At 48.0% G+C, this 57,671-nt stretch carries 57 protein-coding genes (2 of these 57 cut by a window edge); 37 read left to right on the top strand and 20 right to left on the bottom strand.

Annotated elements, in window-relative coordinates:
- The 10 genes from fhuB to arsC form a co-directional block, all read left to right on the top strand.
- A protein-coding gene (fhuB, locus tag AB432_RS04410; protein ID WP_082195871.1) for a Fe(3+)-hydroxamate ABC transporter permease FhuB crosses the window boundary here: on the top strand, window positions 1-447 show its end. Its footprint begins 1,614 nt before the window's first position; only the last 447 of its 2,061 coding nucleotides appear in the window; its start codon lies off the left edge, out of view; the stop codon is at window positions 445-447.
- Window positions 448-559: 112 nt separating this feature from the next.
- The gene (locus AB432_RS04415) at window positions 560-2,149 is read left to right on the top strand and encodes a helix-turn-helix domain-containing protein (RefSeq protein ID WP_235617613.1); all 1,590 of its coding nucleotides are present in this window, start codon (window positions 560-562) and stop codon (window positions 2,147-2,149) included.
- 117 nt (window positions 2,150-2,266) lie between these two features.
- Window positions 2,267-3,286, top strand: coding sequence for an ABC transporter substrate-binding protein (locus tag AB432_RS04420; protein WP_048031209.1), 1,020 nt, complete (start codon window positions 2,267-2,269; stop codon window positions 3,284-3,286).
- Between the two features lie 223 nt (window positions 3,287-3,509).
- Window positions 3,510-4,568: a Delta(5) desaturase DesA gene (locus tag AB432_RS04425; protein WP_048031210.1), complete on the top strand. Its 1,059-nt coding sequence runs from the start codon at window positions 3,510-3,512 to the stop codon at window positions 4,566-4,568.
- Between the two features lie 63 nt (window positions 4,569-4,631).
- The gene (locus AB432_RS04430) at window positions 4,632-5,774 is read left to right on the top strand and encodes a sensor histidine kinase (protein ID WP_048031211.1); all 1,143 of its coding nucleotides are present in this window, start codon (window positions 4,632-4,634) and stop codon (window positions 5,772-5,774) included.
- Window positions 5,771-6,370 carry a response regulator transcription factor gene (locus AB432_RS04435; protein ID WP_048031212.1) on the top strand — a complete coding sequence of 200 codons (600 nt, stop codon included), beginning with the start codon at window positions 5,771-5,773 and terminating at the stop codon, window positions 6,368-6,370. The genes AB432_RS04430 and AB432_RS04435 overlap by 4 nt, the downstream gene beginning before the upstream one ends.
- A gap of 165 nt (window positions 6,371-6,535) precedes the next feature.
- Window positions 6,536-6,841 carry an arsenical resistance operon transcriptional regulator ArsR gene (gene arsR / locus AB432_RS04440; protein WP_271755388.1) on the top strand — a complete coding sequence of 102 codons (306 nt, stop codon included), beginning with the start codon at window positions 6,536-6,538 and terminating at the stop codon, window positions 6,839-6,841.
- A 63-nt stretch (window positions 6,842-6,904) separates the two neighbouring features.
- Window positions 6,905-7,342, top strand: a complete 438-nt coding sequence (locus tag AB432_RS04445) for an ArsI/CadI family heavy metal resistance metalloenzyme (RefSeq protein ID WP_048031214.1) — start codon at window positions 6,905-6,907, stop codon at window positions 7,340-7,342.
- A 15-nt stretch (window positions 7,343-7,357) separates the two neighbouring features.
- Window positions 7,358-8,398: an ACR3 family arsenite efflux transporter gene (gene arsB / locus AB432_RS04450; RefSeq protein WP_048031215.1), complete on the top strand. Its 1,041-nt coding sequence runs from the start codon at window positions 7,358-7,360 to the stop codon at window positions 8,396-8,398.
- Between the two features lie 20 nt (window positions 8,399-8,418).
- Entirely contained in the window at window positions 8,419-8,823 is a 405-nt protein-coding gene (gene arsC, locus AB432_RS04455) for an arsenate reductase (thioredoxin) (RefSeq protein ID WP_048031216.1), read from the top strand.
- A gap of 69 nt (window positions 8,824-8,892) precedes the next feature.
- On the opposite strand, the gene AB432_RS04460 is transcribed toward arsC, so the two are convergent.
- The 8 genes from AB432_RS04460 to AB432_RS04495 all read right to left on the bottom strand — a co-directional run bounded on the left by AB432_RS04460 (window position 8,893) and on the right by AB432_RS04495 (window position 13,828).
- Entirely contained in the window at window positions 8,893-9,417 is a 525-nt protein-coding gene (locus AB432_RS04460) for a GNAT family N-acetyltransferase (RefSeq protein ID WP_048031217.1), read from the bottom strand.
- A 172-nt stretch (window positions 9,418-9,589) separates the two neighbouring features.
- A complete protein-coding gene (locus tag AB432_RS04465) occupies window positions 9,590-10,360 on the bottom strand; it encodes a matrixin family metalloprotease (RefSeq protein WP_235617614.1) in 771 nt (256 codons plus the stop codon).
- Window positions 10,361-10,730: 370 nt separating this feature from the next.
- Complete coding sequence (locus tag AB432_RS04470) at window positions 10,731-11,294, bottom strand: hypothetical protein (RefSeq protein ID WP_048035696.1); 564 nt, start codon at window positions 11,292-11,294, stop codon at window positions 10,731-10,733.
- Between the two features lie 220 nt (window positions 11,295-11,514).
- Window positions 11,515-11,808 carry a spore coat protein gene (locus tag AB432_RS04475; protein ID WP_048031219.1) on the bottom strand — a complete coding sequence of 98 codons (294 nt, stop codon included), beginning with the start codon at window positions 11,806-11,808 and terminating at the stop codon, window positions 11,515-11,517.
- Between the two features lie 14 nt (window positions 11,809-11,822).
- Window positions 11,823-12,017 (bottom strand): hypothetical protein, encoded by a 195-nt coding sequence (locus tag AB432_RS04480; RefSeq protein WP_048031220.1) that lies wholly within the window; start codon window positions 12,015-12,017, stop codon window positions 11,823-11,825.
- A gap of 28 nt (window positions 12,018-12,045) precedes the next feature.
- Entirely contained in the window at window positions 12,046-13,182 is a 1,137-nt protein-coding gene (locus AB432_RS04485; RefSeq protein ID WP_048031221.1) for a zinc-dependent alcohol dehydrogenase, read from the bottom strand.
- A gap of 15 nt (window positions 13,183-13,197) precedes the next feature.
- A complete protein-coding gene (locus tag AB432_RS04490) occupies window positions 13,198-13,569 on the bottom strand; it encodes a spore coat protein (protein WP_048031222.1) in 372 nt (123 codons plus the stop codon).
- A gap of 13 nt (window positions 13,570-13,582) precedes the next feature.
- The gene (locus tag AB432_RS04495) at window positions 13,583-13,828 is read right to left on the bottom strand and encodes a hypothetical protein (RefSeq protein WP_048031223.1); all 246 of its coding nucleotides are present in this window, start codon (window positions 13,826-13,828) and stop codon (window positions 13,583-13,585) included.
- A 210-nt stretch (window positions 13,829-14,038) separates the two neighbouring features.
- Between AB432_RS04495 and AB432_RS04500 the strand changes: the two genes are divergently transcribed.
- From AB432_RS04500 to AB432_RS04550, 11 genes are all read left to right on the top strand, one after another.
- Complete coding sequence (locus AB432_RS04500) at window positions 14,039-15,013, top strand: ROK family protein (RefSeq protein ID WP_048035697.1); 975 nt, start codon at window positions 14,039-14,041, stop codon at window positions 15,011-15,013.
- A 78-nt stretch (window positions 15,014-15,091) separates the two neighbouring features.
- The gene (locus AB432_RS04505) at window positions 15,092-16,156 is read left to right on the top strand and encodes a Gfo/Idh/MocA family protein (RefSeq protein WP_048031224.1); all 1,065 of its coding nucleotides are present in this window, start codon (window positions 15,092-15,094) and stop codon (window positions 16,154-16,156) included.
- A gap of 72 nt (window positions 16,157-16,228) precedes the next feature.
- Complete coding sequence (locus AB432_RS04510; RefSeq protein ID WP_048031225.1) at window positions 16,229-17,815, top strand: glutathione ABC transporter substrate-binding protein; 1,587 nt, start codon at window positions 16,229-16,231, stop codon at window positions 17,813-17,815.
- Between the two features lie 67 nt (window positions 17,816-17,882).
- Window positions 17,883-18,806 carry a nickel ABC transporter permease gene (nikB, locus tag AB432_RS04515; RefSeq protein WP_048031226.1) on the top strand — a complete coding sequence of 308 codons (924 nt, stop codon included), beginning with the start codon at window positions 17,883-17,885 and terminating at the stop codon, window positions 18,804-18,806.
- A 19-nt stretch (window positions 18,807-18,825) separates the two neighbouring features.
- Complete coding sequence (locus AB432_RS04520) at window positions 18,826-19,716, top strand: ABC transporter permease subunit (protein ID WP_048031227.1); 891 nt, start codon at window positions 18,826-18,828, stop codon at window positions 19,714-19,716.
- Between the two features lie 18 nt (window positions 19,717-19,734).
- Entirely contained in the window at window positions 19,735-20,727 is a 993-nt protein-coding gene (locus tag AB432_RS04525) for an ABC transporter ATP-binding protein (protein WP_048031228.1), read from the top strand.
- On the top strand, window positions 20,720-21,682 hold the full coding sequence (locus AB432_RS04530; RefSeq protein WP_113732300.1) for an ABC transporter ATP-binding protein: 963 nt from the start codon (window positions 20,720-20,722) through the stop codon (window positions 21,680-21,682). Before AB432_RS04525 ends, AB432_RS04530 begins: the two co-directional genes overlap by 8 nt.
- A 22-nt stretch (window positions 21,683-21,704) precedes the next feature.
- Window positions 21,705-22,910, top strand: coding sequence for an ROK family transcriptional regulator (locus tag AB432_RS04535; protein WP_048031230.1), 1,206 nt, complete (start codon window positions 21,705-21,707; stop codon window positions 22,908-22,910).
- A gap of 51 nt (window positions 22,911-22,961) precedes the next feature.
- Complete coding sequence (locus AB432_RS04540; protein ID WP_048031231.1) at window positions 22,962-23,867, top strand: Gfo/Idh/MocA family protein; 906 nt, start codon at window positions 22,962-22,964, stop codon at window positions 23,865-23,867.
- Window positions 23,864-24,859 carry a Gfo/Idh/MocA family protein gene (locus AB432_RS04545; protein WP_048031232.1) on the top strand — a complete coding sequence of 332 codons (996 nt, stop codon included), beginning with the start codon at window positions 23,864-23,866 and terminating at the stop codon, window positions 24,857-24,859. The genes AB432_RS04540 and AB432_RS04545 overlap by 4 nt, the downstream gene beginning before the upstream one ends.
- 45 nt (window positions 24,860-24,904) lie before the next feature.
- On the top strand, window positions 24,905-25,777 hold the full coding sequence (locus AB432_RS04550; RefSeq protein ID WP_048031233.1) for a sugar phosphate isomerase/epimerase family protein: 873 nt from the start codon (window positions 24,905-24,907) through the stop codon (window positions 25,775-25,777).
- Window positions 25,778-25,878: 101 nt separating this feature from the next.
- On the opposite strand, the gene AB432_RS04555 is transcribed toward AB432_RS04550, so the two are convergent.
- Entirely contained in the window at window positions 25,879-26,232 is a 354-nt protein-coding gene (locus AB432_RS04555) for a DUF805 domain-containing protein (protein WP_048031234.1), read from the bottom strand.
- A 205-nt stretch (window positions 26,233-26,437) separates the two neighbouring features.
- On the opposite strand from AB432_RS04555, the gene speD reads away from it, so the two are divergent.
- Window positions 26,438-27,247 (top strand): adenosylmethionine decarboxylase, encoded by an 810-nt coding sequence (speD, locus tag AB432_RS04560; RefSeq protein WP_048031235.1) that lies wholly within the window; start codon window positions 26,438-26,440, stop codon window positions 27,245-27,247.
- A gap of 339 nt (window positions 27,248-27,586) precedes the next feature.
- Here speD and AB432_RS04565 read toward each other — a convergent pair whose 3' ends face one another.
- From AB432_RS04565 to AB432_RS04585, 5 genes are all read right to left on the bottom strand, one after another.
- Window positions 27,587-29,296 (bottom strand): hypothetical protein, encoded by a 1,710-nt coding sequence (locus AB432_RS04565; RefSeq protein ID WP_048031236.1) that lies wholly within the window; start codon window positions 29,294-29,296, stop codon window positions 27,587-27,589.
- Between the two features lie 179 nt (window positions 29,297-29,475).
- Window positions 29,476-30,141, bottom strand: coding sequence for an ankyrin repeat domain-containing protein (locus AB432_RS04570; protein WP_048035698.1), 666 nt, complete (start codon window positions 30,139-30,141; stop codon window positions 29,476-29,478).
- A gap of 100 nt (window positions 30,142-30,241) precedes the next feature.
- Complete coding sequence (locus tag AB432_RS04575) at window positions 30,242-31,714, bottom strand: S-layer homology domain-containing protein (protein WP_048031237.1); 1,473 nt, start codon at window positions 31,712-31,714, stop codon at window positions 30,242-30,244.
- 328 nt (window positions 31,715-32,042) lie between these two features.
- On the bottom strand, window positions 32,043-32,738 hold the full coding sequence (locus AB432_RS04580; protein ID WP_048031238.1) for a response regulator transcription factor: 696 nt from the start codon (window positions 32,736-32,738) through the stop codon (window positions 32,043-32,045).
- 15 nt (window positions 32,739-32,753) lie between these two features.
- Window positions 32,754-34,217, bottom strand: coding sequence for a sensor histidine kinase (locus tag AB432_RS04585; protein WP_048031239.1), 1,464 nt, complete (start codon window positions 34,215-34,217; stop codon window positions 32,754-32,756).
- A gap of 169 nt (window positions 34,218-34,386) precedes the next feature.
- Between AB432_RS04585 and AB432_RS04590 the strand changes: the two genes are divergently transcribed.
- The 3 genes from AB432_RS04590 (at window position 34,387) to AB432_RS04600 (ending at window position 37,502) form a co-directional block, all read left to right on the top strand.
- Entirely contained in the window at window positions 34,387-35,184 is a 798-nt protein-coding gene (locus AB432_RS04590; RefSeq protein WP_048031240.1) for a carbon-nitrogen hydrolase family protein, read from the top strand.
- 108 nt (window positions 35,185-35,292) lie between these two features.
- Complete coding sequence (locus AB432_RS04595) at window positions 35,293-35,541, top strand: hypothetical protein (protein WP_007722655.1); 249 nt, start codon at window positions 35,293-35,295, stop codon at window positions 35,539-35,541.
- Between the two features lie 575 nt (window positions 35,542-36,116).
- Window positions 36,117-37,502, top strand: a complete 1,386-nt coding sequence (locus AB432_RS04600) for an L-cystine transporter (protein WP_048031241.1) — start codon at window positions 36,117-36,119, stop codon at window positions 37,500-37,502.
- A 355-nt stretch (window positions 37,503-37,857) separates the two neighbouring features.
- Here the strand turns inward: AB432_RS04600 and AB432_RS04610 are convergent, their stop codons facing one another.
- A complete protein-coding gene (locus tag AB432_RS04610; RefSeq protein WP_048031242.1) occupies window positions 37,858-39,489 on the bottom strand; it encodes a peptide ABC transporter substrate-binding protein in 1,632 nt (543 codons plus the stop codon).
- Between the two features lie 223 nt (window positions 39,490-39,712).
- Between AB432_RS04610 and AB432_RS04615 the strand changes: the two genes are divergently transcribed.
- From AB432_RS04615 to AB432_RS04645, 7 genes are all read left to right on the top strand, one after another.
- Window positions 39,713-40,267 (top strand): hypothetical protein, encoded by a 555-nt coding sequence (locus tag AB432_RS04615; RefSeq protein ID WP_048031243.1) that lies wholly within the window; start codon window positions 39,713-39,715, stop codon window positions 40,265-40,267.
- 170 nt (window positions 40,268-40,437) lie between these two features.
- Window positions 40,438-41,742 (top strand): hypothetical protein, encoded by a 1,305-nt coding sequence (locus AB432_RS04620; RefSeq protein WP_048031244.1) that lies wholly within the window; start codon window positions 40,438-40,440, stop codon window positions 41,740-41,742.
- A 745-nt stretch (window positions 41,743-42,487) separates the two neighbouring features.
- Window positions 42,488-43,747, top strand: a complete 1,260-nt coding sequence (locus AB432_RS04625) for an amidohydrolase (RefSeq protein ID WP_048031245.1) — start codon at window positions 42,488-42,490, stop codon at window positions 43,745-43,747.
- A gap of 61 nt (window positions 43,748-43,808) precedes the next feature.
- Window positions 43,809-45,212 carry a M20 family metallopeptidase gene (locus AB432_RS04630; protein ID WP_048031246.1) on the top strand — a complete coding sequence of 468 codons (1,404 nt, stop codon included), beginning with the start codon at window positions 43,809-43,811 and terminating at the stop codon, window positions 45,210-45,212.
- A gap of 110 nt (window positions 45,213-45,322) precedes the next feature.
- Window positions 45,323-45,472, top strand: coding sequence for a hypothetical protein (locus AB432_RS04635; RefSeq protein ID WP_235617615.1), 150 nt, complete (start codon window positions 45,323-45,325; stop codon window positions 45,470-45,472).
- Between the two features lie 352 nt (window positions 45,473-45,824).
- Window positions 45,825-46,394, top strand: coding sequence for an NAD(P)/FAD-dependent oxidoreductase (locus tag AB432_RS04640; protein WP_048031247.1), 570 nt, complete (start codon window positions 45,825-45,827; stop codon window positions 46,392-46,394).
- Window positions 46,395-46,408: 14 nt separating this feature from the next.
- Complete coding sequence (locus tag AB432_RS04645) at window positions 46,409-47,290, top strand: pirin family protein (RefSeq protein WP_048031248.1); 882 nt, start codon at window positions 46,409-46,411, stop codon at window positions 47,288-47,290.
- Here AB432_RS04645 and AB432_RS04650 read toward each other — a convergent pair.
- The 3 genes from AB432_RS04650 to AB432_RS04660 all read right to left on the bottom strand — a co-directional run bounded on the left by AB432_RS04650 (window position 47,287) and on the right by AB432_RS04660 (window position 49,475).
- A complete protein-coding gene (locus AB432_RS04650; protein ID WP_048031249.1) occupies window positions 47,287-47,976 on the bottom strand; it encodes a class I SAM-dependent methyltransferase in 690 nt (229 codons plus the stop codon). The genes AB432_RS04645 and AB432_RS04650 overlap by 4 nt on opposite strands.
- A 130-nt stretch (window positions 47,977-48,106) precedes the next feature.
- Window positions 48,107-48,832, bottom strand: a complete 726-nt coding sequence (locus AB432_RS04655) for a hypothetical protein (RefSeq protein ID WP_048031250.1) — start codon at window positions 48,830-48,832, stop codon at window positions 48,107-48,109.
- A 13-nt stretch (window positions 48,833-48,845) separates the two neighbouring features.
- Entirely contained in the window at window positions 48,846-49,475 is a 630-nt protein-coding gene (locus tag AB432_RS04660; RefSeq protein ID WP_048031251.1) for a YczE/YyaS/YitT family protein, read from the bottom strand.
- Between the two features lie 121 nt (window positions 49,476-49,596).
- On the opposite strand from AB432_RS04660, the gene AB432_RS04665 reads away from it, so the two are divergent.
- Together AB432_RS04665 and AB432_RS04670 are read left to right on the top strand one after the other, a co-directional pair.
- Window positions 49,597-50,580, top strand: a complete 984-nt coding sequence (locus AB432_RS04665; RefSeq protein WP_048031252.1) for a LacI family DNA-binding transcriptional regulator — start codon at window positions 49,597-49,599, stop codon at window positions 50,578-50,580.
- Window positions 50,581-50,754: 174 nt separating this feature from the next.
- Window positions 50,755-51,249, top strand: coding sequence for a GNAT family N-acetyltransferase (locus AB432_RS04670; RefSeq protein ID WP_035984911.1), 495 nt, complete (start codon window positions 50,755-50,757; stop codon window positions 51,247-51,249).
- A gap of 458 nt (window positions 51,250-51,707) precedes the next feature.
- Here the strand turns inward: AB432_RS04670 and AB432_RS04675 are convergent, their stop codons facing one another.
- Window positions 51,708-53,804: a sigma-54 interaction domain-containing protein gene (locus AB432_RS04675; RefSeq protein WP_048031253.1), complete on the bottom strand. Its 2,097-nt coding sequence runs from the start codon at window positions 53,802-53,804 to the stop codon at window positions 51,708-51,710.
- A 218-nt stretch (window positions 53,805-54,022) separates the two neighbouring features.
- On the opposite strand from AB432_RS04675, the gene AB432_RS04680 reads away from it, so the two are divergent.
- From AB432_RS04680 to AB432_RS04690, 3 genes are all read left to right on the top strand, one after another.
- Entirely contained in the window at window positions 54,023-55,156 is a 1,134-nt protein-coding gene (locus AB432_RS04680; RefSeq protein ID WP_048031254.1) for a M20 peptidase aminoacylase family protein, read from the top strand.
- Window positions 55,157-55,186: 30 nt separating this feature from the next.
- Entirely contained in the window at window positions 55,187-56,599 is a 1,413-nt protein-coding gene (locus AB432_RS04685) for a YfcC family protein (protein WP_048031255.1), read from the top strand.
- 116 nt (window positions 56,600-56,715) lie between these two features.
- Window positions 56,716-56,919 (top strand): hypothetical protein, encoded by a 204-nt coding sequence (locus AB432_RS04690; protein WP_048031256.1) that lies wholly within the window; start codon window positions 56,716-56,718, stop codon window positions 56,917-56,919.
- 21 nt (window positions 56,920-56,940) lie between these two features.
- On the opposite strand, the gene AB432_RS04695 is transcribed toward AB432_RS04690, so the two are convergent.
- A protein-coding gene (locus AB432_RS04695) for a TrkH family potassium uptake protein (protein ID WP_048031257.1) crosses the window boundary here: on the bottom strand, window positions 56,941-57,671 show its 3' portion. 628 nt of this gene lie beyond the right edge of the window; the window shows 731 of its 1,359 coding nt (coding positions 629-1,359); the start codon falls outside the window, past its right edge; it ends in the stop codon at window positions 56,941-56,943.

A 57,671-nucleotide genomic window follows, 5' to 3' on the forward strand; every position in this document is an offset into this window, starting at 1 on the left:
ACATACGGGCGGGGATGGATGGAAGTAGGCCGACTTTTGCCAACGATCCTCGTCTTAGCACCGATCGCGTGGTGGTTAGGACGTCGGGTGGACCTCTTGTCATTTAACGACGAGAGCTCGACTGGATTGGGGTTAAAGGTGCGGATGACGAGGTTGTCTGTGGCACTCATTGCCGTGCTGCTCGCTTCAGCAGCAGTTGCCAGTGTCGGAGCTGTAGGGTTTATCGGTCTTCTCGCTCCGCATGCAGCACGTATGCTTGTTGGACCTCATCATCGCCGTGCGGTCGTCGTCTCAGCCATGCTTGGAGCTGTATTGTTGGCTGCTTCTGATTTGCTGGGGAGGATCGTCATGATCCCGAAAGATATTCCGGCGGGGGTCGTAGTGGCGTTGCTAGGCGCGCCCTATCTGTTCTTGCTGATGTTCCGTTCGAGTCGTTCCTCACAATAGACAGGCAGGTACTTGCCAAATAGAAAGATCTCCAACATGATGAAAGTAGAACAGGCTGATTCTGGCAATCAGCTTGTCTACTTTTTCTTGTTATTTCCGGCGATAGAAGGATGTGAATCTGTTGATGATGAATCAAGATTATCCTGGCTTTTTGATGACCGCCTTTCGCAAACAGCGATTGAAAAATTTTCACCTGCGTCAGGTGGAGGTAAACACCCATGTCCTTTGCTATGTGGTAGAAGGAAGTGCAGAGATTACGGTTGATGGTCAAAAGCAGGTGCTCGACGCCGGTAAGCTCTTGTTGTTGCGCCCGACGACGAAGATAGAAGAATTGCGGTTCCAATCAGGGCCGTTGCACATATACAGGCTTCATTTCGTGGAAGCAAGACGCGATCAGTACGAGAGCGCTCCCGAGAGGAAAGAAGTCAAGGTTTTGACTGTCTCTACTCCCGCCTCATTTCTGACGGTATTGGATGAGCTCTCGCAATTGACACGGAAGCGGGACTACTCTTCTTTTTTGCGGAGCCAAGCATTGTTCTACGAGCTGCTTGGTGTTGTTCATGTTGAACAGAAAAAGAAAGAAGAAAAGGGTATTGGAGCGATTGAGGAGACGATCGCCTACATGCAAAAGCACTACCGCGAGCCACTGGAATTGGGGAGCTTGCCCAAACTGGCGGGGTTGACTCCCAGCTCATATTGCCGTGCTTTCAAACGTGTGACGGGAATGACACCTGGGGAGTATTTGACTGGGTTGCGGATGGACCAGGCCAAGGAGCTGCTTGTCCATTCTGGAGGAAGTGTGAAGGATGTGGCTCGTAACGTCGGTTATACGGATGAGCTGTATTTTAGTAGACTCTTCAAAAAACGAGAAGGATTGTCGCCGCAAATATATATGAAGCAAAGTGACCAACGGGTAGTCGTGGTCAGCAAACTATTTTTGCAGGATCATTTTCTTGCGATGGGAATTCAGCCGATTGCTGCCCCCTCCTTCCCGAATTACTTTGAAACGAGGACGGGCTTTCCTTCTTATTTGCAGCAAAAACTGCGCGGGACAAAAGCACTGAATGCAGAGCAATTGATCGATCCGAAAGAGATTTTGACTTTGTCGCCTGATGTGATCGTCAGGATGAATTTTTTCCACAATCGGGAGGCAGGAGACTGGGAGAAAATAAAAGGAACGGTCTCCTTTGACGGCTATCCGAACTGGATTGACTACCAAACCAAATTGGCAACGCTCTTCAAGAAAGAGAGTCAGGCAGAGAAAATCATCAAGCACATCGACAAAGTAGAAAAACAAGCTAGAGATGCACTACTGCCAGTTACACGCACGGGTGAATGGACGATGATTCGCGTCCTTGCAGATGAGGTGCGCCTGTATGGTGTAGAGGGACACGCCCTCGCTGACTTGTTTTATCACAAGCTTGGATTTGCGCCTGACCCGAATGTGACTCACGCGGCCTATCAACCAAATGCCCTCAACGATCTGATCAAATTGAACCCGGAGCGAATCCTCGTGTTCTGGAGTGAACGGGAGCATGTGGCAGCACTGTGGAACAACCCGCTGTGGAGAGACTTGCGTGCAGTGCGGGAAAACAAAGTGTACCATCCCGCCAATCACGAATGGGACCCATGGGGACCGTTTGGCAGAGAACATACGATTCAAAGGAGCACAGCGTATTTTCTCCAGGTTGCTCAGGGGTAATCTGGTCCATGGCAATTAGACAATCACGTCCATAGAAAAGTAAGAGGAGTCTCTATATACTATCAATTGATAATTGTTATCAATAAGTTGATAAGCAGAAGTGGGGGCATTCTCGATATGAAAAGTAAGACCAGTTTACGTACCATGCGCCACATCATGACCAGCTTCTTCGCGCTGTGCTTACTGGTTGTCCTTGCCGGTTGCGGAGGCAATGCCAACCAAGCTCAACAAGCGCCAGTTGCATCGGGAACGACGACTGAGGCTACTCCAGCACCAGCGGATTCCAATGAAGTGCGTGAAGTGAAACATGCAATGGGTACCACCCCGATTAAGGGAACACCAGAACGCGTGGTTATTTTAACCAATGAAGGTACGGAAGCTTTGCTAGCACTTGGCGTCAAGCCAATCGCTGCTGTACAGTCCTGGGATGAAGATCCTTGGTATCCTCACATCAAGGATGAGATGACAGGCGTAGAAGTGTTGGGCTTTGAAGACCAGCCGAATCTCGAAGCGATTGTAAGCCTGAGTCCTGATTTGATCATCGGAAACAAAGTACGTCATGAAAAGATTTACGATCAACTGTCCAAAATCGCTCCAACCGTCTTCTCTGAAGAGCTGTCCGGAAGATGGAAAAGCAACTTCACGCTCTATGCAGAAGCACTGAACAAGAAGGCGGAAGGCGAGCAAGTCCTGAAAGAATTCGACGACCGTGTAGCCGCTGCGAAAGCAAAGCTGGGTCCTAAAGCTTCTACAAAAGTATCCGTAGCGAAATTCTCCAAAAAAGGCGTACAAATCTATCAAAAAGATACCTTTAGCGGTGTGCTGCTCGATCAGCTTGGACTCGCACGTCCAGCTTCCCAGGACGTAAACAACTTTGCGGAAATGATCAGCGAAGAAGGCATGTCCGCTATGGACGGCGACATCCTGTTCTACTGGGTAACGGAGCCAACGAAAGAATCCGCAGACATTGCGAACAACGCGAAAAAATGGATGGAAAGCCCAGTCTTCCAATCTCTGAATGTGGCGAAGACCAATCAAGTTTACCAAGTAGACGAAACGGTTTGGAACAAAGCAGGCGGCATCAAGGCAGCGAATTTGCTGCTCGAAGATATCATGAAGCGCCTCGATGTGAAGTAAGAAGAATAAAGAGTCAAAGCCAAGGACCTCATCCGAAGTATGGATGGGGTCTTTTTACTAAACCTAAATTTTCCATTCCTTTGTTCAACCATGACATTTGTCATGTCCTCGACTTGACGTTTATGACTACAGCGGACAGACTCTATTTTCTACAATAAGGGTAGAATAAGGCGTACGGCGCATTCCATGTCTCTATGCGCTTTGAACGAGGAGGAAACAATTGATGCATAAAGCCAATATTGCCGAGTTGAAAAAGAATGTTGCCCCCTTTGAAAAATCAGACATGAAAAAGAGTATCCGACAGCTAATCAATACACTAGTTCCGCTGATTCTACTCTGGTACGGTGCTTATCTCAGTCTGTCTGTGTCCTATTGGCTCACGCTGCCTATCGTCATTGTTGCAGCAGGCTTCGTCATCCGTACCTTCATCATTTGCCACGATTGCTGCCACCAATCCTTTTTCAAAAATCGCCTGGCAAATGACATCGTGGGGACGATTACAGGTGTGATTACCCTTGTTCCGTATGAACAATGGAAAAATAGTCACAATATTCACCATGCAACGAGCAGCAACCTCGACAAACGAGGCGTAGGCGATCTGTGGATGTTGACTGTTAATGAATATCTCGAAGCTCCAACCTGGCGAAAAATTGCTTATCGGTTGTATCGTAATCCGATCGTTATGTTTGGTTTGGGTCCTATTTTTGTCTTTTTGCTTCAATATCGTTTTAATGTAAAGCGAGCTCGCCGCAAAGAGCGGATGAATACGTATTTGACGAATGTGCTGCTGGTCGGTCTTTATACGCTCTTAATCTGGGCGGTTGGCTGGCAAGCATTCCTGCTGATTCAAGGTCCGATCTTTTTTGTCTCAGGATTGTTTGGGATTTGGCTGTTTTATGTGCAGCATACGTATGAGGATTCGTACTTTGAGAACGAAGAAGAGTGGAGCTACGTGAAAGCAGCAGTAGAAGGAAGCTCTTACTACAAGCTGCCGAAGGTGCTGCAATGGATCACAGGCAATATTGGTTTTCACCACGTCCATCACTTAAGCCCACGTGTACCGAATTACAACCTGGAAAAAGCACATAACGAGACACCGCCGCTTCAGAAGGCGACAACGATTACACTGGCGGCCAGCGTGCAGTGCCTGCGTTTTCATTTATGGGATGAGAGCAACAAGCGTTTTGTGAGCTTCAAAGGCATCAAGCGGTTGGCTGCTGCTCGATCCGAAGCGATCATGGATGCACTTAAAGGCACCCAAACGAGTTTGGAAGGAAAATAAGCCTGCCATAAACCTTTGAATTCCGATACACTTGAGAGAGTGGCGAAGAAAAGGTGGGCAAGCATGCAGAAGCAGAAGTGGTATCACATTCTACAAAAAAATACGGGTTTGAGCCCTTATGTGTGGGTTGTCTTCTACATCCTGCCATTCTATTTCATCTTCCGGTCATCCTCGACGTACGAAGCGGTGATCGGAATCATCATGATCATTCTGTTTTTCATTTGCTATGTATTCTCCTTCCTGTCAAAGGGCTGGCTGATTTACTTTTGGACGAGTGTGCAGATCATCATATCCATCGCCATGACCTTGATGTTCGGCTATGTGTATTTCTCGCTCTTCCTGGCGTTTTTTATCGGGAATATCGAGAACAAGATCGGCTTTGTTACGCTGTACACGGTTCATTTGATTAGCACCACCATATCGGTCAACATCGGCTTTTTCACCAAAAACGCGCAATTGATTGGCCAGCTTCCGTTTGTTTTGGTTAGCATGATTGCGGTCATTCTCTTGCCCGTGACCACGTACAACTGGAATAAGCGAGAGAAGTTGCAGGGAGAGCTGGAGCATGCGAACAAGCGAATATCGGAGCTGGTCAAGCTCGAGGAACGCCAACGCATTGCCCGCGATTTGCATGATACGTTGGGGCAGAAGCTCTCCTTGATTGGGTTGAAAAGCGATTTGGCGAACAAGCTGATCAACAAAAATCCTGCTCTGGCGAGAACAGAGCTGGAAGAAATCAGGCAAACGGCGCGAATCGCTTTGAAAGAAGTACGGGAAATGGTCACGCAAATGCGTGGGACGCGGCTAGAAGATGAGATGTTTCGGATCAAGCAAATTTTCAAGGCGGCGGAAATTGAATTCGTGCTGGAAGGCGACACGAATCTGACCAACACTTCGCTGATGACAGAAAACGTGTTGTGCATGTGTCTGAAAGAAGCAGTCAACAATATTGTGAAGCATAGCAATGCCACCGCCTGCTCCATCGTCATCGAACCCACCCGTACTGATCTCGTCGTAAGCGTAACGGACAATGGGATTGGAATGGCGGAGGAATTGGTCTATCGAGGCAACGGTTTGCGCGGGATGAAGGAACGGCTGGAATTTGTCAACGGAAGCATGGAAATCCAGTCCTCCATGTCTGGAACACAGCTAGTGATTCGAGTACCCAACGTCTTCAAACAACCTGAACAGGAGGCGGGAGGATGATTCGCATTGTCATTGCAGAGGATCAGCGGATGCTCTTGGGAGCCCTTGCTTCCCTGCTCGATTTGGAAGAGGATATGAAGGTCGTCGGAAAAGCAAGTAATGGTGAGGATGCGGTCAAGCTCGTGCATCAGCATCAACCCGACATTTGCATCATGGATATCGAAATGCCGGTCAAAAGCGGATTGGATGCTGCCGAGGAATTGAAAGGCAGCGGCTGCAAGGTGATGATTCTGACGACCTTTGCCCGCCCAGGTTACTTCGAACGAGCACTGAAGGCAGGTGCAAACGGCTACTTGCTCAAGGACAGTCCGAGCGAAGAGCTGGCCAGCTCGATTCGCAGCATTATGGCAGGGCGGCGGATCTATGCGCCTGAGCTGGTCGATGAGGCATACGGACAAGAGAATCCACTGACGGAGCGGGAAAAGGAAGTCCTGCTTTTGATCGCTGACGGGAAGAACACCAAGGAGATTGCCAGCCAACTGTATATTACGACAGGGACTGTGCGGAATTACATCTCCGTTATTCTCGACAAGCTCGGTGTGAGCAATCGGATCGAGGCGATTATGCATTCCAAGGAAAAAGGCTGGTTTAAGTAGCAGATCAGTTGGAGGAGGCCCTTTCTGTTTTGGCAGGAAGGGTTTTTGTTTTTTACAATCATTAATCAAAAAAAATTGATGTTACGATTGCATCTTTCGGGGAACCATGCATATAATAAATATATCAAAAAAAATTGATGAATGAGGTCATCTTCCATGAACGATATGAAACAAAAGCTGGAGCAATATGAGAAGAAATTCAAAGCTCTTGCCGATCAGAAACGATTAGAAATCATGTATGAGCTTTGTCAGAGAGGCAAGACGTGCGTATGTGACCTCACTGAGGTTTTTGACATGCCACAATCGAAGTTATCCTATCATCTCAAGATTTTGTTGGATGCGAATCTGATCATAAAAGAAACCAAAGGTACTTGGAGTTATTACGACTTGAACGACAGCGAAGTCAATCAACTGTTATCGGAAGAGCTTTGTTGTATTTTCAGGAAAACAGGTAAAGGCAGCTGCTGTTAATTTTTTTAAACCTTATATCAATTTTTTTTGATGAATCTATGTAATCTTAGGAGGAACATGAGAATGAAGTATGTTCACGTTGGGATTAACGTTACGAGCCTGGAGAAATCGATTGAATTCTATCAAAAGGTATTTGGAGTAGAGCCTGTGAAGGTAAAGACCGATTATGCAAAGTTTTTGCTGGAAAGCCCGGGGCTGAACTTTACGTTAAATGTCCGCGACGCCGTTAGTGGGAATCAAGTCAATCATTTTGGATTCCAGGTTGAAAGTACGGAGGAAATTGTTGCTCATAAGGAAAGGCTAGAAAAAGAAGGCTTTTTCGCACGAGATGAGATGGATACGACATGCTGCTATGCTGTGCAGGATAAATTTTGGGTAACAGATCCAGACGGGAATGAATGGGAATTTTTTTACACCAAGGCTGACAGTGACGTTCATAAAATCGAATCCTCTTCCTGCTGTGCAGATTCAAATACAGTCGTAAGCAAAGCTTGCTGTTAAACGAAGGAGTGCTTCATGAAACAACTATCCTTTTTAGATCGCTACTTAACGCTGTGGATTTTCCTTGCCATGGTTATTGGAATTACGGTAGGAACATTCTTTCCGGCCTTCACAAGTGGATTGAACAGCTTGCAAATTGGTACAACATCCATCCCTCTTGCCATTGGCTTAATTTTGATGATGTATCCCCCACTGGCAAAAGTTCGTTACGAAGAGATGGGACGTGTCTTTCAAGATCGTAAGGTTCTTTTTCTTTCCCTCATTCAAAACTGGGTGATTGGTCCGGTTTTGATGTTCGTGTTGGCAATCGTTTTCTTGCCAGATAAGCCAGAATATATGGTAGGGCTGATAATGATTGGCTTGGCACGTTGCATTGCCATGGTGATTGTGTGGAATGACCTAGCTAAGGGCGATACCGAGTATGCAGCCGGACTTGTGGCGTTTAATTCTGTATTTCAGATGCTGTTCTTTTCGGTTTATGCCTATGTGTTTGTTACGATTATTCCAGAATGGCTTGGTATCCAGGGAGCAGTCGTTGACATTACGATGGCGGAAGTAGCCAAATCAGTGTTCATCTACTTGGGTATCCCATTTCTTGCAGGGATGCTGACGCGCTTTACTTTGGTGAAAGCAAAAGGCAGACAGTGGTATGAGAAAGTGTTTATCCCCAAAATAAGCCCTATGACATTAATAGCGTTGCTTTTTACGATCGTCGTCATGTTCTCGATACAAGGAGAAAATATCGTGAGTGTACCAGTTGATGTGGTTCGAATCGCGATCCCCCTTCTTATCTATTTCATCTTGATGTTCTTTATTTCGTTCTTTATGGGGAAAAAAATTGGTGCGAACTATCCGGTGACAACGACGCTTGCGTTTACGGCAGGCAGTAATAACTTTGAGTTGGCAATCGCAGTAGCAGTCGGTGTTTTTGGGATTCACTCAGGTGCCGCCTTTGCAGCTGTCATCGGTCCTCTTGTTGAAGTTCCGGTGATGATTGCCTTAGTTAACGTAGCATTATGGTTCAAGCGGAAGTATTTTGCCAATTCAATATCGTAATGGAAAAAGGTGAGTATATCATGGAAAACAAGAAGACTATTTACTTCTTATGCACAGGGAATTCTTGCCGTAGCCAAATGGCGGAAGCATGGGGAAAGAAATATTTAGGTGACTCGTGGAATGTGTTTTCTGCGGGAATTGAAGCGCATGGTGTCAATCCAAATGCCATTCGAGCTATGGAAGAAGTGGGAATAGATATTTCCAAACAAACATCTGACGTCATTGATCCTGATATCCTAAACAAAGCAGATCTGGTCGTGACACTATGTAGTCATGCAGACTCCGTTTGCCCAACCACACCACCTCATGTGAAACGCGTCCATTGGGGATTTGACGATCCCGCAGGAAAAGAATGGTCTGAGTTTCAAAGGGTTAGAGACGAAATTGGGACACGTATTAAAGCGTATAAGGAAACGGGGAAGTAGTTTTTGGGTGAGGGGAAAGTGGAGTGTCGCTGTACAGCGAATGGAGGCTGTCAGAAGACACTCTTTTTCTTATTTTTCCAACGAATAAAAACAGTCATTCACCATCCTGCCAGCAATTTCAGTGCTTTCGGGCACGATTTTATCCAGCTTCATTCCAGACTTTTCCAAAACACGTCGTGAAGCCACATGCTCTTCGGAACAAACAGCCGTAAATTTCTTGAATCCAAACGTATCCACAGCGAAATCAAATACGCGTCTGATTGCTTCCGTTGCATAGCCCTTGCCTTTGAATCCGTCCAGAATGATGAAGCCTACTTCCGCAGTGAGATTTTCCCGGTTACGGGTGCAGATGCTAATCAAGCCAACGTCGCTACTGGAGTCGGTTTCACGTATGATCCAGGTTAGCCAGTGGATGGATTCGAGGCTCCACGGAGCGAGTTCTTTCTCAAAGTTACGGCGGATATCTTCCTCGCTCATGGTCGCTCCGATATGCTCCATCAGTGTTGGGTTGGAATAGATGGAGCGGATCAGCTCCCAATCGGGTAATGCCACTTTAGTGAGAGTCAGGCGCGCACTGAGAATTTGATTATTCATGGGGAGCCTCCTTTGGTAATCGTAAGGAATATTTATAATAGTATCCGCAATTAGATAAGAAGGAAAGGAGTCTATCACCAAGAGTGGGGGTGTTCATCAAAAAAGGCCGTCGACTTTCTCGACAGCCAAAAGAGTGCCTTGCCTTGTCTTTTTATGTGGGACAAAGCATTCGTTATCGACTATAAATTCTTATAAGCTCATTGATGTCATTTTGTGTAGGGCCTGTAATTCTTGTTAGCCAGGAATTATTCATGATCGAGTGATCCGACCTATGATTTAGTCGTAGGACATGTCCAATCTCATGAGTAGCCAAAGCTTCTAAATAAGCGGCGTTTCTGTTGCTCACTCTGTTCCATTGGATGACGGTACCACCGGTAACTCTGGAACCATTCGATTGCCACCAGCCAAATCCATCATACCCCCTCGCATAGCCTTCACCTAAGGTTATGGGAGCATTTTGTGTTGGTGTTAATGAAACAATTCCTGTGTTATTCCAATTTCGTATGGCATTTTCATAGGCCTGTCTGAGAGCAGGGATATTCGTCGTAATTGTTACCTGATACGAGACTAATACCTTATTTTGATCGGTTGCAGGTGGGTTTCCATTAATAAAAGCAGAGGCAACATAGTGTTTTACGCCGTTTTTCTCGTAGAAAAACCATCTATTATCAGGGGCATTTGTCCAAAAGTCATTGAGCGAGGTCCCTCGGGTCCAACCTGAAAATTGTACACGGGTATTTGGTTGAAGCTTGTCGATGATAGTAGCAGAAGTAGTCGGGCCGGTACGGATATTGACAGGGATCGAAGCGGATACACCACTAAAATCTACGCGATACTCGGATTGATCCTGTGCGTGTGTCGGCGTTACAAAATATCCATTTACAAGAGTGACAAGAGAAATGGTGAGCAATAAAAGTTTACCCAAAATTCTTTCTAACATCATGAAGCTCCTTTCCAAACAAGAGTTTTCGTGTTTCCAAGTACAGTTCTCTGTGGACCTCCTTCTCAATTTTTTTGATTACAAAAACAATTTCATTCCTACTAGTCCATCTCTTTTGAGTAGTTTGAAATTGTTTGTCTAATGGTAAAATAAATACCCAATATTTTCAAGATAACTACAAATCATTTACAATATTGTCGTTTTTTACTGAAAATGATCAAGAAGCTTCGGTAGAGGTTGGAGTCCTCTGCCTGTGGCCAAAGAGAAAAGGAAAAAAGCTGATGTCGATTGAGTTTCGACGTCAGCTTGTGGACGGGATACATGTCATGTGCCTAGTAATTGAGGACGCGGTTATCCCATTATTCTGATTAGCCTATAGGCGCTTGATCAGGTTCATTGTTCCCGATGATCTGATAATGATCCAGCCGTCAGGAATAGGCGAGCCTAGCATCACCCATACCTCTTGACCAGAAGAAGCGTTGTTCAAATTTTTAATCTGGTTCATATTCCCAGAGCTTCTGATCACAACCCAGCCGTCAGGAATAGGCGAGCCGAGCATTACCCAAACTTCCTGGCCAGAAGAAGCGTTATTCAAATTTTTGATCTGGTTCATATTCCCAGAACTTCTGATCACAACCCAGCCGTCAGGAATAGGTGAGCCGAGCATTACCCAAACCTCGTAACCAGCAGGAGCATTGTTCAAATCCATAATCAGGTTCATATTGCCAGAAGATCTGATCACGACCCATCCGGTTGGAATAGGCGAGCCGAGCATTACCCAGACTTCTTGACCAAATGCGGCATTTTTGATTATTGTTTTTGCGGAGGCGGGCGCCTTCTCCTGTGAAGGTAGATCTGCCCCTTGGGCTTGAGCGGCTACACTTGGTACAGCGACAACTGAGCTTAATGTCAGGATGATCAAGGCTTTTTTAAACATGAACATCAACCTTTCTTGACAGTGGTAAATGTAGCGCTGAAACGATCATCGAGTAGATGCCAGATGTTGCGGTACTCTATCAAAGATATAAGGTGGATATCATCGCCTCTCTCTAAAAAAGCCATATATACCATTTTATAGGATGTTTCTTCCTTTTGCTTTAGGAGATATTGTCGAATAGTAGACAAAATAAAAAGCACCCATAAAGGATGCTTTCACTTCACGAAAGATTTAACGCGGTCTGGATATTTTGCTGATCCAACTGAATCTGCTCGGTAATATTCCATGGATGATACCAGCCTCGCTCAATCATGTACAGGCTGATCTTTTCGTGTAAATCGATTGCTTCTTCCAATTGCTTGGTTAGTATTGCCTTAATTTCTGGGGTGCCTGTTTCCGTCAGTGCCATCGCATAGTTCCGCACACCGCTTTTGGCGGAGATGAGAAAGTCCATGGCGATTACTTGATCCGTCAGGGCACCCATACCAGCTAAGCTTTGAAGAATGCCAGACATTCCATGTTTCCCCCCTATGAATTTGCTTTTAATAGTAAAGAGTTCAGCTCCTGAAGCTGTCTGGTCGAGACGAGAACATCATCAGCCAAAAATTTCCTCAACGTCTCGTCTGAAACTAAGGCTTGCATTGTCTTTGACTTGGTCATGCATATGGTTTTAAAAGCAGCGATCTCATGCAGTTCAAGCTGTTCATGTAATCCGTAACCCATCGTAGCAAAATCCTCCCTTCTGTCTTCATCAAGGCTTCAAAATGACTTTTATGCAATTGTCGGTTTTCGTATCGAACACTTCGTATCCACGCTTAGCTTCACTCAAAGGGATGACATGCGTAATGATGTCGCCTGGATCGACTTTGCCGGTGGTAATGAGCTCATACATATATGGCATGTAGTGGATCACAGGAGCTTGTCCGGAACGTATGTTGACATTGCGTTGCATGATGTCTCCAAGAGGGAAGGCATTATAGCGCCCGCCATAAACACCGGTTATTTGGATCGTACCGCCTTTGCGGACTGCTTGGGTAGCGATGACAATTGCGCCCATAGCGCCTCCTTGCAGCTTCAAGCCACTCGCCAGAAACTCCAGAGCGGACATTTTTCCATCCATGCCAACCGCATCGATGACAACATCAGCACCGCCCTTCGTGATTTCTTTGAGGTAGTTGCCGATATTCTCCTTTTGCTCAAAGTTTACGATTTCAACGTTGTTTGTACGCTTTGCATGTTGCAGGCGGTAATCGATATAATCAACTGCAATCACACGTTTTGCACCCTTCAGCCAACAAAACTTTTGCACTAGAAGACCTACTGGGCCGCAGCCGAGAACGATCACGGTATCTCCGTTCTTGACACCTGCGTTATCTACGCTCCAATAGGCAGTTGGCATGGCATCGGCAATCAAGCACAGCTTTTCATCTTCTGCTTCGCAGTTTTCGGGTAGCTTGAAATGGGTAAAGTTCGCAAAGGGGACCCGTAAATACTCAGCCTGTCCCCCAGGATAACCGCCCGTTGTACCGGAATATCCGAAAAAGCCACCCATTTCCCCATTCTCGTTTGAATTGTCACATTGGCTTTCTAAATGGTTTTGGCAGTAAAAGCATTCGCCACAAGCAATCGTAAATGGAATGATGACACGGTCGCCCTTTTTCAGCTTGGTAACACCGGGGCCTACCTCTTCGACAATGCCCATTGGTTCGTGACCGATAATATAATCCTCTTGCAAATTGGGTATCATGCCATGAATTAAATGGAGATCAGATCCGCATATGGCGGTGCTTGTCAATTTCACGATCATATCATCGGGCTTTTCCATCTTCGGATCGGGTACCTCTTTTACCACTACGTTTTTAATGCCTTGGTATGTAACAGCTTTCATCGATAAGTTCCTCCATCACTGGTGTTCATCTGGTGTCCGATCGAACATGCCTTTTCGCGAGGTATCCTCAGGGAAGAGGTTCATTTGCCCGATTTGGATCGTTTCCAAGGCCGAGAGGTGGTCTAGTTGATACTGTTCATGGAGCTCGTAGGGATGAAACCACTTTTTCCTGAGCATCAACTCCGCGATTTCTTGATGGAGAGCAATTCCTTGATGGAGTTGTTTCCGCAATACGGATCTTGCTTCCGGAGTAACCGTTTCCGTCAGGGCGATTGCCGTGTTTCGGACGCCTTCTTTGGCACGAAGGAGGAAGTCCATCGCAAAAGTCATATCTGCCTTCTCCGGCATGTTTAACGCATTGATCGGGTCTAGATAATCGTTGTTCATCGGATTCTCACCTTCAGTTTATGATGGGGGTCGGACGAGTTTGCGGAATCGGTGCCTGGAAGGGGGCGTTCTTGTAAATAGCTTGGAGCTCAGCGATTGCTTGAATGGATTGCTCTACATCTTTTTGCATTAACGCCCGCAAATCCTGATCGAATACAATGCCTTGCATCAGCTTGGATTTGGCGAGGCAGAGTGTTTTGAAGTTAAGTACTTCATGAATATCCAGTGATTCATGGGCAGCCAGCGTCTGTTTATTCAACGCGCAACCCTCCTTTTGGGCGTTTTAACAGTTTTATTCTGTCCTTTGTGTTTCTTGGTATTCGAAAGAAGAATTCTGCCGACAAGTAGAATTTTTCGAATAATCTGGACGAAAGGGAGGGGGTGTGCTACAAATAAAGCTAAGTTGAATTTATAAAGTCATTGGAGAAATTAATGAGGGGTAGTAATGGTGAACGAAGGAGAGACGAGCATGACAAAAGATGAATATGCGATTGGGCTGGATCTGGGCGGGACCAAAATCTTGGCTGGTTTGGTTGATCGTAGAGGCAGGATCATCGCACAAAAGCTGCTGCCAACCATCGCGGAAGATGGGGAAAAGGCAGTGATCGAAAGGGTGCTTTCTGCCATTCACGATGTCCTGTCAGAAAGCGGCATCGATCTCGAAAAAGTAAGCGGTGTAGGCATTGCTTCAGCTGGTGTGATTAACAGCGAGAGCGGCGAGGTCATTTTTGCGAGCAATCTGGGTTGGCGAAATGTACCGATTGGCAAGTTGATCGGGCAAAGGTTCGGATTGCCTGTCCGACTGTTCAACGACGCGAATGCGGCTGCAATTGCAGAGTGGCTATGGGGCGCAGGTGTCGGTACACGAAATATGATTTACGTTACGGTCAGCACAGGGGTAGGGGCAGGGATCATCAGTGATGGTCGGCTGGTTTCAGGTAGAGATGGGAGCGCGGGAGAATTTGGTCATATCTCGATCGATTGGAATGGACCGTCATGTCGCTGTGGAAATCGCGGATGTCTGGAAAATTACGCTTCCGGTACTGCCATCGAAAACAGCGCCCGTCAAAAGCTGACAACTGCAAAGGAGCCTGTCATCGATCGATTCCTTGTGGAAAATGGCGAGCTGACGGCAAAAGTGATCAGTGAAGCTGCGCTTGCAGGAGATCCATTTTTCGCGCAAATCGTAAAGCAAGCCGGGTTTTTCTTAGGTATAGGAGCCGCTAATCTGATCTATTTGTTTAATCCGGAGGTTATCGTCTTCGGAGGCGGGGTTATGAACGCTTCTGCATTATTGCTTCCCGAAATCGAAAAGAGCATGAGGGATAGATGCATAGCTGGATTGGCGGAGAAAGTGCGGGTGGTTACGAGTCATATCGGGATAGAAGCTGGAGTGATGGGAGCGGCAGGGGGAATATTCGAAAAACCTTATTGCAAAAATTAAAACAATTTTGTATCATCTTATTAATTACTCCACTGAAAAAACTAATTAAAAATGAGAAGCAAGGAGGAAGACAACATCATGGCAAAAGTGAGAGTTGCGGTGATTGGTGCAGGATCAATTTCAGACATGCACTTGCAATCGTACCAGCAAAACGAGCGTACAGAAATTCGTGCCGTCGTGGACTTCAACGAGGAGCGCGCTCGGGAAAAAGCACAGAAGTACGAGGCCGAGACCTACTACAGCAAGCTTGAGGATGTTCTCGCAGATGAACAGGTGGACGCAGTGAGTATTTGTACATGGAACAACACGCATGCAGATATTGCCATCGCTGCTCTTAGAGCGGGTAAGCACGTGCTTTTGGAAAAGCCTTTAAGTACAACAGTTGAAAGCGCTCTCCTGATAGAAAAGGCCGTAAAAGAGAGTGGCAAGCTGCTCCAGGTGGGCTTTGTGAGAAGGTACGATACGAATGCGCAATTGCTCAAGCAGTTCATCGAGGCGGGCGAGCTGGGTGACATTTATTACGCGAAGGCATCCTGTCTGCGCCGTTTGGGCAATCCGGGAGGTTGGTTCGCTGACAAGGACAGATCTGGCGGAGGTCCACTCATCGATCTCGGCGTGCATGTCATTGATCTGTGCTGGTACTTGATGGGCTGCCCAAAAGTAACGACCGTCAGCGGCAATACATACAACAAGCTGGGCAATCGCGCTAACGTCAAAAATCTCTCCTTTTACAAAGCCGCTGACTACGACCCTTCCCAAAACACCGTGGAGGATATGGCCAATGCACTCATTCGCTTTGAAAACGGAGCGTCGCTTTTCGTCGATGTGAGCTATACACTGCATGCGAAAAAAGACGAGCTGGCCGTCAAGCTGTACGGGGACAAGGGAGGCGCAGAGGTGGAGCCAGAGCTTTCCATCATTGCAGAAAAGCATGACACGATCCTGAATGTCAGCCCGCAGATGGATAAACTATCGTTTGATTTCAAGCGAGGCTTCCAAAATGAGATCGATCACTTCATCGCAAGCCTATTAGGTGAAAAAGAAACGCTCAGCCCTGTACAGGACGGCGTGGAGATGATGAAGATTCTGTGCGGCATTTACGAATCAGCTGCGACCGGAAGAGAAATCGTATTTACCCGATAACCGGCAGGCAAGACCTATCCATGGACATCCAGATATCACCCATAGAGTAGATGAAGACAAGGGGGAAAAGAAATGAAAAAAGCATCGTTTTTGCGAACAGCATCCGTCTTACTTTTTTCAGTGGCTTTACTTTTCGGATGTTCCAGTGGCGGTGGCAGTGGTAGTGGAACTTCGGCAGCTTCCAATGGGGGGACAACGACGGGAGCGCCGCAAAAGGATCAGATGGTCATCGCCGTAAACGAAAACTTCATCACGATGGACCCGCAAAATACAGGGGATGCACTGTCATCGGGTGTCCAAAGCGCAATGTTTGAAGGGCTTCTGATTTACGACAAGGATTTGAAGCTTATGCCGGGTTTATCGACTGAATATTCGGTGAATGAAGATGCGACAGAGTACACCTTCAAGCTCCGGCAAAACGTGAAGTTCCATGACGGCACACCATTCAATGCCGAAGCGGTCAAAATCAACTTCGATCGGATGAGCAACAAAGACAACAACTTGAGAGCTTATCGAAACTACAAATACATCAAGTCCACAGAGGTTGTCGACGAGTACACAGTGAAAGTGACGCTGAACCAGCCGTTTTCCGCGATGATCAACAAGTTCACGACCGGAATCATCAGCCCGGCGGCTCTGGAAAAGTACGGCAAAGACATTACCAAAAATCCAGTCGGTACAGGTCCATATAAATTCGTGGAATGGGTACAGGGTGACCATCTGACGGTAGAGCTGAATCCAGATCACTGGAACAAGGGTGCAGCCAAGGTCGGTAAAATCGTCTACAAGCCCGTTCCTGAAAACGGCTCCCGCGTAGCCATGCTGAAGACCGGTGAAGCCGATGTCATTTATCCGTTGCCGGAGCAGCAAGTAGAGACACTGAACGGAGCAGAGGGAGTAAAGGTAGAGCGCACACCTTCGACCATCACCAGGTATGTCTCGATCAATATGCTGAAAAAGCCGTTTGATGATCCGCGCGTTCGCCAAGCCATCAATCATGCAGTGGACAAGGACGCGTTCATTAAAGTCGTGAAATCCGGATACGGCGCACAACTGGAATCCGTGATGTCTCCGACGATTGCCCACTACGCGAAGCAAGGCGCGTATGAATACAGCATCGAAAAAGCGAAGCAGCTTTTGAAAGAAGCAGGCTACGAGAACGGCTTCACAACGGACATTTGGGGAAATACGAACTCGGATACGATGAAGGGCATGCAATTCATTCAGCAGCAATTGCAGAAGGTCGGCATCACCGTTGAAGTGAAATCGATGGAAGAAGCCACGCTGTCCGATGAAATCTACGGCATCAAGTCTCCAGAAGAAGCAAAAATGAACATGTGGTACGTTAGCTGGTCTTCCGCTGATCCAGACAATGCGATGCGTTCGTTGTTTAGCAGCGAAAACTTCCCGCCAGCGGGAGCGAACACGGCTTTCTACAAAAATAACCTCGTCGACCAAAGTATCAAGGAAGCGACACAATCGTCAGACCAAGACAAGCAAAAGCAGCTATATGGTGTCGTGCAAGAACATGTGTTTAAAGATGCACCATGGATTTTCCTCGCAGTCGATGAAATCTTGTACGGAAAACGTGCGAACGTGAATGGTGTTTATATCACACCGAGTGGCGGCATCTATGTAAGAGAAGCGGCGTTCCAATAATACTTGAAGCAGCGTTCGGGCATTGTCTGCCGCTGGGCGCTGCTTTTCTTTTAGGAGGAACCGTACCATGTTCCGTTATATCGTGAAGAGACTCATCGAGATCATCCCGATTATTTTTGTCGTGTCGTTGCTTATTTTCTTCTTTATCCATCTGGTTCCGGGTGATCCTGTCCGCTTGGCGGCGGGAAAAGAAGCGACCTTGGAAGAGATCGAGCGGGTGCGTCAGGAGCTGGGCTTGGATAAGCCATTGCTGACCCAGTACGTCAACTACATGCAAAACCTCGTGACAGGAAATTTGGGACACTCCTTGAAGACGGGGCTTCCCATTAGCGATATGTTTGAAAACCGTTTTTCCGTAACGATGACGTTGACATTTTTGAGCCTGGGCTGGGCTTTGGTGCTCGGTCTGCTGATTGGGACCATCTCTGCTGTTTTCCGCAATAAATGGCCGGATTACGTAGGGATGCTGACGGCGATTTCCGGCATTTCCTTGCCTGGATTTTGGCTGGGGCTCATTCTCATACAAGTTTTTTCTGTCACGCTGGGCTGGTTTCCCACAGGTGGGGTCGAGAGCTGGAAAAGCTACGTGCTTCCTTCGTTAACCTTAGGGGCAGGAATCATGTCGATGCTGGCCCGTTTTACACGGTCCTCCCTGCTCGAAACATTAAAGGAAGATTTTATCCGAACAGGTCGGGCAAAAGGGTTGAAGGAATCCGTAGTCGTTCGCAAGCACGCTTTGAAAAACTCAATGATTCCGGTCGTGACCATCGCCGGATTGCAATTCGGCTTTTTGCTGGGCGGATCGGTTGTCGTAGAGACGGTGTTTAGCATTCCGGGTATGGGGCGTCTGTTGATCGATTCCATTGCTTTTCGCGATTATCCGGTCGTACAGGCAGTCATTCTGTTGTTTTCACTGGAGTTCATTCTCGTGAATCTGCTGGTAGACATCTTGTACAAGGCACTGAATCCGAAAATCCGTTATGACAGCTAATGGCAAGGAGGTGACGTAAATGGAGGTAGTAAAAGAAATCGGGCAAAACGTTATAGTTCCCACTGAAAAGAAATCCCGAGCCCGCGAGTTTTGGAAGAAGTGGAAGAAGCAAAAGACAGCATTCTGGGCAGGGTTTTTTATCTTGTTTTTGTTTGTGATCGCGCTCTTTGGCCCGTGGATCGCGCCGTATGATCCGTACGAGCCGAACTATGATGTGACGTTGCAAACTCCATCCATGGAGCATTGGGCAGGGACAGATGAATACGGACGAGATATTTTGAGCCGCATCATCGTAGGAACGGGAATCTCTCTTGGCGTCAGCTTTTCCTCTGTGCTGGTCGGCGCAGTGGTTGGAACCGTATTAGGCTTGATTAGCGGATATTACGGCGGGTGGCTGGATCGCCTCATCATGCGGTGGAGTGACGTCATGTTCGCTTTTCCCGATTTGCTACTCGCAATCGCCATCGTTGCGATCCTCGGCCCGGGATTAACGAATGTCGTCGTAGCAGTCGCGGTGTTCAGTATTCCATCGTTTGCTCGTTTGATCCGCGGCAATACATTGGCTGCCAAGGAAGCGGTGTTTGTAGAAGCAGCGCGGTCCATGGGGGCAAAAAGTAGCCGGATTATTTTTCGGCACATCTTTCCAGAGACCGTCTCCAGTATGATCGTCTTTTTTTCCATGCGGATCGGTACCTCAATTTTGGCGGCATCCAGTCTCAGCTTTCTCGGTCTGGGGGCTGCGCCCGAGAGTCCCGACTGGGGAGCGATGCTCAGTATGGGGCGTGATTATCTCGCCACTTCTCCTCATGTGGTCATCATTCCCGGGATTGCGATCTTTTTGACCGTGCTGGCGTTCAACCTCGTTGGGGATGGCCTGCGCGATATTTTGGACCCGAAAACGAAGAACTAAACGAGGGAGATGGGGCAGATGAGTGAGAACATCATTGAAGTAAAGCATCTGCAAACACAATTTACGAGAGACAACCAGAAGACAGTCGTCCTCGATCATGTCAGCTTTCATATAAAAAAAGGCGAAGTGCTCGGACTGGTTGGCGAATCGGGCTGCGGCAAGAGCGTGACCTCCTTGTCGATCATGCGCCTGTTCAAGGACACGACTGGTGAGATTACCAACGGAGAGATTGTTTACAACGGTACGAATCTTCTTTCGATTTCGGAGAGTGATATGCGCCGTATTCGCGGAAAAGAAATCTCGATGATTTTTCAGGAGCCGATGACCTCGCTCAACCCGGTGATGAAAATCGGAGAGCAATTGATGGAAGCCATTCGTTTGCATCTCGGCTACTCCGACCAAAAGGCGCGAGAACAAGCAGTGAGCATGCTGACAAAGGTGGGCATTCCGCGACCAAGCGAAATTATGGGGGAGTATCCGCATCAGCTCTCTGGCGGTATGCGACAGCGCATCATGATTGCGATGGCGATGTCCTGCAATCCCAACCTGTTGATCGCCGATGAGCCAACGACGGCACTCGATGTGACGATTCAAGCCCAAATCCTCGATGTCATGAAGCAACTTCAGGCTGACGAGCACATGTCGATGCTGTTGATCACGCACGATCTCGGCGTCGTGGCAGAGATGTGCAACCGTGTTGTGGTCATGTACGCAGGGCGTGTCGTGGAGGAAGCATCTGTTTACGACTTGTTCGACGAACCCAAGCATCCGTATACCAAAGGCTTGATTGGCTCTGTCCCTAAAATCGGGCAGAAGCGCGCACGGCTGGATTCGGTTCCGGGGAACGTACCGACACCAAGCAATATGCCGAAGGGCTGCAAGTTTGCTCCGCGCTGCAAGGATGTCATGCCTGTTTGTTGGGAAAAGGAGCCCGCCATTACGACGGTGGGAGAAGAACGTTCTTGCCGCTGCTGGCTCTATCAAGAGGAAGGTAGGGATGTTCATGTCTAAATCACTGGTCGTGGTAGACGGTATCAAAAAAACGTTCCCGATTGATAGTGGTCTATTCAGCAGCAAAAAAAGTGTAAAGGCAGTAAATCACGTTTCGTTCGAGATCAAGGAAGGCGAGACGTTCAGTCTGGTCGGAGAAAGCGGCTGTGGCAAGTCGACGACAGGGCGCTTGGTCACACGACTTTTGATGCCAGATGAGGGCAAGATTTGGATCCAAGGGGAAGAAATCTCCAAGATGAACGAAACGAAGCTACGGGAAGTGCGCAAGCAGGTACAGATGGTTTTTCAGGACCCGTACGCCTCACTGAATCCGCGGATGAAAATTCGCGATGTGGTAGCAGAGCCTCTCCTCATTCATACGAAGCTGTCTGCCCTGGAGCGTGATCGGATTGTCGCTGAAATGCTCGAGGTCGTCGGGCTCTCCAGCTATCATGCGGAGAAATTCGCCCATGAATTCAGCGGAGGGCAACGGCAACGTATCGGAATCGCTCGTGCCCTGATTTTGAAGCCGAAGCTGATCGTCGCGGATGAGCCAGTCTCTGCTCTTGATGTGTCGATTCAATCGCAAATCTTGAATTTGCTAAAAGATTTGCAGGAAGAATTTCATTTGACCTATTTGTTTATTTCCCACGATTTGAGCGTGGTCGAGCATATTAGCGACAAGATCGGTGTGATGTATTTGGGGAGTCTCGTCGAATCCGGCCCGAAGGAAACGATTTTTGCGAATCCCGGGCATCCGTATACAAAAGCGCTGCTCTCTTCGGTTCCGATTCCTGATCCGCGGGCAAAGCGGGAGAGGATTATTTTGCAGGGAGATGTGCCGAGCCCGGTGAATCCGCCGTCAGGCTGTCTGTTTCATACGCGCTGTCCGTTCGTGATGGACATATGCAAGACCACAGCACCTGCATTGCGGGTAGCGGCAGACCGAGAGCATTTTGTCGCCTGCCATTTGTGATTTGAAAAAAAGGGATGGTTACATGCGTAGGACGGGTGATTTAAAGCTGATCCAGGAACTGAATCGCTCCATCATATTCGATACGATCCGTCATTACGGGCCCATTTCCCGGAGTGAAATAGCGAAGCGGAACAAACTGAGTCCTACTACTGTGACCTCGGCTGTCAGTGAGCTGATTCGTGACTCGTTCGTATGCGAGGTGGGAACAGGGGAGTCAAATGGCGGACGAAAACCGATATTGGTCCAGTTCTCTCCAGACAGTCGCTTTCTGATCGGCATTTCGATCTCTGGCTCGAAGATTACGATTGCCGAGATGAATTTGGAAGCCGCAGTCAAACGAAAGGAAGTCCACTCGATCAAGCCGTACCAAGGGGAGAGCATACTCGCTTATTTGCTGGAGGTGATTGAGCAATTTTTGGGTGGAGCCGCGGCGAGTCTGGAGACATGCATGGGAATCTCGATTGTCACTCAAGGCATCGTGGACTCGGTCCATGGGGTGATTCGCTACAATCCAAAGCTCCGCTTGCAGAACGCCCCTGTTAAAGAATTGATCGAGCAACGTTTCCAGTTGAAAACATGGTTGGATAACGACACGAACGCGTACTTGCTCGCCGAGAAGACCATCGGGGATTTCAGTCATTATCAAAACATGCTGTACGTCACGATTGGGGATGGATTGGGAGCCAGTATTTTGATGAACGGTTCCATCTACAGGGGCTTTAAAGGCGGGGCCGGTGAGTTCGGTCATACCACGATTGATCGGGCAGGTGTGCGGTGCGACTGCGGAAATGTTGGTTGTCTGGAAAATTACGTGAGCTGGCCAACGATTTACTCCAAGCTGGTCTCCTCGCTTGCGAAAGGAAAGACGAGCCGCATTTCGGATTTGGTGGAGCAGGATGTTGGCCGAATTACTCCTGCGGTGTTTCGTCAGGCTTTGGCAGAGCAGGACCCGCTTGCGGTCAGTATTTTGGAGGAAACCGCTTCTTATTTGGCTTCGGGGTTGGTCAATCTGATTCATTTGTTCAATCCGGAGGTCATTATTCTGGGCGGTGAGATTGCCTTCGAAAATGAGCTGTTGATCGCCAAAGTAAAAGACTACGTGCGGGAATACGCGCATGGAATCCTGACGGAGGAACTCGAGATTCGGCCGAATTCGTTGGGTGAAAATGTAGAGGTAGCAGGAGCTGCTGCTGTTTTATTGCAGGATATGTTTCAGTTTTCGCTATAAGAGAGTTGTGTCTAGCAGTCCAGAAAGCTCGAGGAGAGGGGGAGCGGGATCATGGTAAAAGTTGTAGTCGCAGGGGAAGCGGGAACAAGCGTCAAAGAGTCGCAGGCTTGGCTTCGGATCAAAGAGGCAGAGATTGTAGGTGTGGCGGACAGCTTGTCTTCTTTACGTGAAATCTTGCAGGGAACAGAAGTGGATATCGTGGATATTGGCTCGATTACGGACAGCGCTGACCCATGGGTGACGCTTGCGGCTCAGGCGGGAAAGCATATTTTATGCGCAGAAGGTTCCGCTCTAAGCCGTGAAGGAATCGGTTTATGCGATCAGCATAATAGCGTGCTGCAATTCGCAAATACGCTGCGTTTTGCTCCAGAATACGAGCAGGCGCACGAGCAAATAAAGAATGGGGCCATAGGTAAAGCAGGCGTCATTCGCTTGCGAAGAGGTGCTCCTGCATCGGCTAAAAATGTAGGAAAATGCATTTTTCATTCGCATGGAATACGTGAATTCGATTGGCTGCACTGGACGTTCGGAGAGGTTGAGCGAGTGATGGCGCGCGAGGTCAAGCGCACGAATGAGTCAGGACAGATCGTCCATTATGCGCTGGTCATGCTCCGAATGGCAGGTGGGGCAATTGCTCATGTGGAGCTATCAGGAGCGGAGGCGACGGAGCATGCTTCCTTTGAGCTTACAGGTGACAAAGGCATGATTACACATGATAGCCGGGAAAGCATCCCCGTTCGCTGGAGCCGAGGAGAGCAATTTCTTCCGACAACATTCCAAGGGATGGACCTGATGCAGCGACAGCGGGAGCATTTCATTCGCTGTGTACAGAAACAGGAAGTGCCACGTCTGATTTCTCGTGATCTGCTCGCTGCTCTCGATATTACTCTAGCGGCGAGAGAATCGGTCAAGACGGGACAACCTGTGAAGCTCATGCACGGAGGTGATGAGGAATGAAGGTAGGAATCATCAGCTTCGCCCATATGCATGCGCATAGCTACGCTACTTATTTGCAAAAGCACCCGGATGCGCAGTTGATAGCAGTCTGGGATGATAACTCCCGCCGTGGAGAGGAAGCAGCGACTACCTACCAGCTCGATTTTTACGAAGATCTGCAAGCCTTTTTACAATCCGGTATCGACGCCGTCATTGTTTGCTCGGAAAATGCCAAGCACAAGGAGCACGTGATTGCCGCAGCCCGAGCGAAAAAGCACATTCTGTGCGAGAAACCAATTGCCACCGAGATTGCGGATGCACGCGAAATGATTCAGGTCTGCAAAGAGGAAGGTGTCTTGCTCCAGATTGCCTACCCTGTACGATTTGCACCCGTGATGGAAAGTGTCAAACAAATCGTTCAATCAGGTGCTCTCGGAGACATCCTCGCCATCGATGGCACGAACCACGGACAAATGCCAGGTGGCTGGTTCATTGAAAAAGAGCTGTCTGGCGGTGGGGCAGCAACGGATCACATCGTCCATCTGATGGACCTCGTACGCTGGATACTCCAAGACGAAGCAAAAAGCGTCTACGCTGAGCTGGACACACGTTTTTACGAGATTGAGGTAGAGGATTGTGGCCTGGTTTCCGTGGAAATGGAGTCTGGCGTGATCGTCGGAATCGATCCGAGCTGGTCGCGGCCGAAGACGTTCCCGACATGGGGAGATGTGACGATGCGAATTGTCGGCACCAAGGGCACGTTGGACGTCGATGTATTCAAGCAACACGCGTTCTATTACAATGACCGCGATTCGAAGCTGCAACATTTACCTTGGGCTGTGGATATGGATGAGCGGCTTATCGCCGATTTTGTGCAAAATGTCATGGAAGGTCGACCTCCGTCTATTACTGGAGAGGATGGATTGCGGACACTCGAAGTGGTGAAGGCAGCCTATGAATCCCATCGACTCAAGCAAGTCGTGACTATCAACAAGGTGCATCTCTCATCATGATGAGCAGTAGCCTTTCTATACAATAAATCAAATGAGGTGGAACTGATGAAAATTGGATTGAGCACTTACAGTCTGCTAACAGCAATCCGAGCTGGGGAAATGGATGTTCTGGATGTCGTGCAATGGATCGCGGATAATGGCGGCGAGCACATGGAAATCGTCCCGTACGGTTTTACACTGGTCGATAACTACGAATTGGCAGACGCTGTTCGGGATAAGGCAAAAGCGGTAGGGATTGAGCTGTCCAACTACTCGATGCCGACGAACTTTATTCAACCAGACGAAGAAGCCTTCGAAGCAGAAGTCGCACGTGTAAAAACACATGTTGATCTGCTGCACCGCATGGGCATCAAGCATATGCGCCACGATGTGTCCGCCTTTACTGTTCCCGTAGAGGAGACGACGATCGAGTACTTTGAAAAGCATTTGGCTGAGATGGTCGAGGGAAGCCGCAGAATCGCTGATTATGCTGCTCAATTCGGAATAACGACGACAATCGAGAATCACGGCTGGCTGGTGCAGGCAAGTGATCGCGTGCAGCGTGTCTTGCATGAGGTCAACCGCCCGAATTTCAAAACGACGTTGGATATAGGAAACTTCATGTGTGTAGACGAGGCTTCGCTGGTCGGTGTGCAAAAAAATCTGCCTTACGCTTCGCTCGTGCATTTCAAAGATTTCTACTTCCGCCCGTCCTACCATGATCCAGGCGCAGGCAAATGGTTCAAGACCGTCAATGGCAACTTCCTGCGTGGAGCAATAGTCGGCCAAGGTGACATCAATATCCGCGAAGTCGTCAAGCTGGTCAAGCAGTCCGGCTATGATGGCTATATCACGGTCGAGTTCGAAGGCATGGAGGATTGTCGAGAAGGTTCCAAGATTGGGATGGACAACCTGCGACGTTTTTGGGACGAGGCGTAAAACGGTAGTGGAAAAACGGCATTTGGGGAGCCCCGAACTGCCGTTTTTTCTTTGGGCCAAAAATAAAAAACCTCTCCCTTTGGGGAGAGGCGATGGAGACATTAGAAGGATTGCGAAGTTTTTGGATTCGCACCGTATTTGTTGTCTCCTTGGCTGTCTTGGCACAAGAATACGAGCAAAATAATTGCACCGATAAAAGGAATAAACGAGAGAAGGATCCACCAACCGCTTCTTCCAGTATCGTGCAATCGGCGTGCAGTTACGCTCAAACTAGGCAGTAAAACAGCTAATGAATAGATCATGCCCAAAATAGATCCTGTACCAATTAAATAGTCTACGAGAGCAATTACCAGAGACACGATGATGTTGAACAAAGTGAACATCCAATATTCTTGACGTCTAGCTCTTCCTTCAAATGCGACGTATTTCTTCAATACGCTTGTATACCAATGCATGATAATTTCCCCCTTTCTTCTAAAATTTGACACACTTCGATATTTTATCATTAAACCCAGGGGATTAGAACCATATTCTGTCAAGTTTTCCTAATGCTATTGAATCATTTTTAGGTAGGACAAAAGTAACGGGTATTTATGAGCGAGGTGGAGGAAAAAGTAAGAGCGAACGAGTTTTGGATGCTACCACAGGGGGAAATGACGCTTGGAACAAAAAACAGAACAAAACGTTACGCTGCATGGCTTCAACAATTTGACCAAGTCACTCAGCTTCAACATGTACGACATCTGCTATACGAAAACAAAAGCCGAACGGGAAGCGTATATCGAATACATAGATGAACAATACAATGCAGAGCGATTGACGAATATCCTGAAAAACGTGTCGGATATTATCGGCGCACATATACTGAATGTCGCCCAACAAGATTATGTACCACAAGGAGCGAGCGTCACTGTTCTTGTATCCGAGGGTCCGGTCGTAGAAGTCCCTACTGAATCTTATGAGGAATCCCCCGGACCTTTGCCTGAAAATGTGGTGCTGCAATTGGACAAGAGCCATATTACGGTACATACGTATCCAGAGTACCATCCAACGGAGGGCATCAGTACATTCCGGGCCGATATCGACGTGTCGACTTGTGGCGAAATTTCTCCGCTCAAAGCACTCAATTATTTAATTCGTTCGTTTGATACAGACCTGATGACAATTGATTACAAGGTACGCGGTTTTACTCGGGATATACATGGATACAAGCTGTTCATCGATCACGACATCAGTTCGATCCAAAATTATATTCCCGAGGAAATTAAGGAATTGTTCCACATGATTGATGTGAATGTGTACCAAGATAATATTTTTCATACCAAGTGCAAGCGAAGGGAGTTTGATCTGAACAATTATTTGTTCGGATACACGAAGGAGAAGCTGACACCGGAGGAGCAGGAGGATATTACCAAACAATTGCAAATAGAGATGGACGAGATTTACTATGGGAAAAATTTTGTGAATTAGTAGCTGTAGTGGGGGAAAGAAGCGCGTTTCCAGTCTACGCTTCGGCCTCCGCCCCGCAAGAGGGGGATTGACTGTCCGCTTCGGAATGAATGGCGGGAGCGCTTCAAACGTAGACAGTTTCGAGGAAGTATCTCATAGGTGAAGCTGAAATTCCCCGCCATTCATTCCGAAGCTGAGTTGGGCTTCAGAGGCGCTTGGACTGGAAATGCGCTTCTTTCCACGCAGCTTTGTGTGCTTCCCTGAACGGTTCAATTCAAAGATCGAAAATCGAAATACTTTCTACAGGTTACACAAAATCCTCTGCTATTCGAAAGTCATGTGGCATGGCTTCTCCCGACCTCAACAGTTGGGGGTGAATCTTTCATTTGCAGTAGGATTAAGGTAGAATGCCCGAATCTCCTCCAGCGTTTTTCTAGCAGGCTGCACGAATTCGCGGTCCCAATCTTCTGGAGGGGAATCCAGCGAGATGCCCTTCTCCTGCAAGGTTCGAAACAGCTCCTTATCCGCTTGCGTAGGTATCCACCATGTGTAGACGGGATTCGTTTTGCCATTGAGCAACGATTCGAACATAAATTTCACATAGGTAGCTGTAGAGAGTTCCCCGTAATTGACGTTGAATTCAGGCTCGGGTGCCGGATAATCCTCTGGATAGCGGAACGGGCCAAAGTGAATGGAAATACCGAGAAAGCCGACAGGTGGAATGTTGTTTCCATACCCCGGGAGGGAGAACGGCAGATCGGCTGCGAAGTGCAGGCGAATCATGACAGAGTTGATAAATTGCCGTTCGAAGAAACTTTCTTTTTGCCAAATGCCGAGTTCTCGTGAAAGAGTATCCCAGTGAATAATGGACGTATTGTGCGCGAGCCAGAAGGCGGACGACATCTGTTCGAACGTTTTGTAAAATTCCTCGTCGTGATCATGGAACGGATCGAGCATGTCGAACAAGCTGAAGCACCCGTGTTTTCTTCTCCATTTTTGCGCGATAATCAGAAAATCAATTAATCGTTGGATTCGCAGCTCCGGGCTGCTCTCATTATTGGCAAACAGATACGTAGCCTCTATCAAATCGGCAGTGAAGTTGCCGTTAACAAAATCCCAGTAGTTGATTTCACCAGCTTCTACGCGTTCTTCATTAATCCGCTTGGTATCCGTTTCCCATCGCGCAAAGGTGGTGACATCGATGCCGAAATAAAGCTCAGGCAAGAAGTCTCCAAAAATATGGAAGCGATATGGGCTGGACTGTTGAAACCAAGTTTTAATGAAGTCCAGGCGAGAAGAGGGAGATACGACTGCGGCCCGCTCCACATAGTTCGTTTTGGCAACGGTTGACTCGAATTCTTCAACGGATGAGGCGATCGCCACGAAAGGGGCTGCTGAGGTCAGGAAGTCCACACCGTCTTCGTCGTTGTCGTATTGCACAATGATGTGCTGGAAGCTTGCCTCAGCCAAGGGAGATAACACGAGCTGATTCCAACGGTGCGCGGTTGTATCGTCAATGGCGCCGATGATGACGACAGGTTTGTCTGATTCCCCGCGAAAAGAAATAGAGGCACCGTTTTGGACGACGATCTTGTTTTGGCAGCGTACGTTGATGGATGAACCTGCTTCAAAGCAGATTGAAGTCCCAGCAGTTATGATGACATCGTCTGGTCCGATCATGTACGGACCATTTTCTGCGGGAAATTCCTCCGATTGATTGATGATCCCCGATAGGCGTTTGTACTTATCCACGTGCAGTTGATAGGTGTGCTGAGGGTCTGGATCGGGTCCAATCGTCAGTTGCACGTAGTATAGACCATCTTCCTCCGGAAAAAAGGGAAGGATGATAGGGGCGTTCGGACTATATTCAGCTTCTGCGAGCTTTGTCCGATGGATGTCATAGATTCTGATGGTAGTCAAAGGATGCGTCAGGTTATTCATGTGGATTTCAATAGCGTCTGTAGAAGCAAGAAAGAGCTTGTACATCTCCACCTTGGGTTCAAGGTTAGGAGAAGCTTTTCGGATTCGTTTGTCCGTTTCCAGAATAGATGTATACGAGCTGACGGTCATGTAAAACAGGCTCCAATCATCAAAATGGTATAGGTATAATGGAATAGTCCACTAGTAATTGACGCCTGAATATAGAAAAAGTTTTGAGTTTTTCGGGGTCTTTTGGTCTAGAAAATAAGAAAAAGGATAGGGGTCAGATGAGTTCTGACGATCCTATCCTTTTTCAATTAGGTATTTTCTTATTTTCCGCCAGCTTGCGTGAGCATTTCAATCATTTCTTTGTAGCCATGCTTCTTCGAATGCCCGAGAGGCGTCACACCATCGTGATCAGCGAGATTGACATTGGCATTGTGCTCGATCAGGAGCTTCACGATTTCCTGATGCTTCTTGCCACCATCGCCCAAAATCACTGCTTCTAAGAGAGCGGTCCAGCCCAATCTGTTGACGTGATCAATGTTGACATCAGAGGTGGTGAGCAGTTCCTTGACGATCTCGACATGTCCACGATCAGCCGCAGGAATCAAGGCCGTTCCGCCAAAACGGTTCGTAATGGTAGTGTCGGCACCTGCTGCTATCGAGGCTTTTACGAATGCGAGCTGGCCTGCTGCGCTTGCGAAGAGCAGGGGATTGTCTAAGTTGTTGTCTCGGATGTTGATGTTAGCTCCTCGTTCAACCAACAAGTTGAAAACGTCGAGTTGAGTAGAGTGGACCGCGATCATCGCAGAGGTGCGGCCTCTACTATCGGTAGCGTCAATATCCGCGCCTTCTGCAAGCAGCTTCTCAATCGCTGCTTTGTCTCCTTGACTGGTTGCCGTCAATAAGGCTTGATTCAGCTTATCCATTTCAACTTTCACCGCCTGGGTTGCTTGCTGCTCGCCACTCGTCAAGAGGGTCTTCCAATTCATCTCACACCCAGTCAGAATAATGACGGCGGTCAAAAGACCTGCATACAGCACAGCGAGCCCACACCTTTCTTTTGATTTGGATACCTGCATCACACAAAAACTACTCGACTGTCAGCTCGGCAGTAGATTTGCCAGCCCAATCGCCGACAGGTGTTACCGTGTATGTGGTACCTGCTTTCAGTTTACCATCTTGCTGGATGTCAAACACGCCTGTGGTACCTTTGCGGCTGGAATATTTGTACGTCGCCAGCAGTTTTTCTCCATCTGCACTAGTAAGTTCTACGCTGCGTCCGGAGAACAGCTCGTCTCCCGGGTCTTCTGTCAGGGTAACGGTGATAGAAGTTTCACTAGCTGCTTTGGCTTCGCTGATTTCGAGCGGAGCGATTTCTTTTGCGGTGAAGGTAGGATTCGCGATATTCGCCCAGTCTGACGTGATGGTGTACGTAACGCCCGGAGTCAGGACTTGGCCTTCTGGGAGACGGAATTTAATTTCTTGCTTGCCGTCTGTTGATTGTGTGAAAGGCACGTATTTCGCTACGATTGGTTGTCCGCCTTCCGGTGTAATGGTCACTTGTCTTGCTTGCATGGAAGGAATGATTTGATACGTTTTACCGTCTGCACTGTTGTTTTGATCCAGCACCAATGCATTTGCACCGCGTCCGCCGCTGTAGGCAGAGATGATATATCCGTAATCGATGACACCATTTGCTCGCAGGGACTCGACTTCAAACGTGTCGTTTGTTACTTGGCGTACTTCGGTCATGTCGATCTTGGTTGCGTTGCCTTGGAATGTACCCGCCTTTTTCCCTTTGTATGTCAGGGTGTAGGTAGTTCCTGGCTTTTGAACCGAGGTCGGCACGATGTAAGTATTGGTAGAACCCGTTTTCAGACGTGGCATGTTGGTCAGTGTCAGACCTTCGCTGAAGACAAAGTCTTCTTTTGCTTTGGCAAATGCTTCGTTTTCTGCGGTCAACGGAGCGTCGAAGGTCACAATCAACGTGATTTCATTCAAGGCTTGTACATTCGTGATGCTTGCTTTGTCAGAAGGCATTGCCTGACGAGCCGTATTCAACAGATAAGCAGTTTCGCCGCGAGTAGCGGTGCTGTCTGCCGAGAAGAACCGTTCAGCCCAGTAGTTAACGGATTTCGCATCGCGCTTGAGCGCTTTTGCAACGACTTGTGTGAGCTCAGCATCCGTCACAGTTCCACGCGGATCGAACTTGCCATCTTTTGCTTGCATAATATCAAGAGATACCAGGTCAACCGCGTATTTGTAGAACCAATCATTTGTTTTCACATCCGTGAAGGTTACGGATTTATCTGTTTTGCCGCCTTGCAAACCAAATGTGTGTGAGACCATTTTTGCCAGTTCAGCGCGCGTAACTTGATTGTGAGTGTTGGAGTTGCTTTGCATCACTTGCAGCTTGGCGAGTTCACTAACCGCTTTTTGAACTTCTTGTGCACTCAGGGGAGTGGAAGCTGCTTGCACATTCAGTACAGCGTAAGGAAGGGATGCTGTACCCAAAACAGTTGCCAGCATCATGATTGCGATTTTATTGGAAAACTTTCTCATCGGTTGGTCCTCCTTTAGGGTCGGTTGGTGCTTGATTACCTGTAGGATAGTCGAGAGATCTAAACTGCCAAGAAACAAGAGATTAATAGAATCTAAAAAAGTTCTTAAAAAAAGATAAAATGACCTCTATCGAAGCCTGGACATGGAGGAGCGACCGCGCTTTAGCGGAAAGTCATTATGCGCTCCAGAAAGTTTAAGCAATGACGCTTTGAAACGGTGAAGTGATTAAACTTTCTTACACGTAAAAAAAACCCTCCAGCTTTGACGTGGAACGGAAAATTCGTCCTCGTTTTGGCTGAAGGCTTTTGGATGATCATGGTATTCACGCTTAGACAGTAAATCGGTAACCGGCACCCCAGACCGTTTCGATATACTGCGGATTGGATGGATCGACTTCGATTTTTTCACGCAGCTTGCGAATGTGCACCGTAACGGTCGCGATATCTCCGCTGGAATCCATACCCCAGATTCGTTCGAACAGCTCGTTTTTGTTAAAAACCCGATTCGGGTGAGTCGCTAAAAATTCAAGCAGGTTAAATTCTCTTGTCGTGAAAATGACTTCCTGATTGCGTACATACACTCTTCTTGAAACTTTGTCGATGACGAGACCGCGAATGTGAATCTCTGCGTTCGTTGGTTGAGGTTGTCGGGCTGTCAAACGCTCGTATCTCGTCAGATGGGCTTTGGCTCTGGCTACTAATTCGCTTGGGCTAAACGGCTTTGTAATATAGTCATCGGCACCGAGATTAAAGGCGCGAATTTTATCGATCTCTTCTTTTTTGGCGGAGACGATCAGGATCGGCACTTCCTTGACTTGTCTGATCTGGCTGCACAATTCGAAGCCGTCCATTCCCGGAAGCTGCAAATCAACGATGATCAAACTGTAGTCGCCATTGATGGCCAGCGGCAAGCCTTCGCTGCCAGAGTGGCATAAATCGACCTGAAAGCCATTCAGTTCAAAATAATCCCGCTCCAGTTGAGCGATAGTCGTCTCATCTTCAATGATGAGGATACGTGAAGACATGGGAATGTGCACCTCCTATTGTTTGTGGGTACGTTTTAACGTAAAGAACAGGCTGGTACCTACACCTTGCTTGCTCTCTACCCAAATTCTGCCGCCGTGACCCTCCACGATCTGGCGCGCGATGGACAGTCCGAGACCGCTACCACCCGTGGAAGAATTACGGGATTGCTCTACTCGATAAAAGCGTTCGAACAGGTGAGGAATGGCTTCTTGCGGGATACCGATGCCGTTGTCCTTTATTTCAATGGTCGCCCACTGAGCGTCCGCTTGAACCGAGACGCAGATGATTTTCTCAGGTTTATCCATGTATTTTTGCGAGTTGCCGATGATGTTTAAGACGGTGCGCTTGATTTTTTCCAGATCGGCGATGACCAGGGTGTCTTCTGCTGTGCGCTGATTCCACTGAATTGTGATGCCCTTCTTTTCCAGATCGTAGTGCAGTTCGTCGATGCAGTCATCCAAAAACTGCACGATATCTACATGTTCAAACGTAAAGGGCACTTGCTTCAGATCGAGCTTGGAGTAGAGAAACAGCTCATCGACGAGCATGTCGAGGTCTACTGCTTTGGAGTAAATGATGTTCACGTACTTGTCCATTTTCTCCGGGGTATCAGCCACGCCATCACGGATTCCTTCGATGTAGCCCTTGATATTGGTAATTGGCGTGCGCAAATCATGCGAGATGTTGGAGATCAACTCTTTGCGACTTTCTTCATCCTCAAGGCGCAGCCGCACTGATTCCTGCAATCGTTTGCGCATGTTCTCGAACGCTTCGTTCAGTTGTCCAATCTCGTCCTTCGTTTGTAGATGGAGCTCAAAGTCCAGATTGCCTTCCTTGATGTTCTCGGCTGAATTGCGGAGTAAATCGAGCGGCTTGACGACGCTGCGAGTAATCCAGCGGTACAACAAGACGTTTGCGATGACAATGACGCCGAGGAGGAGGAACACGAGCATCGGCAGCAGTTTGCGGATAACTTCACCAAATGGACTGCGCTCGCGGATCACAAAGACACTGCCTTTTGCGCCATCTGAAAACTTGAAGTCAAACTTGGCATACGCATAAAATCTTTCGCCGATGTTGAACGTGTTGCGAATCTGGTTGTTGTTCAAGTCATAGGGCGGCAAGCTGTTTTCCAGCTCGGGCTGATTGATGGTTGGGGAGGTAAAGACTTGATTGCTCTCTCTGCGGACATACAGGCCAGCTCGTACTGTTTTGAGCTTGAAATCGTAATCGGCAAGCAGCTCCTGGTTTTGCAATTGATCCGGCTCATTCTTGGCGAGATATTTCAATTCAAGAAAAATATTCTCTTCTTGTTCAGTCAGCGGATTGAGCTGATAATGCACTTTATAAAAGTCACGAAAGCTGTTGAAATCGCCTGTCGCCGCAATCGTAAACAGACTGGCGGCTACGAAAAACGTCAGCAAGCTGATGACTAGCATCCCTGTGTAAGAGAGCAGTAGCTTGATACGGATAGACATGAACTCACCTACTTTCGATAGGGTGAAAATTTATACGCAAGATGACAAGTCCATTATATACAAGACGTCTGGCTGGTAAAGCATAATTACTTGGAACTCAGTCAAAATCAGTTATACTAGCAAGTAAGAAAACGAGAGCTTTGTATGAATGGAAAGGACGGGGATATTCATGAAAGTAGCAATTGCACAACTGACAGCGACGATGGATAAGACGCAAAATTTGCAAAAAGCAGCCGATTACATTTCAAAAGCAAAGGCAGCAGGAGCAGATTTTGTCATCTTGCCTGAAATGTATAGCGCACCTGCCACGCCAAAGTCAGGAGTAACGCCAGCAGAGGTAGCGGAAAAGCTGGATGGTCCATTTGTTTCCGGATTGGCAGAGCTAGCTTCGGAGCATGGCGTTTATGTGGTTTGCGGTGTGTTTGAATCCATCGAGGGTGATGAAAACCGCGCCTACAATACGACTGTTTTTCTAGGCCGTGAAGGACAGTTGCTGCATGCGTACCGCAAGACACATTTGTACGATGCCTTTTCCTACACAGAATCGGACTTCATCGCGCCTGGGGATAATCCGTATCAAGTGGTGGAAACGGAATTCGGCAAAATCGGGCTGATGGTTTGCTACGAAGTGCGCTTCCCGGAAATCGCGAGACAGTTTGCACTCCAGGGTGCCGATATTTTGTTTGTGCCAGCAGGTTGGGTAGCCGGAGCGATGAAGGAGGATCACTGGGAGACACTGGTTCGTGCGCGTGCCATTGAAAACACGATGTTTGTATGTGCGGCTGATCAGGTTGGAAATATTTTTGCTGGACGCAGCATGTTCGTCGATCCGATGGGTGTCGTGATTGCAAGCGCAGGGGAAGAAGAAACGTTATTGATCACAGAGCTGGATGTAAGTCGGATTGAACGAGTACGGGGTAAATTGCCAAGCGTAGCCAACCGCCGAGCAGAACTGTATACCAATTAAACGCCTATGCACACTTTCTCTTTTGTTCAATATGATGGTAACAGATAACTAGTCATTATTTTGGCCCTTATGTAAGCGTCGCCATCATGAGAGAGGGAGTGTGTACGAATGTTCTGGTTCGTATGGGCTGTCGTCGGTGTGGTCGTTTGGTGGGCAATGAGTTTGATCTGTACAGGAAAAGCGGCGGGATCAGGCTGGTGGGCATCGCTCATCGCTGCTCTTTTGGGTAGCTGGCTGGGCGATTTGGTACTGGGTGATTGGCTGTGGATGTGGGCCGGTTTCAACGTCATTGCCGGAGCCATTGGTGCGGTCGTCCTCACCTGGTTGTGGTGTTTGGTGGTGAAGCAACTGAAATAAGCGAAACAATTTCGTATTACTAACTAACCAGGAATCGTCCAAATGGGCGGTTCCTGTTTTTTTCATTGGTCACTTTATATGTGGCTGCGGTGAGGAGAAGAATATTTCCAGTCTAGGCTCCAGGCTCCGTCTGGAAATATTCTTCTCTGTCGTAACTGATGATATTTCTTCATTCTTTTCAATCTCTAAAAGCCCGTTTAAACAGGGAAAGCTCGCAGAGGAAACAGGAGAAATAAGCGAAGATCTTAGGGACACCGACCGAGACGGAATGTAAAAAGCGAAACACGCTCTTAAGCGTCCACCTCTGAAAAGCCTCCTGAATGGACTACTTTGGACGCGGTTTCGCTTTTTGCATGGAGTCGTGCAGTCAATCCCCCAGGGGGTGGCCCTAGAAGCTGAGCGTTTTCTCCTGTTTCCTCCCCACCACTACAGCCGGACAATAGGTACCTCTGTAAGACAGTTTGGAATAATACAAAAACAATTCATACTTGACCAGTAGGGATTGTTGGTAATATAACTATATCTATACCGAATACAATAATGAGAGGTACATAAAACGAAAGGGAGGGGAATATATGTCGACGTTATTGATCATCGTAAATATTGTTTTGTTGCTCTTATTCATTGCTGGATTGTACGCCATGCAAAAGAAGCATATTTCTTTTTCCAAGCGAGTATTTGTCGGTCTTGGACTCGGGATTTTATTTGGACTCATTTTGCAATACGTATACGGAGCCAAATCGGACGTACTCAAATCCACCATCGAATGGTACAACATTGTAGGGAAAGGCTATGTGAAGCTGCTTCAAATGATCGTAATGCCACTGGTATTCATCTCTATTTTATCGGCTTTCACCAAAATGAAATTAACCAATAACATTGGGAAAATCAGTACGCTGATTATCGGACTTTTGGTAGGAACGACTGCTGTCGCGGCAGCGATCGGGATTTCGACTACCTTGGCATTTAATCTCGACGGGGCACAATTCCAGCAAGGGGATGCGGAATCCGCTCGAATCGAACAGGTAGAGCAGCGCTTGGGTGATATCGAGAACTTGAGCATGCCAGCCAAAATTCTGGAACTGCTTCCTGCGAATCCTTTCCTCGATCTGACTGGAGATCGGGCGACTTCTACGATTGCCGTCGTGATTTTCTCCGCGATTATCGGTGTTGCGTATTTAGGAGTAAAACGCAAAAATCCGGAGCAAGCTGAATTGTTTGCGAAAATTGTGGACGCATTCCATACGATTACTATGCGTGTCGTGACATTGATTTTGCGCCTGACGCCATATGGTGTACTGGCAATCATGATCAGAGTGGCAGCTACCAGTGATTACAATGCCATCTGGCAGCTTGGTAAGTTCGTTGTCGCTTCCTATGTGGCGATGATCATCATGTTTATCATTCATCTGTTGCTGTTGACGTTTGCAGGATTGAATCCAATCACCTATGTGAAAAAAGCATTCCCTGTCCTGACGTTCGCCTTCACTTCGCGTACGAGCGCGGGCGCATTGCCGCTGAATGTAAAAACGCAACAAAGCATGGGCGTTCCTGAGGGAATTGCCAACTTCGCAGGCTCCTTTGGACTCTCCATCGGACAAAACGGCTGCGCTGGTATTTATCCAGCCATGCTGGCCATCATGGTGGCTCCAGTCGCGGGAATTGATCCGCTGACACCATCATTCATCCTGACGCTGATCGCAGTAGTGGCACTCAGCTCCTTCGGGGTTGCAGGTGTAGGAGGCGGAGCGACCTTTGCTGCACTGCTCGTTCTGTCCACGATGAATTTGCCAATTGCCATTGTCGGTCTGCTCATCTCCGTTGAGCCGTTGATTGACATGGGCCGCACAGCGCTAAACGTAAGCGGAAGCATGACCTCCGGGCTCTTAACAAGCAGAGTGACAAAAGAACTGGAGACCAATGTCTACAACGGAAACGAACAAAAAACACTGACTGTGTAAATGTAATGGAAACAGGCTGTACCGTCTATCAAGACAGGTACAGCCTGTTTTATTTGGGGTTACGTATTTTTAAAGAAGCTCTGAATACAAAACGCTACGGACAGGAAGAGAAAAACGGAGCGACCGGAGGCCTTGGTGCGCCTGCCCAGTCGAAACGGAAAAAAGCGGTACACGCTTGTCGACCAACCTCTCCCCTGAGAAGCTTCCGCCCATCGGGTGGCTTTTGGTCGACGTACCGCTTTTTGGAGTGGAGACGGACATCTCCGCTTCCTCGTTGGCGTGCCACCAACGTAGGGAGCCCGTTTTTCTCTTCCCCACCACTATGTTCGCACAAACATAAATAGGATTTTATTCTTTACGGATTAACCGAGGTGTACTTGAAGTACGCGCCCCCCAGCGGGAAGATGATGAAATCCTTCACCTTGTCGTTTTTCACATAAGGGCTTCCGCGGAAGTTGATCGGAGCCAGCGGCATTTCCTCCATAAGAATCGTTTCCGCTTCTAGCAGGATTTTTTTGCGCTCGTCGAGATTAGGCTCGTTGTAGCTCTTGTCGATCAGCTCTTTGAACTTGGCATTTTCCCAATCCGGGTGGTTGTTTCCGCCCGTTTTGTCGCGGAACATCTCCAGGAAGTTGATCGGGTCATTGAAGTCTGCGCCCCATTGGAAGCGGATCATGTCAAAGTTGGCTTGCGATCGCATGTCGCGGTACACCTTCAGCTCTGCCGTGTACAGCTTCACGTCGACGCCGAGTGCTTTTTTCCACTGATCTTGCAGGGCTTCGGCCAGCTTTTTGTTGGTATCATTCGAGTCAAAGGTGTAGGTAACGGTCGGGAAAGTCGAGAGTCCGAGCTCCTTCATACCTTCTTCCAGCAGTGTCTTGGCTTTCGCCTGGTCTTCTTTAAAGTAGCCGTCTGGTTTTAATCCCATGGAAGTCGGTACCCAACCATAGGCGGCCGGAACACCCGTCTGCAAAATATTGTCGATGATTTCCTGACGGTTGATGGCATAAGCGAAGGCTTGGCGAATTTTTTTGTTGTTGAATGGCGGTTTGTTTGTATTAAAAACAACGGATTGAGTGCCGGGATTATCCGCGACCATTAGCTTTCCTGCATCTTTGAGTGTAGGGATTGCGTCGGTCGGAAGTGTTGAGGCAGGATAGCCGCCCCAGTCGATATCGCCATTTTCGAACATCGAGAACGCTGTATTGTTGTCCTCGATCATAGCGATTTCAATCCGGTCGAGCTTGACGTTGTCTTTATCCCAGTAGTTCGGGTTTTTCGTAAAAACGATTCTGCTTTTGTGCTCCCACGTGTCCATGATGAATGGACCATTTCCTACGATTGTTTTCGCTTCATCCGCCCATTTCGGGTTTCCTTCCAGCGTTTTTTGATGCAACGGGAAGAGGGTAGGGAAGAAGGTTAGCTCACGGAAAAATGGAGTCGGTGACTTCAGATTGAATTCCACGGTGTAGTCGTCTACAGCCTTGACACCTACGTCTTCTGCTTTGCCTTTCCCCGTATTGTACTCCTCTCCTCCTTTAATGTAATAAAGCTGGTAGGCGTACTCGGACGCTGTTTTCGGATCGAGGTTGCGCTTGATCGCATAGACGAAATCATGGGCGGTAACAGGATCTCCGTTGCTCCATTTGGCGTCCTTGCGAATTTTGAAGGTGTAATTCATGTAATCCGGCGAGTTGGTGAAGCTCTCAGCCGTAGCATTGACGAGTTGTCCATTCGTGTCATAGCTGGTCAAACCTTCAAAGGCAGCGTAAATCATGTCAAACGAATCCGCGTCGACGGCGATCCCAGGGTCCATCGAAGGCGGCTCACTGTTGATGCTCCATTTTAACACCATCGGCTCTGTTTTTGTCGCTTCTGCAGGTGTAGTGGAGCCTGTGGGTTCAGCGGGTGCGGAAGAGTTCGAGCACCCCGCTAGTACCCCGAAAAGCAAGGTAAGACAGGTTGCAATTGCCAGTCCCTTTTTCATAAATACCCCCTTAAAAATGATAGAAAACGTATATTCAGAATATTTGCTTGCGTTTTCGATAGCAAAGGAATTTTTTTAGTTTCTCGATAAAAAATATTTACTTAGGTCATTGATAGATAGGAATAGTGGTATAAAATTAATTGACTTTTCTCAAAAATTTACTCGTTTTTAAAAATATGGTATATTTTGGTAGTTATTAATGATAGGAGAGGTGGGGATCACTATGTTCAAGAAAATGGTTTTTTCAGCATTAAGTGTAGCCGTATTTTCTGCAGTGTTAACGTCTCCGATTCAAGCCAATAGTGTTGGTGGGCAGAAAGAACCTTCATTAGCTTCTGCCAGATGGAGTTCAGATGAGGAGTGGATTCGAAAATCTGCTGCTGTCCCAGCAGGTTGGGTCGTCATTCGTGAAGATCTAGGCTCCAAGCTCATTAAAAATACAGCAGGTGCTCCCTATGGTGAGGAATTACGAGTTAGCAAATATTCTCCGGTTCCGGCGGGATGGGTCGTTTTAAGAGATGAAGTAGCTGGTCGGGTGATCAAATATGTAATAGGAGCAACTTATCGTACGGAATTCAATGTAACCAAGTTCTCCCCGATTCCAACTGGATGGGTTGTATCGCGAGAAAATTATGATAGCAAAACGATTATGAATGTCGTTGGAGCTCCTTATGGAACCGTATTATTAGTAAGCAAATATTCACCTGTTCCACCAGGATGGGTTTACGAGGGACAAGTGGCTGCTGGCAAGTACATTAAAAACTTGAATCGCTATTAGTCGTATAAAACATAGAGAAAGAACTGATGGATAAGGTGTATATAACCATCAGTTCTTTTTTATTCTTTTTCGTTCGGCAACACATTTGGTATTCGATGGACAAAGAGAAGCGTACATGATATGAATGAGGAAAAGGTGTCTATCAAGAACAGGTAGGAGAAAGCGCCCTTATGTATAGAATCGGTGTTGTAGGACCGTATCCTTCGGTGGAGCGGATACTGGCGGTCGCCAATGAATTTGAGCATGAGATCGAATTTGTTCCTTTTCGATATGAGGACGTTCGTGACGTGAGCAAGATCGTTCTGGAGCATCATCCAGAATTAAATGGATGGTTTTTCTCTGGCCCGATTCCGTTTACGATTGCGAAAAACGTGCTCAGCCCGGATGCCAATATCGTGTATTGCCCACCGAACGGTTCGAATTTGTATCGTTGCTTCATCCAGATGTCGATTGATCAAAAGACAGCCGTGAACCGTGTATCCATCGATATGATTGAGTCGGAAGGAACGCATTTGCGCGAAGCGATGTCGGAGCTGGACATACCCGAAGAGGGGATTTACGTCAGTACGTACAACGAAAATTTTGACCTCGATGCGATCACGCAGTTTCATGTATCGCTGTGGCGTGAAGGCAAGACACAAGGAGCGTTCACCACGTTTTCTGTGGTTGAACATGCGCTGCGCGAGGAGGGTATTCCTGTCTATCGTGTCCTGATGACGAAAATGGAGATTCGTCAGGCGATGAAAATCGTCATCGAAAAGGTGAAAAGCTCCTATTTTAAGGACACACAAATCGGGGTAGAGATCATTGAGCTGGAGCAGTTTGACAAGATTCCAGAGCGGACCAGCACGCGCTTTTACTTGCAGCATCTGGAGCTGAAGATCAGACAAATCCTGCTTGCGCTCTGCGATCGGCTGGACGGCTCTCTATTGGCAAATGGCAACGGACGCTACCAGATTTTCAGTTCGCGTGGTGCGATTCAGCGAGAGATTGAAATGCTACGACATACGGTGGAACAGCTCTCTTTGGAGGCAGAGGTTCCGGTTGCAGTAGGTGTAGGCTTTGGGGATACAGCTTTTTCTGCGGAAAACAATGCGCGAAAAGCGATCCAGCATGCAAAAGAACGACCGGGGGCAGGCATTGTCGTCGTACAGGATAATGGCGTCATGATGGAATCGGTGGGAGAAACAGAGGAGCTCACCTATTCGTTCCGCTCCAGTGACCGAGAGCTATTGGAAAAGCTGAACCGGGCCAATGTAAGTGTCAAATCGTATAACAAGCTGCGTGCGCTTGTTCAGCGTATGGGCTGGAAGACGTTTTCGACGACGGATATCGCTTCGCATTTGTCGATGACAGTACGGAATGCCCAGCGGATCATGGGTAGCTTGTGCGAAGTGGATTTGGCCGAGTTCGGCGGGGAAGAGCAGCAGGCTGTGCGTGGACGACCGAAGAAGCTTTATCAGCTTAAAATATGAAGGCACCCGACGTGATGTTCGGGTGTTTTTTTATTATGGGGCTGCAGTGGAGAGAAGAATATTTCCAGACTAGGCTCCAGGCTCCGTCCTGCTGGGGGGAAAGACTGTCCGCTCCGAAGGGATTCGCGGGGAAACGCAAAAGTGGTAGCCGCTTCGTAGCGCGAGCACGTTGCGTTTCTTTTGCCCGCGAACCCCTTCTCCGCTCGGTAGGACTCCACAAGTCGCTACGTCTGGAAATATTCTTCTCTGTCGTAACTGATGATATTTCTTCATTCATATAAATCTTTAAAAGCTCGTTTAAACATGGAAAGCTCGTAGAGGAAACAGGAGAAATAAGCGAAGATCTTAGGGACACCGACCGAGACGCAATGCAAAAAGCGAAACACGCTCTTAAGCTTCCACCTCTGAAAAACCTCCTGAATGGACTACTTTGGACGCGGTTTCGCTTTTTGCATGGAGTCGTGCAGTCAATCCTCCAGGGGGTGGCCCTATAAGCTGAGCGTTTTCTCCTGTTTCCTCCCCATCACAACAGCGAGAAGAAATTTTGTTATTTTTCAAGAACTCTAACAACTTCTATTGAAAAAACAGAGAGGCAACTATATAATTCAATTAAGCGAAAATGTCTTTTAATATTCGTATATTGTAAGGGTTTACATTTGCCAGTCTTCTCATATTTCTAGAACTTGCCTATCGGACCTGGGCATGGAAAAAGACATGCTCCAGAGTTAACAGGAGGAATTGAACGATGTTGGATCTGGTTTCGTTGCGAAGAGATTTTCATAGACATCCAGAGGTGGGTTTTACGGAGTTCCGAACTGCTTCCAAGGTAGTAGAGATTTTGACGTCCCTCGGCTATGAGGTCATATACGGACAAGAAGCAATCGATGGAGATTCCCGTCGGGGCTTGCCTTCCGAGGCGGTTCTCGAGGCAGCGTATGAAAGAGCTTTGCGTGACGGTGCAAACCCGGCGATCGTGGAAAAAATGCGCGGTGGCTATACAGCAGTGATCGGTGTGAAGAAAGGGAAGGCACCTGGACCAACGGTTGCATTCCGTTTTGACATGGACGCACTGCCTGTTTTGGAAAGCACGGAGCAAGATCATTTTCCACAAGCGAATGGCTTCCGCTCCCACTATGAAGGTAACATGCATGCCTGTGCTCACGACGGTCATACCACGATTGGCTTGGGATTGGCAGAAGCGCTTGCAGCAGGAGATTTTTCCGGTACGCTCAAACTGATCTTCCAACCAGCCGAAGAAGGTGTTCGCGGTGCATACGCGATCGTGGAAAAAGGCCATTTGGACGATGTTGACTATATTTTCTGCAACCATTTGGGTGTCAATGTGCCGCTAGGTGAGGTACATGGCGGTTCCTACGGATTTTTGGCTACCACGAAAATGATGGCGCATTTCTATGGTGTTTCTTCACATGCTGGTGCGTCGCCAGAGCAAGGGAAAAATGCATTGCTCGGAGCGGCTACCGCCCTGTTGAACATTCATGCGATTCCGCGCTTCAGCACGGGTGATACAAGAATCAATGTGGGTGTGCTAGAAGGCGGAACAGCAGCGAACATCATTCCAGCCTATGCCAAGATGGTTGTGGAGACTCGCTCCATTACCGAAGAAGTAAATGCAGAAGTAGAAAACCGCGTACGCAACATCATCGCGCACAGTGCCGCTATGCATGAGCTCGACTACAAGATCGAAGTCGTCGGGGGAGCCATCCCGATCAACTACGATGTGGAGATGGCAGAGCTGGCACTGGAAGAAGCCAAGCAAGTAGAAGGCTTCCATTCCTTTAAGCACGGCGATTACAATTCGATGGGCAGTGAAGATGCCAGCTTTATGATTAAACGCGTTCAGGATCGTGGCGGAAAAGGAACGTACATGGCAATCGGTACGGACATCCCGGCGCCTCACCACCATCCGAAATTCGATATACAAGAAGAGATTTTGCCACGCAGCGTAGCGCTTTTGAACCGAATTGCCAGACGATTGCTGACGTAAAAAACGTTCCTAACTGAGCGAAAAAGCACGTGGACAACGAGGGCAGAGAGGATGTTTGCGAATGCATACCAAGCGAATTGCAGAAATGATTGAGAAAAAACGGGAAGCCTTTATCAAGGTGAGCGACCAGATTTGGGATTTCGCGGAGACGCGTTTTGAAGAGTACCAATCTGCTGAGCTGCTGGCTCAAACACTCGAAGGAGAGGGCTTCAAGGTTGAACGCGGTGTAGGCGGAATCCAAACGGCCTTCATCGGAAGCTTTGGCAGCGGCAATCCTGTCGTGGCGATTTTGGGCGAGTTCGACGCTCTGTCGGGTATGAGCCAGAAAAAAGGCCAAACCACAGAAGAGCCTCTCGTAGCAGGAGCAAACGGCCATGGCTGCGGACACAACCTGCTTGGTACCGCTTCTCTTGCGGCAGCAGTTGCAGTGAAAGAGTACATGGAAGAGAACAACATAACGGGGACAGTTCGTTACTACGGCTGCCCAGGGGAAGAAGGCGGCTCCGGGAAAGCGTTCATGGCGCGAGCAGGATTGTTTGACGACGTGGATTTCGCACTTTGCTGGCACCCAATGGGCTACAACAGCATCATGTCCATCGATTCGCTCGCGAACTATCAAATCTACTTCAAGTTCAAAGGAAAGAGCGCCCATGCGGCAGCAAGTCCACATCTCGGTCGAAGCGCACTCGATGCAGTGGAATTGATGAACGTCGGCGTGAACTACTTGCGTGAGCACATCATCCCGGAAGCACGTGTGCACTATGCCATCACGAACTCCGGCGGCTTGTCGCCAAATGTGGTTCAACCGAAAGCAGAGGTGCTCTATCTCGTACGTGCGCCAAAGGTTGATCAAGTACAGGAGATTTACGAGCGCGTATGCAAAATTGCGCAAGGCGCTGCGCTCATGACCGAAACCGAGGTAGAGATCGTATTCGACAAAGCGTGCTCGAACCTCGTGCAAAACAAGCTGCTCGAAGAGGTTATGTATAAAAACTTCCAGGAGCTGGGCGTCCCTGTGCATGATGAAGCGGAGCTGCAATTGGCAAAAGAAATGCGTGCGACGCTGTCCAAGCAGGAGCTCGCTACTTCGGAAAAACAGTCACCGGACATGCCTGCTCCAGACATGGTGACATGGCTCAATCCATTCGACGGATCAAAAATTCCGCTGAACGGCTCCACGGATGTAGGGGATGTGAGCTGGATTACGCCGACCGCACAATGCACGACTGCGTGCTATATAAACGGCTCCACGCTGCACTCCTGGCAATGGGTGTCTCTCGGGGCGACATCCATGGCACATAAAGGGATGCTGCATGCGGGGAAAGTCATGGCTTCTACAGCGATTGACATGCTGAAAAACCCAGAGCTGATCGAACAGGCAAAAGCCGAGCTGAAACAGCGTTTGGGCGATCAAACGTATGTGTGCCCGATTCCAGATGGTGTCATGCCTTCTGTGAAAAAATAAGAGACACACGGAATTAACACGCGGACGACTTCTGAACGATCTGGGGTCGTCTTTTTTGTTCAAGAGCAAGGTCTTCGTGTAGAATAGCCAAAAGGAGTTGCGAAAATCAGATGAAAGCCCTGCTCATGTTATCTTACGCCTCGTTGCAATCAATCGATGATGTACGGCCCTTTTACACCCATCTGTTTCACGGCAAAATCCCTTCGTCGGATACGTTGCTGGCTGCCAAGACACGCTTTCAATCCATCGGCGTTGAATGATTCGGCTGACTATATCGACGCTCTCGTGGAGCTGATTCGTGAGAGAATGGAGCAGTCCGAAGAGAGGAAGAGTTGACGTCTTCCTCTTCTTTTTTGCTGTAGCGCGAAAATCTCCTTGACGAATAAGCATGTTCGTTATATCTTTAATTTAAGATATATCACAACCACAGTTTTTCCCCCACCTTGTCATGAGCGAAACGTATTCAATCGGTTCTAATATCTCTAATTTGAGATATAGAGGAGGGGCGTTTCTACGGATTATTAGGAATGATGGGGTAATAATACGAGAGTAGCCAGTGTCTAGCTGGCAGAACGAATCGTCATTTTTTCAAAGTGAAAGGGGTACATCATTATGTATGATATCGTCATTATTGGAGCAGGACCTGCTGGATCGAGCGCGGCACTTTTTGCGGCAAAATCAGGCAAGAAAACGTTGCTTGTGGACAACGACAAGAGCGTAACTAAGCGGGCATTATTTTGGAATTACCTTGGTGTGATGGAAATGACAGGACCTGAGCTTGTAGAAACAGGGAAACAGCAGGCGGTCAAGTTTGGAGCCGAATTGGTGCAAGACAAAGTAACGAACATTGTGAAAAAGGAAGATGGCTTTGTCATTGAGACAGAGGACAAAGGGCAGTTTGAAGCCAATCAGGTCATCCTGACGACGGGGATGCTGGTGGACTTGGCGGGACAATTGGGAATTGAAACAAAGCCAGGGACCGAACCGCGTGTCAAAACGGTTATTGCGGTAGACAACAGCGGCAAGACGAGCATGGAAGGCGTTTGGGCCGCAGGTGTTTGTGCTGGTGCCGGCTTCCACGCCATTATTACTGCCGGAGACGGTGCCAAGGTAGCGGTCAATGTCATTAGTGAGCTGAATGGTGAAAGATATATCGACCATGATGTACTGCCAGCAAAATAAAGGGGACCTGAACAATGACAACCTTTCGTAAAATCGAGGGGGTCTACAAGGGAGCCCCCTTCCATATGGTCGGAGACGGTTTTCGTGTCTCCAACTACTTTCCGTCGGGAAATCGGTTTGGGCAACGATTTAGTCCCTTTATCTTGATGGATTATAACGCGCCCTTTGTGTTTCCTCCCAGTGAGCAGGTCAGAGGCGTAGGAGCGCATCCTCATCGCGGATTTGAGACCGTCACTATTGCTTATGAGGGGGCCATTGAGCATCATGACAATCAAGGAAATCATGGCATCATTGGGCCAGGAGACGTACAGTGGATGACGGCAGGCTCGGGACTTTTACACAAGGAATATCATGAACGAGAGTTTGCCAAGCGCGGCGGACTGTTTCAAATGATTCAGCTCTGGGTGAACCTTCCCCGTGCAAACAAGATGCATTCCCCGAGATATCAGGAGCTGCTGTCTTCCCAAATGGGAAGAAGCGATTTACCCGATGGTGGTGGGAGCGTTCGCGTCATTGCAGGAGAATTCAACGGCATAAAGGGGCCAGCGCAAACATTTACGCCGATCCATTTGTTCGATATGGAGCTCAAAGCAGGTGGAAAAGCACAATGTAGCCTGCCAACGTCCTTTAATACCGCTGCTCTAATGCTGCGAGGATCAGCCCGAGTCAACGAAAACCAGGTAGTCCATGAAGGAGATTTTGTCTTGTTTGAAAATGTCCCCGGAGAGATTCAGCTAGAAGGACAAGCAGACCGTACAATCATTCTTGTACTCAGCGGGGAACCGATCGACGAGCCGATTGTCATGCACGGTCCATTTGTTATGAATAGCCCGGAGGAAATCGCTGAGGCTTTTAATGATTATCAGATGGGCAAGATGGGAAATCCAAATTTCTAGTGGGGTGTCAGCCACCATACCCCCGCGCATTCCGGCAATGTCACCAGCTTTTCCCGAGCGACTCTGTTCCCGAGCTCCTCTCCAAAGAAAAACCGTGAAAGCTGTTCTGCTTCGGCTATGTCTGTAAACTGATAGTCCAAGCGAATCCATTTGTGAGAGAAGCCGTACTTATTTTCTAACAAGGAATAGTACTGTGTAAGAAATTCGGGTGGGTGCGGTGTTTCATATCCAGTACCCATCGTCTCCATGATGACGATCGTGCCACCAGGACGAAGCACGCGCTTCATCTCCTGAATGATCTTTTCAAGATTGAGCTCATTGTTGGGAACTTCTGAACTGGTAAGGTAACAAACCGTCCATCCCGCTACGAGGACATCCGCACTGTTATCGTCTGCGGGAAGTTCTCGATGATCCGCTACGCTGGTTTTCCAATTGGAAAGACCCGCTTGCGTCAGTTGATGTGCATTCACTTCTAGCATGGCAGCGGAAGCATCGAGAGCCAGAATGGACTTGGCATGAGGGGCGAGCACAGACGTAAGTCTTCCTGAGCCAGCTCCCAGATCGATCACATCGTGTCCCTTAATGGGGGTGATTTCTTCGATGACAGCGAGCAGACTTGGTTGTCTGGAAATCATCAGATCGTACTGTTCCGCTTGATTTTTATAAATTTGTTCGTGGTTTGGCATCGTTCACCCTCCAGTTACTTGATCGTACTGGAAAATATCGTAAAGCTTCACGCCACGTGAAGGTCAAGAGATAGAAAAAAGGATTCCGCCTGGCAGTCTTATGAGCCACAGGGGAATCCTTCTTTTTCATTTAGGAACGGACAGAAATTAAATCCTTCGCCAGCGCTACCATCTGATCATGAAGGGTAGGGTCCAGTTGAGTGCTTCCGGTGTGGTACGCGAGATGATAGAAGATTCCTTGATCATAGAACTCCATCTCATGGGCGTTTGTGACGATCAGATTTACTGCCTGATTTTTATCATCGTACTTGTAAAAGTTATACACATAAGAGCTGTTCGTCGTGATGATATGATGATAGAAAGTGATATCGTCAGTAAGTGACTCAACGCGCATGACATTCCCAAACGAGTCCAGTCCAGAAGCAGATGGCTTCACGTGGGCCAAAGGGTTTTCATCTGTCTCTGTCATACGTACGATGAAGAAGTTTTCCGTTATCGGGACTTCGTTACCCTGCGCGTATGTCAGTTGTAGCTGGTGTCGTGTTACTTTTTCCGAGCCTGAGGCGAATGAGACGAGATAGGCCCTCTCTTTTTCGACAGGAAAAGGTAGCTTCGTTTTATCCACTGGCTTGATTCGGCTTTGGAGAGACGAAGGCAATAGCGGTGTCATTTCCTGAATACTCATCGGCCGGTAATGCTTCACGTTTTCAGGATCTTGGGTAAGTCTGTGAATTTCGCTCTGGGCAAAAACATCTCCGCTAGCTTTTACGAGACCAGTGGAAGAGGAGCAACCGACAAGCAATAGAAACAGGCTCACTGCAAGGGAACTCACGACTTTTGGTCGGAAATTTCTCAAGGCTTTCCTCCTCTTATGCCTCCGCCCCCTTCGTTTGATTGACGAGACGAAGCATCTTATTCCCGACGTTAATAGCAGCTTGAATAATGTAGCCAGTCGTAAAAGACAGCACGACTGTTCCGTAATAAATCGGGCCATCTAACAGGAAACTTGCGCTAAGAAACATGCACGCCAGCAAAATTTCTGTCCGTCTGAATGTCCACTTTAATCTTTTCGACATAACCAGTACAAATGCCTCTTGGGGAGCTGTGCACACTTGCGTACACACATACAAACCGATACCGCTGCCGATACAAATGTTTCCGAGTGCCATGGTCAGAAGCGGCGGCAAGGAACGGATTGCAGCCATAAGCGCATCGATGGACCCGATCAAATCGACAAAGATGGAGATCAGCAACATGACCAAAATGGCACCGACAGTAATATAACTTCGATCCATGAAAAGGACGATGATGACAAAGGTCAGGTTAATGGCAAACATCCAGAAGCCAATCGATATCCCGAAGTTTTGATACAGGGCAATAAACAGAGAATCATACGGGCTAAGACCAAATGATGTAATGGTCGTCATCATGTTGATCCCGAGCGCCAAAATCAATAAGCCTACGATAAACAAGAGGTATTCAAATTTTAAGCGAATCACAAAACACGACTCCTTTCATTCTACATAAGGAGAGCATAATGTGTGGAACGCTTTTCAGAGCAAGCGGAATGTGCTTTGATGTATGTAATAAGTACTGATCCGACTTAGAGGAGTAATCCGAGTGGCTAACATAAGAGAAATCGCGAAATTGGCAGGTGTATCCGTTTCAACCGTTTCCCGTGTGCTTAACAACCATCCGTACGTGAACGAGAAAAAACGCGCGGAGATTCTCAAGATTATTGAAGAACAAAACTATGTTCAAAACAGTAATGCGGTCCACCTCTCTACGGGAAAAACGATGGTCATTGGTGTGACATTGCCTCTCGTCAACAACCAATACTACAGCTCCATTATCGAGGGCATTGCAGCAGAAGCAGTCCAGCATCATTACAAGCTGATGGTGTGCCAAACGAATAACAACCCCGAGCAAGAACGCAGCGTGTTGCACTTGCTGAAAAATAAAAAAATCGACGGGCTCATCATGTGCTCCAGGTCCAGCTCTTGCGAAACGCTCAATGAATACGCAGGATACGGACCTATCATCACGTGTGAAGCAAATGATACCACCTCTGTTTCGAGTGTTCATATCGACCACTATCAAACGTTTCTGATCGGGATGGAGTACCTGATGAAGAAGGGGCATCACCGGATCGGATATTGCATCGGCAGAAAAAACAGTTTTAACAGTCAGCATCGCAAACGTGCCTATTACGAAAAGCTGCGTTCGATTGACGTGACACCCTCTCCTGAATGGTCGTTTGAAGAGTGTTTAACGATCCAAGACGGCAAGGATGTCGTGGGGAAATTGCTGCAAACAGAAGAGCGGCCGACAGCAATGATCGTATCGTGCAATCATATAGCGGCAGGGATCATCAAAGAAGCAAGCAGATTGGGGATTCGCGTACCGGAAGATTTAGCTGTAGTTGGTTGCGATGATCAGCCAATCGGAGAACTGCTAGAAATCACCACCGTATCCAGCTCCAGTACGTTAATGGGAAAATACGCATTTGAGATGCTGCATGAGCGGATTTGGACACAGCAGCAGGATGGGAAAAAGGAAGAGATGGAACTGACGCCCGTATTGGTAGAGCGACTGACGACGTAAAGCTTGAAAGATAGCACAATGGATCAAAAAAATGCCAGTGATCCCCCGCTTCTCTAGACGTTTGTTCAACCGGACGCAATGAATTTTACAGTACTTTCACACGCCATCCATTCCAGCTTTATACCCGTTTGCTACAGTGTAAATGTAAGAGCGAATGTACAGGAGGCGGGTAGGGTGGAAGTGCAGATTGAGCGCGTCGTAAGAGATGATTTTGCGGAAATGATCACGTTGGCGGATATGACATTACCCGATCGAATGAACTTGCATGAGCTGAAAAAGTATATGGAGCTGTTTCCTGAGCTGATTTTCAAGGCGACCTACAACGGCCAGCTCATCGGTTTTAGCTGCGCCGGCATTGATATGTACCAGACGACTGGCTGGCTTCTGTTCAGTAATGTGAGCAAGGAGTTTCAAGGTCAAGGCATCGGCAAGCGGCTAATCGAAGCCAGACTGCAAGCCCTGCGCCAGTTTCCGACACTTCGCACCGTGCAGGTTACGGTGAGTGAAACAAACGCATCCTCTATTCGTGCGTTGTCTGCCTATGGCTTCCGCCTGGCTCATGCTGAACAGGATTACTACGGGCCGGGCAAGCATCGGAATTTGATGGAGCTGCCTATTTTGCCTATGATTCAACCAGAAAAAATAGAGTCGTCCATCGTGACTACCTAAATTGAATATTTAAAGCGGAGGAGCTAAAGCCTACCGCTTTTTTTGTTAGGTTGATATCGATGCTGTAGTGGAAGGAAGAAGTGCATTTCCAGTCTACGCTTCGGAATAAATGGTGGGAGCGCTTCAAACGTAGAAGTTTCGATGAAGGATTCCATAAGTGAAGCTTAAATTCCCCACCATTTATTCCGAAGCTGGGTAGGGCTCCAGAGGCGCTTGGACTGGAAATGCACTTCTTCCTACGTGGCTTTGGTCAACATCTCGAGAGTGATTCAAGAAGTGTGGCAAGTAAGCTTCTCGGCTTTAACTAACAAAATGGCTTAAAAAATGAAGATAGCACTGCTATAAAGAAGTACTGCCACATGTTTGGAAGGAGACCGCCCGAACGAAGAGAGGATATAGGCGACTGGAAAACATGTGGCAGGGCTTCGGGCTCCACATTTGTTGGAAGACAACAATAATTACCCCTTCGTAGCAATCAGCAAAGCAGCCAACACCTGCTGCCCAAACGCAGTAATCTGCGTCCCTTGCTTCTTGACCCCGATCAAGACACATCCAGCGCGGTCCAGCACAGTCAGCTTTTGTCTGATTTGGGCTTCAGTCATGGAGGGACTCTCCATTCTCGCGAGCAGGGCACTACGTCCAATACGCTCCTGACGTTTGTAGCAATCGGACAGCACTTGCAGGATCGCTGCGTAATCTCCCAAGGAGCCTTGCCTGGACAAATACCGGATTGTATCTTCCAACGTATCATCTCGGTGAGAGAGAAGTGGCGGAGTAGAGACATGTCCCGCAAAAAAACGCTCCGGCAAATGAGCCAACTCCACCTGATTCCCTTCTGCGATGACGACTGCATAGTGAATGAAATTTTCCAGCTCGCGAATATTGCCTGGCCAATCGTAACGGAGTAGCTGTTCCGTCACTTCCCGTGAGAAGGACAGACGCTGCTTTTTTTTCTGCAAGAAATAATCGATCAGCACCAAAATATCATCGGGACGATCACGCAAGGGCTGGATGTGCAGTGGCAGGACGTTCAGTCTGTAGTACAAATCCTCGCGAAACGTCCCTTTTTTGACCATTTCCATCAGGTTGCAATTCGTAGCGGCGATGACGCGGACGTTGACTGGAATGACGCGATAGCCGCCTACACGCATGACCTGCTTTTCCTGGAGAACACGAAGCAGTGACGCCTGGATGCTAAGCGGGGCATCCCCAATCTCGTCCAGAAAAATAGTCCCGTTGTGAGCTAGCTCGAACAGCCCCATTTTTCCGCCTTTTCGTGCTCCGGTAAAAGAACCTTCCTCGTACCCGAACAATTCGCTTTCTACCAGGCTCTCGGTCAGCCCTGCAAAATTGACGGGGACGAACGGACCGTCACGGCGCGTCGAGTGTTGATGGATGGCTTGGGCAAAAACCTCCTTCCCGGTTCCGTTTTCCCCTGTGATGAGAATCGTAAAGTCGCTTTCGGCCAGCTTGGTCGCGACTCGCTTGTTGGTCTGAATAGACGGGCTTTTGCCGATGATATTGTCAAACGAATACTTGGTCATCAGTCCGAGATTGGCACTCTTCGTCCGGATTTCCTGTTCGATCTGCTGCACCTTCGTCACGTCCTGAAAGGTAATGACAGCGCCAAGAAACTGGTCATCCAAGAACGTGGGGATCTTGGTCACCAAGAGATACAAATCGCGGAACTCCAATACTTGCTTCGTTACTTCCGTGTGTGACTCTACTACCTCCAGAATAAGAAATTCGGGAATGACCTCCGCTACATTTCGCCCGATGCAAGTGGTTTCAGCCATATGCAAAATTTTCTCGGCTTCTTTGTTCAGCACAGTGATATTCCCTGTGGCATCTGTGCCAATGATGCCTTCATGGACGGCATTTAAAATGGAGCTCAGCTTTTCATTCAGCTTCCGTTCATTGTGTACCGAGTTGGTCAGCTTCCGCCCGATATGGACGAAATCACTGATGAAGTCAGCCGTGTACAGATTTGCCTTATCCGGAGACAGATCAAGCAGACGCGAAATATCAAAGATCGTCGTCAAATCCAAAGGGCGGTGGCCCAACTCAATGACGTTTTCAAAATGAGCAGGAATCAGCTCTCTGAGCCCATGACAGACAGCGACATCTATTTGATCTTTTTCAGGAAGTGGAGTCTTGGTATCGGGTACGTACGGCACAAATGTCAGATGAGAGAATCCGAGATGAAACAAGAGCTCAATTGCGCCTTCTACCATTTCGATGGAGTTGGACACGAATAGACAGCGCGTTCCTGGCGGCAAGTCCATGAGTTGATCCAATTTGTTAATGTCAATCGTGCGCCTTGCTAGTAGCACAGGGATATCTGGCGGAGGAACTGGCTGATCGTGCAAGAGACTCGTGTCCGAAACGAGGATGAGATCAACTTCATCGTACACACTCGGGTGAAGCTGTTCTTGCATGTGGTTTCGAATGATGTCCAAGCGGTTACCGAAAAAAGACGTGAGCGTGTTTGCAAATAGCAGGCTGATCGTCTCCAGTCGGGTCATCAACAAGATGCATGGTTTCTGTTTGATCATGATGCGACTCCTTTATATCTGCCGAATAGCTTTTAGATTTGGGTGGAAATATTGGATTAAATATCAACAAAAAACAACCTATATTATAACCTAAAAATCCAGAATTGTTCAGAAATGCTTAACTTTTATAACAATATAGATTTGGCACAAATCTTGCTATACATCCGGTAGAGCAAAAAGAGATACTAGAGAAGACATCAAGGAGGATGATGTATCGGATGAATCCGTTCTTATACTTGGACGAGCATCGCGACGAAATAGTGCGAACATACAAAGATTTGCATCAATTGGCGGAGCCGAGCTGGCACGAGGAAAAAACCGCGAGATATTTGCGAGAGCGCTTGGAGGCGGCGGGTATTGCCGTCACACGCTTCGAGGGGCACCACGGCTTTTATGCAGAGATTCCTGGAGAGAGTGCTGAAATCGTGGCTTTGCGCGCGGATATGGATGCACTCGTGCAGGAAGTGGATGGCGTGGTGAGACCGAATCATTCATGCGGACACGATGCTCACTCGGCACTGGCTCTCTACAGCGCCCTTGCTATTCAAGCAAGCGGAGTGGTGCCGCCGAAAACGATGCGCTTTCTTTTCCAGCCTGCTGAGGAGAAGATGGGTGGAGCCTTGCAGATGATGAAGGATGGCGCCCTGGAAGGCGTGACAAAGCTGATCGGCGTTCATCTGCGCCCGGAAATGGAAGTGCCGTATGGTAGCGCTGCTCCGGCGATTTTGCATGGATCGTCTAGCTCCATCAAAGGGACGATTACAGGTTTGCAAGCTCATGGGGCACGTCCAGCGCTCGGTAAAAATGTCATCGAAGCCGCTTCGTTTTTGGTTACTGCGTTGCAAAATATTCGCTTGCAAGACGGATGCTCTTTTTCCGTGAAGATGACCCAATTGCAAGCAGGGGGAGAAACAGTGAATGTCATCCCTGATCGAGCAACCTTTAGCCTCGATGTACGTGCCCAGTCCAATGAAGGCATGGCAGAATTACGGAGAAAGACCGAGCATGCCATGAGTCAGACAGGGGCTTTGGTGGGCATGGATGTGGAGTGGGAATGGTCGGGAGTCACACCGGCTGCGGTTGCCAATGCGAGTATGATCCAAGTAGCCAAAAAGGCAATTGGGCAAGTGCTGGGTGAGGACAAAATTGCCGATATATGCGTGACACCAGGCGGAGAGGACTTCCATTTTTACGCGATTCACCGCCCTGAGCTGGCTACCACGATGATTGGTCTGGGATGTGGGCTCACACCTGTTCTGCATCATCCACAGATGACCTTTCAGACAGATGCCTTGATTTATGGGGCGAAAATCATGACAGCTGCGATTTATGAAGCAGCCCAACATTCTTAGAGAACCGCTACATACGCAGGGGGTTACCTTATGACAGAGAGCAAGCAACTAAAAAAGAAAAGCTTATTTCGGCTAGACGCCTACGTCCTTTTGTTTTGCATCTTACTTCTATGTGCTTTGGCTACCTATGTGGTCCCGACAGGAGAATTTGACCGTGTAAAAAACGGCAATGTGACGACGGTTGTCCCGGGCAGCTATCATGCAGTGGACCCGAATCCTACGGGCTTCATCGAGTTTTTTACCGCGATCCAGACAGGGATGGTCAAAGGCGCGCCGATCATCTTCCTCGTTTTGTTCACCGGCGGTGCTTTAGCTGTTTTGGATAAGACAGGTGCACTCAACGCAGCGATTCTGACCATGGTCCGAAAATTAGGAAATAGAGAGTGGCTGCTGGTTATTTTGATCACTTCCGTCTTTTCCGTATTGGGTACGTTGGGTGTCATCGTTAACTCTGTTATTGCTTTCGTTCCGCTTGGCATCATGATTGCGAGAGCGATGAAAATGGATTCGATCTTCGGTGTGGCTCTGATTTATTTGGGTGTGTATGCCGGATTCAATACGACAATTGCTTTTCCAGGAACGCTGGGCTTGTCCCAAGAAATTGCAGAGCTGCCACTGTTTTCAGGTATCGGCTACCGCACCATCATTTATGTTACGTTCGTGATTGTAACCATTCTGTACATCGGGCGTTACGCGCGGAAGGTTCGTCAAAACAAGAGTATCTTGGGGGAGGAGCTCTTTCCTTCTGATAATGGTTCAACCACGATGGAAGTAGACACGAAAAATGTTGATTTTACAACCCGTCACAAATTGATTTTGGCGTTTACGGGGATCGTTCTGATTGGATTTATCGTCTGCACGATCTTGTTCAAATGGGACGTAAACGAGATGTCCGGAATCTTTATTTTCATTGCGATCGGAGTAGGTTTGCTCAACAAGATGAGCGGCAACGATATCGCCAAAACATTCTTAAAGGGCTGTCAGGGACTGATTTATGGGGCTTTGATTGTCGGTATGGCACGTGCGGTCACGGTCATTTTGGAAGATGGGAAATTCCTCGATACTATCGTGTACGGGCTTGCTACCATTCTGGAGCCGCTCTCACCGATGGCAGGTGCGATTGGAATGTTCCTCGGAAGCGCCGGGCTGCACTTCTTGATTTCGTCCGGTTCAGGTGAAGCTGTTATGCTGATGCCGTTGCTGGCTCCATTGGCCGACCTGATGGGCATTACGCGCCAGGTAGCCGTAGAGGCTCTGATGCTTGGAGAAGGTGTGGTCAACTGCATTAACCCGACCTCGGGTGTTCTGATGAGTATTTTGGCGATGAGTGGTATTTCCTACGGCAAGTGGCTGAAGTTCATGCTTCCGCTCACAGCGGTATGGACAGTTCTCTCCATCGTGTTTATCGTAATCGGGGTCTTGATTAACTGGGGCCCGTATTAATCCGGCATTTGATGACAAGGAAGGCTTCGCCAACATGACTTGGCGGAGCTTTTTTTTCATGAAAATTCTTCAGACGCATAAACTTTGCAACGACACATCATTTTCGCAGGTAGAAAGTGGGGAAGCTCACCTGGGAGGATAATTACGCTTCGGGTGGAAATTCTGGACTTGGCTCCTATGGCGTGCTGGCTCTTTTTAAAGCAGAAGTGATCAATGAATACATCAAGGAGCAGCAAGTGAAAAGCGTCATTGAATTTGGCTGTGGGGACGGCTCTGCCAGCTTTTTGATTCTAGAAAAAAATCCCCCAACGGCTACATAGCTTTGGGGGATTTCCTTTCCTCTATTGACCAATGATGATGCGTTCTTTCGGATAATGGTAGCGTACGATTCGGTCATTGCGCTTCAAGAAGAGGAGCAAATTGATAATCCCGATACGTCCGATCATCATCGTAATAATCAGGATGAGCTTGCCGCCTATGCCCATCTGACCCGTAATCCCGGTGGACAATCCGGTCGTACCGAAAGCAGAGCAGACCTCGAACAAGACGTACTGGAAAGGTAAATCCTCCAGCCAGACGAGCAGCATGACCGCTGTGAACACCAGGATGATCGCGATGAAAAAGACGATGAAGGAACGCTGAATGTCCTCATCAACCAGCTCTCTTCCGAACACCTTTACTTCCTTGTAGCCACGCATGTTGGCAAAAACAGAGGCAACCAGGACGAAGAACGTCGTGGTTCGTATCCCCCCACCCACGCTGCTCGGGGAGGCGCCGATGAACATCATCCCGGAGAGCATGATGAGTGTTGTAGTCGACAAGAGGCTGATATCCATCGTAGCCAAGCCGCCGCTTCGCGAAGAGACGGAGTGGAACAACGAGTAGAATAACATTTCATGCCAGGTCTTATCGGCCAAAAACTGATTTCGTTCAAAAACGAAAATGAGCAGGGCGCCAACAGCGATCAAGGAAAAGAACGTCAGTGTCGTAATCTTGGTGAAGAGCGAAAAGGTGAAACGCACTTTTGCACGGCGATAGGAAAAGTACGTTCTCAGCTCTACGAGTACGGGAA

The organism is Brevibacillus brevis, from assembly GCF_001039275.2.
Taxonomy (GTDB): domain Bacteria; phylum Bacillota; class Bacilli; order Brevibacillales; family Brevibacillaceae; genus Brevibacillus; species Brevibacillus brevis_C.

Bases quoted from the DNA above. Each gene is read 5' to 3' on its own strand.
- AB432_RS04420 (WP_048031209.1), top strand. From the start codon at position 2,267: ATGAAAAGTAAGACCAGTTTACGTACCATGCGCCACATCATGACCAGC.
- AB432_RS04425 (WP_048031210.1), top strand. From the start codon at position 3,510: ATGCATAAAGCCAATATTGCCGAGTTGAAAAAGAATGTTGCCCCCTTT.
- AB432_RS04430 (WP_048031211.1), top strand. From the start codon at position 4,632: ATGCAGAAGCAGAAGTGGTATCACATTCTACAAAAAAATACGGGTTTG.
- AB432_RS04435 (WP_048031212.1), top strand. From the start codon at position 5,771: ATGATTCGCATTGTCATTGCAGAGGATCAGCGGATGCTCTTGGGAGCC.
- arsR (WP_271755388.1), top strand. From the start codon at position 6,536: ATGAAACAAAAGCTGGAGCAATATGAGAAGAAATTCAAAGCTCTTGCC.
- AB432_RS04445 (WP_048031214.1), top strand. From the start codon at position 6,905: ATGAAGTATGTTCACGTTGGGATTAACGTTACGAGCCTGGAGAAATCG.
- arsB (WP_048031215.1), top strand. From the start codon at position 7,358: ATGAAACAACTATCCTTTTTAGATCGCTACTTAACGCTGTGGATTTTC.
- arsC (WP_048031216.1), top strand. From the start codon at position 8,419: ATGGAAAACAAGAAGACTATTTACTTCTTATGCACAGGGAATTCTTGC.
- AB432_RS04460 (WP_048031217.1), bottom strand. From the start codon at position 9,417: ATGAATAATCAAATTCTCAGTGCGCGCCTGACTCTCACTAAAGTGGCA.
- AB432_RS04465 (WP_235617614.1), bottom strand. From the start codon at position 10,360: ATGATGTTAGAAAGAATTTTGGGTAAACTTTTATTGCTCACCATTTCT.
- AB432_RS04470 (WP_048035696.1), bottom strand. From the start codon at position 11,294: ATGTTTAAAAAAGCCTTGATCATCCTGACATTAAGCTCAGTTGTCGCT.
- AB432_RS04475 (WP_048031219.1), bottom strand. From the start codon at position 11,808: ATGTCTGGCATTCTTCAAAGCTTAGCTGGTATGGGTGCCCTGACGGAT.
- AB432_RS04480 (WP_048031220.1), bottom strand. From the start codon at position 12,017: ATGGGTTACGGATTACATGAACAGCTTGAACTGCATGAGATCGCTGCT.
- AB432_RS04485 (WP_048031221.1), bottom strand. From the start codon at position 13,182: ATGAAAGCTGTTACATACCAAGGCATTAAAAACGTAGTGGTAAAAGAG.
- AB432_RS04490 (WP_048031222.1), bottom strand. From the start codon at position 13,569: ATGAACAACGATTATCTAGACCCGATCAATGCGTTAAACATGCCGGAG.
- AB432_RS04500 (WP_048035697.1), top strand. From the start codon at position 14,039: ATGACAAAAGATGAATATGCGATTGGGCTGGATCTGGGCGGGACCAAA.
- AB432_RS04505 (WP_048031224.1), top strand. From the start codon at position 15,092: ATGGCAAAAGTGAGAGTTGCGGTGATTGGTGCAGGATCAATTTCAGAC.
- AB432_RS04510 (WP_048031225.1), top strand. From the start codon at position 16,229: ATGAAAAAAGCATCGTTTTTGCGAACAGCATCCGTCTTACTTTTTTCA.
- nikB (WP_048031226.1), top strand. From the start codon at position 17,883: ATGTTCCGTTATATCGTGAAGAGACTCATCGAGATCATCCCGATTATT.
- AB432_RS04520 (WP_048031227.1), top strand. From the start codon at position 18,826: ATGGAGGTAGTAAAAGAAATCGGGCAAAACGTTATAGTTCCCACTGAA.
- AB432_RS04525 (WP_048031228.1), top strand. From the start codon at position 19,735: ATGAGTGAGAACATCATTGAAGTAAAGCATCTGCAAACACAATTTACG.
- AB432_RS04530 (WP_113732300.1), top strand. From the start codon at position 20,720: ATGTCTAAATCACTGGTCGTGGTAGACGGTATCAAAAAAACGTTCCCG.
- AB432_RS04535 (WP_048031230.1), top strand. From the start codon at position 21,705: ATGCGTAGGACGGGTGATTTAAAGCTGATCCAGGAACTGAATCGCTCC.
- AB432_RS04540 (WP_048031231.1), top strand. From the start codon at position 22,962: ATGGTAAAAGTTGTAGTCGCAGGGGAAGCGGGAACAAGCGTCAAAGAG.
- AB432_RS04545 (WP_048031232.1), top strand. From the start codon at position 23,864: ATGAAGGTAGGAATCATCAGCTTCGCCCATATGCATGCGCATAGCTAC.
- AB432_RS04550 (WP_048031233.1), top strand. From the start codon at position 24,905: ATGAAAATTGGATTGAGCACTTACAGTCTGCTAACAGCAATCCGAGCT.
- AB432_RS04555 (WP_048031234.1), bottom strand. From the start codon at position 26,232: ATGCATTGGTATACAAGCGTATTGAAGAAATACGTCGCATTTGAAGGA.
- AB432_RS04565 (WP_048031236.1), bottom strand. From the start codon at position 29,296: ATGACCGTCAGCTCGTATACATCTATTCTGGAAACGGACAAACGAATC.
- AB432_RS04570 (WP_048035698.1), bottom strand. From the start codon at position 30,141: ATGAATTGGAAGACCCTCTTGACGAGTGGCGAGCAGCAAGCAACCCAG.
- AB432_RS04575 (WP_048031237.1), bottom strand. From the start codon at position 31,714: ATGAGAAAGTTTTCCAATAAAATCGCAATCATGATGCTGGCAACTGTT.
- AB432_RS04580 (WP_048031238.1), bottom strand. From the start codon at position 32,738: ATGTCTTCACGTATCCTCATCATTGAAGATGAGACGACTATCGCTCAA.
- AB432_RS04585 (WP_048031239.1), bottom strand. From the start codon at position 34,217: ATGTCTATCCGTATCAAGCTACTGCTCTCTTACACAGGGATGCTAGTC.
- AB432_RS04590 (WP_048031240.1), top strand. From the start codon at position 34,387: ATGAAAGTAGCAATTGCACAACTGACAGCGACGATGGATAAGACGCAA.
- AB432_RS04595 (WP_007722655.1), top strand. From the start codon at position 35,293: ATGTTCTGGTTCGTATGGGCTGTCGTCGGTGTGGTCGTTTGGTGGGCA.
- AB432_RS04600 (WP_048031241.1), top strand. From the start codon at position 36,117: ATGTCGACGTTATTGATCATCGTAAATATTGTTTTGTTGCTCTTATTC.
- AB432_RS04610 (WP_048031242.1), bottom strand. From the start codon at position 39,489: ATGAAAAAGGGACTGGCAATTGCAACCTGTCTTACCTTGCTTTTCGGG.
- AB432_RS04615 (WP_048031243.1), top strand. From the start codon at position 39,713: ATGTTCAAGAAAATGGTTTTTTCAGCATTAAGTGTAGCCGTATTTTCT.
- AB432_RS04620 (WP_048031244.1), top strand. From the start codon at position 40,438: ATGTATAGAATCGGTGTTGTAGGACCGTATCCTTCGGTGGAGCGGATA.
- AB432_RS04625 (WP_048031245.1), top strand. From the start codon at position 42,488: ATGTTGGATCTGGTTTCGTTGCGAAGAGATTTTCATAGACATCCAGAG.
- AB432_RS04630 (WP_048031246.1), top strand. From the start codon at position 43,809: ATGCATACCAAGCGAATTGCAGAAATGATTGAGAAAAAACGGGAAGCC.
- AB432_RS04635 (WP_235617615.1), top strand. From the start codon at position 45,323: ATGAAAGCCCTGCTCATGTTATCTTACGCCTCGTTGCAATCAATCGAT.
- AB432_RS04640 (WP_048031247.1), top strand. From the start codon at position 45,825: ATGTATGATATCGTCATTATTGGAGCAGGACCTGCTGGATCGAGCGCG.
- AB432_RS04645 (WP_048031248.1), top strand. From the start codon at position 46,409: ATGACAACCTTTCGTAAAATCGAGGGGGTCTACAAGGGAGCCCCCTTC.
- AB432_RS04650 (WP_048031249.1), bottom strand. From the start codon at position 47,976: ATGCCAAACCACGAACAAATTTATAAAAATCAAGCGGAACAGTACGAT.
- AB432_RS04675 (WP_048031253.1), bottom strand. From the start codon at position 53,804: ATGATCAAACAGAAACCATGCATCTTGTTGATGACCCGACTGGAGACG.
- AB432_RS04680 (WP_048031254.1), top strand. From the start codon at position 54,023: ATGAATCCGTTCTTATACTTGGACGAGCATCGCGACGAAATAGTGCGA.
- AB432_RS04685 (WP_048031255.1), top strand. From the start codon at position 55,187: ATGACAGAGAGCAAGCAACTAAAAAAGAAAAGCTTATTTCGGCTAGAC.